The following is a 57,671-nucleotide window of genomic DNA, read 5'->3' as shown; positions in this document are numbered from 1 at the left end:
AATTCGGTCTCGAACTTGTTGAACCGGCCGCGGATCTTGGAGATGCCCAGGTGGCGGATGGTGAATCCGACCTGGGAGTGCGTCGTGTCGAGGCTCCAGGCCCCCGGGGTAAGCGCGGTGGCAGCGGTGGATTCGGTGGAAGATGTCATGCGATAGACCATGACCGGACCGTGGTCCGCTAGCCAGACCGCCGTTATCCTGGACCCGTCAGGGCGCGGATAACCATCCCAGGACGAGGACGATGAAACGTACGGCACCCAACCCCTTCGCGGAATATCTCATCGCCCGCCGCGCACAATTGCGCCCCGGGGATGTGGGACTACCCGAGGGCGGTCGCCGCCGTACCCCGGGACTACGCCGCGAAGAGGTCGCGGTGCGCGCCGGGGTCAGCGCCGACTATCTGGCCCGGCTCGAGCAAGGTCGCGATACCAATCCGTCGTCGGCGGTCATCAATGCCCTGGCGGAGGCGCTGCTGATCGAAGGTAAGGACCGACACCACTTCGGTTGGCTCGCGGTCACCTCGACCAGCAAATCCCGCTGCCCCACCACTGAATCCGTGGAAGAGCACCCGACGCCCGCGATCGAGACCATTCTGCGCGCACTGCATCCCACGCCGGCCTTCGTGATCGGACGGCGACTCAATGTGCTCGGCTGGAATCCAGCATGGGAGGACATCGCGAAACCCGTTGGGCTACTCGATGATCCGGAGGTCGTCAACCTGGCCTGGTTCACCTTCGCGCATCCGCGTGCCAAGCAGGTGCTGCGGAACTGGGACGAGGTGGCCGATATTTTCTCGGCCGTCCTGCGGCGCGCGACGATCCGCTGGCCAGGCGAGGACCGGCTACTCGAGCTGATCGACGCGCTGCTGGCCTATCCGGAGTTCGAAAGCCGATGGCAGCCACAGCATATCGACGACCTGGTCACGGGCACGATGCGGTTCGACCACCCGGAATACAGCCATATCGACGTCCCGTTCGAGGCCCTCAACGCTGATAAGGATCAGTGCGTCGTCGTCTGGCTCACCGACCAGGCGCAGGCACAATCGCCGGGCCTGCGGCTGGTCCGCGCGGTCAACGAGTAATCAGATACCCAGGACGGCCATGCGCCCGGCATGGCTGGCCTGCATGCGCTCGAACAGCGCGGCAATGCCGTTGAGGTCACCGGTCGCGGCCAGCACCAGCTCGGTGAGTTCGTCACGCTGAGCCATGACGTACTGCGCCTGAGTGATCGCCTCGCCGAGCAATCGCCGACCCCACAGCGTCAGCCGGTCGCGCTCGGAGCGGCTCGTCGCGACGGCGCGGCGCACCTCCTCCACGACGAATTCGGAGTGGCTGGTCTCGGCGAGCACATCCCGGACCACGGCGGCCACTGCGGGCGGCAGGGCGCCGGCGATCTCGGTGTAGAAGTCGGCGGCGATACCGTCACCGACGTAGAACTTCACCATCGACTCGAGCCAGGTCGAGGGATCGGTGGAGTCGTGGTAGGCGTCCAGGGCGCGCACGAACGGCGCCATCGCGTCGAAGATGTCCACACCGCGTTCGGCCAGCGCGGACTCCAGGGTTGCGAAGTGCCGCATTTCGGCGGCGGCCATCTTCGCGACGGCCACCTTGCCACGCAGTGTCGGCGACAGCTTGGCCTCCTCGGCCAGCCGGTAGAACGCCGAGATCTCACCGTAGGCGAGCACCGCGAACAGGTCGATCACGCCCGAATCGTCGGCGGAAATGGGCAAGCCGGACAACGAAACCCCTACCGCTGCAGGTGACTGTGCTCCCATGTCGAGACAGCCTAGTCCGAATCCGTTACGTATCACCGTTATCTCGATACATGTCGCCGTCATCCCGGCGAATGCCGGTCAACCCCGCGGCATGGCGATCGGGTTGAGCGGCGGCACCACACTCTGCTGGACGCGCCGCGTCAACGGATCGAGCAAGTAGGTCAGCTCGGCGACGGCGTCCCGCGACAGCGCCGCCAGGGCGCCATTCCAGGCCGCCTCGTCGGTGTCGGCCTCCACTCGTTCGAGCAATTCGGCACCCGTACCGGTCAACTCGGGACTGATCGGCTCACCCACGATCAAACCCCGGGCACGCAATTCGTCCGCGATATCCGACCATTCCCGCTCCGACCAGCCGCGCGCGGGCCGCATCACCGACTCGGGCGCTTTACCGGCCGCGACCTGCAGTACCAGCGCCTGGGCTCCGGTCAGACCGTGCGCGACCAGGGCCGCCACATGGCCGTCGCCGCGATGTTCCCGCAGGGTGGTGGTGAGCTGCCACAACGCGGCCACCGGATCCGCGGACAGCGGCAATTCCGCATTCGCCGCATACAACGGGCGGCCGGTCGCATCTGCCGTACGCGCGACCGGTATGAGCAATTCGACGGCACGGGCACAATCCGCGTCACCGGCTCCGGCCCCGCGCAACAATCCGACCGAAAAGGCGAGCCGGGCTTCCAGACATGCCTGCGGCGTCGTTCTGCTCCAGGCGTCGGGCACTGCCTTGGCCACCGTATCCGGATGGAATCCGGCGAAGGTCGCCAGTACGGCGCCGGCGCCAACCGCTCCCAACGGTGCGGCCCGGAACGCGAAGTAGGTCTGCCAGAATCCACGCAGTCCGAGCGCAACTCCGGCCCGTTTGACGTCCGCGCCGAAATACACAACATCATGGATGGGTTCGAGAGTGTGCCAGATTCCACGCGCCAGATGAATTGCCATGTGGCGCAGCGTACGTCGACGGTCGACGCATGGAAACAGCGCATTTTGTCCGGAATTACCGCGACCGATCGTTTCGCGCGTTCGACCAGCAGTCACTACGGCAAATTCGAGCGCTGCACAATATCACGCTACAATCTCTACGGACAACGGAAATTTTCGTCCGTCGAGTCGCCGGATCGTACGGTCGCCCGAGTGTCGTCGACGTGGTTTTCGAAGTCCGGGAATATGTGCGCGCACCATCCGCATCACGCTTGCGCCGCGCCGATATCTGCTGAGGTCAGCCGCCCAAACGACGAGCTCCCGCAGATATCACAGGCAGTGGCCGAGGTGAGTATCACAGGCGGATATGTGGTTGTCGCGGGCCGGCCGGTCCGCCCCACGCCTCGTGCGCGCGTGACGCGATAACGAGGAAAGGCACGAACCTGAGTAAGATCACTGTCGAACAGGAACCTGGTCTGGCCGATACGCTACTGACCGCCGAACTGGACGAAACTCACACCGCACCGACATTCGCCGAATTGGGGGTTCGCGATGAAATCGTGCGAGCGCTCGGCGAGATCGGAATCGAACGCACTTTCGCAATTCAGGAACTAACTCTGCCGCTGGCGCTGGCCGGTGAAGATCTGATCGGTCAGGCCCGCACGGGTATGGGTAAGACCTTCGGATTCGGTGTGCCGCTGCTGCACCGGATCGCCTCCGCCGACACCGGGACGACCCCGCTGGACGGCACCCCGCGGGCGCTGATCATCGTGCCGACGCGCGAACTCTGCATCCAGGTCACCCAGGATCTGGAGAACGCGAGCAGATACCTGCGCAACCACCAGGGCCGGCTGCGCGTGCTCTCGATCTACGGTGGCCGCCCCTACGAATCGCAGATCGCCGCGCTGCGCTCCGGCGTGGACGTCGTCGTCGGCACCCCCGGCCGGCTCATGGATCTGGCCGATCAGGGCCATCTGATTCTCGGCAAGATCGGTGTACTCGTCCTGGACGAGGCCGACGAAATGCTGGATCTGGGCTTCCTACCCGATATCGAACGCATTCTCGGCATGGTTCCGACGCAGCGTCAGACCATGCTCTTCTCGGCCACCATGCCGGGCCCGATCATCACCCTGGCCCGCACCTTCCTGACCCAGCCCACGCATATCCGCGCCGAGGAACCACACGATTCCGCCGTGCACGATCGCACCGCGCAGTTCGTCTACCGTGCGCACGCACTGGACAAGAGCGAGCTGATCGCCAAGGTTCTGCAAGCCGAGAACCGCGGCGCGACCATGATCTTCACCCGGACCAAGCGCACCGCGCAGAAGGTTGCCGACGAGCTGGCCGACCGCGGTTTCGCCGTCGGCGCTGTACACGGTGACCTCGGTCAGATCGCCCGGGAGAAGGCACTCGCCAAGTTCCGCAAAGGCACCATCAATGTGCTGGTCGCGACTGATGTCGCGGCGCGCGGCATCGATATCGACGACGTCACCCACGTCATCAACTACCAGTGCCCAGAGGACGAGAAGACCTACGTACACCGGATCGGGCGCACCGGCCGGGCCGGACGCACCGGTGTCGCGGTGACGCTGATCGACTGGGATGAACTGAACCGTTGGGCCGCCATCGACACCGCTCTCGGCCTCGGCATTCCGGATCCGGTCGAAACGTATTCGCGCTCTGCGCATCTGTTCTCCGATCTCGGCATTCCGCAGGACGTCACCGGCACGATCCGCAAGCCGAAACCGGTCCGCGACGAGGATGCCGAGGTGGTCGAGCGCCCGGCCCGCACGCCGCGCAAGCGCACTCGACGCCGCACCCGCGCGGGCCAACCGATCGACGGTGACACCAGCGGCATCGAAACCGACGAAGCCGAAACCGATACCGCCGCAGCCCCACTCGACGACGCGACCGACGACGCGACGGCGGATAAGCCCGCCCGTCGCCGCCGCCGTCGGCGCAGGTCCGCCGCTACCGAAAACGGCACGGAACACAGCGCCGAGTCGAATGACGACGGCGACAACGGCACCGAGGCGGGCTCGAACGGCGATGCCGATGACGCCGAGACCGGTGATCAGCCCGCGCGCCGTCGGCGGCGTCGTCGCAAGCCCACGGGTGAAGTGGCCGCAGATATCGCTCCCGCGACGGTCACCGCCTCGGCATAGTCGATACGCGGGCGCGTCGGTCATGGACAGCCGCGCCTGTGGCGTTCCGGTCTCCGCAGCGCGGCCGCGCAGCGTCGTGGTCGAGCGTCGAACGCGGAAGTATCGGCAGGTCGGCACCATTGAGCGCGGCGGCGGCCGGGATGTGTCGGCGGGTGTCCACGGTGAGACCGATCGCAGCGGCCGGACGATACGTTGTAGTCTCGCAAACGTGCTCGCACCCGAGCGGCGAACGCGCGCCGACATCATCTCCGCAGTCGCGATAGCCGTGGTCGTGGTGATCGCTGCGGTGATGGTGTGGGCGCGCAGTGATGCCAGGGGCACCGAGTCGGTGACGGCGGAACATCCGGTTTCCACACCTGCGGCGGCCGATCAGGTTCCGACGAGTCTGCAAGAGCTATGGCATGCGCCCGATCCGTCCGCGAACCGAGCGTTGGTGGCCGCGGGCACGGTCGTCACGGGCGCGGACGGCACCGTCACCGGGCACGACCCGCGCACCGGTGCGCCACTGTGGCACTACCGGCGCGACCTGCCGCTGTGCGGTGTGGAGTCGCAGTTCGGCATGGTGATAGCGGTGTACAAGGATCAGCGCGGCTGCAGCCAGGCCGCGCTGCTGGCCGGCGAGGACGGTTCTCGCCGGACCGCGCGCAGCAGCTACATGGATCCGACCGTGCAGCTATCGGTCGACGGCACCTATGTACTGGCGCAGGGCCCGCGGCGGCTGGAGATGTGGCGCTCGGATCTGGTGCGCACCCTCGAATACGGCTACGTCGACGCACCGGTGAACGTGAAAACCCAACCGCGCAAAGGATGCAAGCTGATCTCATCGAGTTCGAGCTCCACCCGGCTCGCCGTCCTCGAACGCTGCCCCGAAGATCCGAACAACCGGCTGACCGTGCTCAATCCGGCCCCGAAGGACAACACGGTGCCCGAGGAGTACGGCTCGCATGTGCTCAACGGCGCCGGCGCGGACTCCCCCGACGCGCGCGTAATCGCGGTGTCCGACAACCGAATCGTGCTCTACCTACCCGGTTCGCCCGCGACCGCGACCGCCCAAGCGATATCACCGCGACTCGAAGTCTTCGACGGCACCGGGAATGCGCTTATGGTGCACCAACTTTCCGCACCGCTGAGCGATAAGGCGACCACCACCCGGATCAGTTCGCTATTCCTGGTATTCACCGGCAACAGCCTGATCGCCTTGAACGCGGGCACCTTCGATCCGATCTGGGCCGCCCCCGGCGCACTCGGCAGTCCGGTATTCATGGCGGGCCGACTACTCGTGCCGGTCGACGGCGCGATCGCCGTCCTCGACCCCACCTCGGGCACCGAAGTGTCACGTATTCCGGTGGCGCGCCCCGGCTCCGACGGCTCCCCCATCTCACTCGCCGTCCTCGGCACCACCGTGCTGGAAAAACGCGGGGCCGAGATATTCGCACTGGGATCGTGATGACTGATTCAGTAAGAACATGGGTAACTCGTCGGGAACGCCCAAGAATCCGCCCGCACCTGCCATCGGCCCGGGAGATGACTGTCGAGGCACCGACGACCGGCAAAAGATTCGGGGAGGCGGGCTAGCCATGTCCGCACGCGACGACGCCCGACTGGTTCTGCTCCGGCACGGCGAAACCACCTGGTCGAACCAGGGGCGCCATACCGGCCGCACCGATCTGCCGCTCACCGAGCGCGGCGAGGAACAGGCTCGCGCTGCGGCCGCGGTGCTGAGCGAGCTGAAACTGCGCGACCCGCTGGTGTTCACCAGTCCACGGCAACGTGCCGTGCGCACCGCGGCGCTCGCGGGGCTCACCGATACCGTCGTCGACGACGATCTGGCCGAATGGGATTACGGCGATTACGAGGGGCGGACCTCCGCCGAGATCCGCGAGCACGATCCGGGCTGGACCATCTGGACCGGAGCCGTGCCGGATGGCGAGACGGCCGCACAGGTCAGCGACCGCGCCGATCGGGTGCTGGCATCGGTCGAACCCGCACTGCCGGGTCGGGATATCGTGCTGGTCGGCCACGGTCATTTCTCCCGGGCGCTGATCGCCCGCTGGGCCGAACTCGATATCAGGGAGGGGCGCCGCTTCGTGATGTCGACCGCCGCGATCACCGTGCTCGGTTACGAACGCGACGACCGAACCATCCTGGCGCACAACCTAGTTCCGGCAAACCATGGAGCCACACTATGACTCGCACCGGCACGATCCGCCGCGCCACCCCCGCCGACGTACCCGCCATGGTGGGCCTGGTCGAAGAGCTCGCCGAGTACGAGAAGTCCCGCGCGGAGTGCGCGCTCACCGCCGAACAACTGGGCGCCGCGCTGTTCGGGCCGTCGCCCGCGGTTTTCGCTCATGTCGCCGAGGACGAAACCGGTGTGGTCGGCTGTGCTATCTGGTTCCTGAACTACTCCACCTGGACCGGCGTACACGGCATCTACCTGGAGGACCTGTACGTCAAGCCGGAGACCCGCGGTAAGGGTTACGGCAAGGCGCTGCTCGCCGCCCTCGCCGAGGAGGCGGCCGCCAAGGGCTACAGCCGGGTCGACTGGTCCGTGCTGACCTGGAATGCACCCGCCATCGATTTCTACAAATCCCTCGGCGCCAACCCGCAGGACGAGTGGGTCGGCTACCGACTCACCGGCGCGGCCATCGATAAGCTCGCCGCCGAAGCCTCGTGAGCGAGCGTCGGCGAGCGAACCGTCAGCATTGGCGAGCACTTGATCATGGCGGAGCCGAGCGCCAGCGAGGTGGAGGCATGGGCAAGTGAAGGTTGTCGCACCCACGGATTGGCCGACCACCGCGGACGAGGCCATGGCCGTCCAGGATGCCCTGCGGCTATTGGTGATCGCGGCCGACCCGCGGCCACCACGATTCCGCACTATCGCCGGACTCGACTCCGCCTACGACGACGGAACCGGGATCGCCGCTGCGGCCGCCGTCGTATTGAACAGTGCCACACTGGATCTTGTCGACACCGCGGTCGCGCACGGCACGGTCACATTTCCCTATGTGCCGGGCCTACTGTCCTTCCGTGAACTGCCGATAACTCTCGCCGCACTCGAAAAGCTCACTACCACACCGGATCTACTGATCTGCGATGGACAGGGACTAGCCCATCCGCGCCGCTTCGGCTTGGCCTGCCATGTCGGAATCCTCACGGATACACCGACAATCGGCGTAGCCAAGACGCCCTGGGGTGCGTATACGGAGCCCGGTCCAGAGCGCGGCGCGGTCAGCGATATCACCATGGACGGCGAAGTCGTCGGGCGCGCGCTGCGTACCCGACATGGCGTCAAACCGGTCTTCGTCTCCGTCGGCCATCTCGTCGACTTGGACACCGCATGCACCCAGGTGCTCGCACTCACCCCGCGCTACCGCCAACCCGAAACCACCCGGCAGGCCGATCGCCTGTGCCGTCAGGCACTTCGGGCCGCCACCGCATGAACCCGGCTACTTCGATTCGGGCATATCCGGTTCGATCCCGTATGCCTCGGCCATCCAGCGATTCGACGCGGGCGCGAACAGGAGCGCCAGCGCGGACACCACAACAATACCGAGCAATGCGCCGAGCACGGGCTGATGCGAATCCGTCAGCAGCGACCAGGTCACCGGAAGCAGCAGCACTTGGGCGATCACGGCAATGGCGCGCCCCCATCGGTGCCCGAGGAAGAGTCCGATCCCGGCCGCCGACACCGCGCCGCCGAGAATGCCGAACCACGCGGCCGTGCCGTACCCGCTCGCCGCACTCTGATCGTGTCCGAGCAGCCCACGCACGACCAGCACGATCGCCACGACCACGGCCACCGCGCCTTCCAGCGCGACCAATCCGCCCGCACCGCGCACCGTCACGGGCACACCCGCCGAAACCTCGTCTTTGCCGCTGTCCGCCACGTGGCCAAGCCTAGAACCCACTCGGCGGCTTTCCGGACCGGGCCGCCCGCCGATTAGGCTGCCGAAGGTGCGGACGCTGCTGATCGTGAATCCGAACGCCACCTCGACCACGCCGGCGACGCGGGACCTGCTGGCGCACGCGTTGGAGAGCCGGACTCAGCTGACCGTCGCGCATACCCAACACCGCGGCCACGCGGCGGAATTGGCGCAGTGGGCGGCAACCAACGAGATGGACCTGATTGTCGTGCACGGCGGCGATGGGACGGTCAACGAGACCATCAACGGCTACCTGCCGCTGCCCCAGGTCGACGACGGACAGGCCTGGCTGCCGCGCCTGGGCGTGATTCCGGGCGGATCGGCGAATGTGTTCGCGCGCGCCCTCGGCATCTCCCCTGATCCGGTAACCGCCACCAACCAGCTCATCGATCTGCTCACCCTCGACCGGGACCGCAAAATCGGCCTCGGCCTCGCCGATGATCGCTGGTTCGGCTTCAGCGCGGGCGTCGGTCTGGACGCCGATGTCTGCGAGGCGATCGACAACAGCCGCGCCGACGGTCATGCCGCCACCCCCGGTCGCTACGTTCGAACAACTGTGCGGCAATTCTTCAAGGCCAAGCGCAGGGCACCGAGCCTCCGGATCGAGATTCCCGGATTCGAGCCCGTCAGTGAGGTCCATTACGCCTTCGTAACGAACACGAGTCCGTGGACCTACCTGAACGCCACGCCGGTGCACACCAACCCGGGAACGGCCTTCGAAACGGGCCTCGGGGTGTTCGCGGTGCGGTCGATGTCGGTGGCGTCTACCCTGCTGCTTGCCAGGCAGCTTCTCGCAGTCAATGGAAATCCCAAGTCCCGCAACCTATTTCGCGAGGACGATGTACCTTCGGTGCATATCGAGGCCAGTGAACCGATCGGCCTGCAAATCGACGGCGACTTTATCGGAAAACGCAACATGGTGGATTTCACAGCCGTGCCCGATGTGCTGGATGTGGTTGCGCCACGCCCCGAGTGAGCACGAAACGCGCGAAAAATCTGGGTGTTGCGCTGCGAAAACCAGGTAGAGCGAGTACAAAGGACCGGGCAGGTTCCCCTAGGGGCCCTTGACGGCGTGAGCTTCCCCACGGTGCACCGGATACCTATTGACATCTACGGTGTTCGTGAAAGCATTCACAAGCAACCGTGCGGAAACATTCGAGTCGCACAAATGAACGATCCACAAACCGTAGGCGCCCTTTGCCGGCGCCCAGCAAAGGAGCAGAGGAATGGACTGGCGCCACAAGGCCATCTGTCGCGATGAGGACCCCGAGCTGTTCTTCCCGGTGGGTAACAGTGGTCCGGCGCTTGCGCAGATTGCCGATGCCAAGCTGGTCTGCGCTCGCTGCCCCGTTACCGCTGACTGCCTGTCCTGGGCCCTGAAGTCCGGGCAGGATGCCGGCGTGTGGGGTGGTATGAGCGAGGACGAGCGTCGGGCGCTCAAGCGTCGCAACGCGCGCACCCGCACCCGCACCGTCGTCTAGTAGGACGACCAGCGTTACCGGACCCATCAGCACGGCCCGGTAACGCAGTCCAGCCCGGCACTCACGTGCCGGGCTATTTTGTGCTCTCTCTGATTTGCCGCGCCTGCGGCGCAGCGGGTTCGCGGCCCCCTGGTGTCTCGCGTCCGAGCCGTCGAGACTCGCTCCGCGCTGGTCAACTGTGCAGGGAAGCTTAATCTTATTGCTGGCCAGGCAAATTCGACTCAGCGCCCCGAGCGGCGACCCAGCGGCACCCGCAATACCGCATCCGTACCGATGTCGGCACCCGGGTGTAAACCGATGGAGCCGCCGAGCTCCGCGGTGACCAGGGTACGCACGATCTGCAGGCCGAGGCGGTCGGAGGATTCCAGGCTGAAACCCGGCGGTAGGCCGCGGCCGTCATCGCTGATGATCACGTCCAGCCAACGCGCCGAACGCTCGGAACGGATTGTCACCGTGCCGTTTTCGCCGGAATCGAAGGCGTGCTCGATGGCGTTCTGCACCAGTTCGGTCAGCACCATCACCAGCGGGGTGGCGCGTTCGGCGGAGAACACACCGAGCGAACCGGCACGGCGCACTTTGATTCTCGCGGTGTGCACGGTCGCGACATCGGCCATGATCGGCAGCAGCCGGTCCACCACCTCGTCGAGATCGACCTCTTCGTCCACCGACATGGACAGCATTTCGTGCACCGAGGCGATCGAGGTGACCCGGCGCACCGATTCGGTCAGTGCGACCTGAGCCTCCTCGTTCTCGGTGCGCCGCGCCTGCAAGCGCAGCAGCGCGGCCACGGTCTGCAGATTGTTCTTCACGCGATGGTGGATCTCGCGGATGGTCGCGTCCTTGCTGAGCAGCGCGCGGTCACGGCGCTTGACCTCGGTGACATCACGGACCAGCACCGCGGCCCCGGCCAGTTCCCCGTGCGGACGCAACACCAGGGTGCGCAGCAGTACGGTGGCGCCGCGCGCCTCGACCTCCATGCGGCGCCCGGTCCGGCCCGCCAGGGCGGCCTGGATATCGCCGACGACCTCCTGGGCGTCGAACGGATCGGTGATCAACGACCGGGTGGTGACAGCCAGATCCTGGCCTGCGAGATCGGCCTGCAAACCCATCCGGTGATACGCCGACAGCGCGTTCGGGCTGGCGTAGACCACGATGCCCTCGGTATCGAGCCGGATGAAACCGTCGCCCGCGCGCGGACTGGAGTGCGTCGCGGCGCGATCTTCTATGGTCGGGAAGGTGCCGTCAGCGATCATCTGGCACAGGTCGTCAGCGCAGGCGACATAGGCGATCTCCAGCGTGCTGCGCACCCGCGAACGCTGCAGATCGGTGTCGCGGCTGAGCACTGCGATGACATCGTCACCGCAGCGCACCGGAATGGCCTCGCGAACGGCGTGCACCGGATGCGGATGGTAGACGCCCTCGGCCTCGAGATCGCTGTCCGCGCGCACGACCTTGCCGGTCATCAGCGCGTCGAAGACCTGCGGATGATCGGCCTGCGAGGCGATACCGCCGACCCGATCCTCCGGATGGACCGTGGGCGCGGTAGTCGGGCGGCACTGTGCGACGCAGACGATATCCGCGCCGTCGGCGATCGGTCCGGCACCGACCCACAGCAGCAGATCCGCGAAGGACAGATCGGCGAGCAACTGCCAATCGCCGACAACCCGCTGCAGATGGTCCACGGCAACACCGGGTAGGTCGGTGTGTTCGGCCAGCAGCTCACTCAGTGTCGCCATATTCGATCTATCCGCTTCAGAAGTTAAGAGATGACGGCGATCAGATGCCCGGCCTTGATCGCATCGCCTTCTTCGACGCCGATCGAGGTCACCGTGCCACCGCTCTCGGCAAGCACCGGGATCTCCATTTTCATCGACTCGAGGATCACCAGGGTGTCGCCCTCGTGTACCTCGTCGCCCTCGGCGACGACAACCTGCTGCACGACCGACACCAGCTCCGAGAGCACTTCCTCAGCCATGACACCCCATCCACTCGTTCGCGCCGATCCGCTGAAACTACAGCCAACCACACATGAAACAATGACCTTCGATCAGAGTGCTCCCCGCGGACGCGGGGGTGATCCGCAGAAGGGAGACTACCGATGGGTAAGCGTGGTCGTAAGAAGCGCAGCCGCAAGGGAAGCGCGGCCAACCACGGCAAGCGTCCCAACGCCTGAGCCGAGGCCGTAGCGACTGCTTGCAGATCGCTCGAAGACAAGTAGCACGAAAAACACCGAGGGCCAGCATCTTCCGCAAGGAAGACCTGGCGCCTCGGTGTTTTTTCGGTATCCGGAACTACTCGGTGGTCTCGACCCGCGTCACCGTGACGGATCGGCGGATCTCCAGGGTCAGTCGATCGCGCAACGAATCCGGTGCCCGATCACCACCGCACTTGCGGCTCAGCAGGCTCTTGATCTTCTCCTCGATGCCATAGGCCTCGATACACGGCGAGCAGTGGTCCATGTGGTGCTGCAGCCGGGCCCGGGTGGCATCGTCGCATTCACCGTCGAGCATGAGCCAGACGTCAGCGAGCACAGCAGTGCAGTCCAACTCCATATCCGGGTCGCGCTCGCTCACGACTCCACCTCGCCGGCGCTCGGTGCCGTCGCACCCGAAGGTGCTGTGCCTGTGGTTCGCTCGCTCATGGCTGCTTGACCTCCTGGCGTTCCGCACCGTTACGGTTGAATCCACGTTCGCGCGCCACATCGGCGAGCAAACCCTTGAGCTGCTTGCGGCCGCGATGCAGCCGGGACATCACCGTACCGATGGGAGTGCCCATGATGTCGGCGATCTCCTTATATGGGAAGCCCTCGACATCCGCGTAGTACACCGCCATCCGGAATTCCTCCGGCAGCTCCTGCAGCGCGGACTTGATGTCGTCGTCCGGTAGCGCGTCCAACGCCTCGACCTCCGCCGAACGCAGTCCGGTCGAGGTGTGCTCGGCGGTGGCGGCGAGCTGCCAGTCGGTGATCTCGTCAGTCGGATACTGCGCGGGCTGACGCTGCTTCTTGCGATAGGAGTTGATGTAGGTGTTGGTCAGGATCCGGTAGAGCCAGGCACGCAGATTGGTGCCTTCCTTGAAGGATTTGAAGCCCTGGAACGCCTTGACGTAGGTCTCCTGCACCAAGTCCTCGGCATCTGCCGGATTCCGGGTCATGCGCAGCGCGGCACCGTAGAGCTGGTCGAGCAGCGGGAGCGCATCGCGCTCGAACCGCTGTACCAGCTCGGTATCGTCGACCGCGGCGCCGACCGCACCGTCGGTGACCACGTCATCGTCGCTCGTCACACCAATCCCTTCGATCGCCGTACCTGCCAAATCTACAGGCGCGGTCGAAACGATTGGGAACCGATCGTCCCCCGCGGCGCGCCCGGCGGCGGCGAAGCGTAACCACGGAGCGCGCCGAGAGTGCCGCCAATCGGACACTGTCGACGTCACCGGGCGTTGTTCGAGCAGAACAGGCACCGACCCTCTCCTTCAGTTCCTTCAGTCCTACAGCCGTACGGCTTTCCGTATTCGCATGCAACATGTCCGCGCCCGGCTGTGTTCCCATGGCGAACTCCCGGCGCCGAAAACACCTCGTCGACCCGCGCTCCTGGCGACTGCTCGCCGGTCGCTCGAAGCGGCCGGCATCGCCATTAGGGTGAGCGGCATGGCAGCAGCCTCGACCCCGGCGATCCGTACCTTGACCAAGGCCGATGTGGCCCATCGCGTGCACGCGTACAAGCACGATCCGCGCGTCGACTCCTACGGCACCGAGGCGGTCGACGCACTCGCCGCCGAGGTCGGCGTAACGGCGGCCCAGATCTTCAAAACGCTGGTTGTCGAATTATCGACCGGCGCGCTCGCGGTCGCGGTGCTGCCGGTGCCGAATACTTTGTCGCTCAAGGCGGCGGCCGCAGTGCTCGGTGCGCCCAAGGCGGCCATGGCGGATAAGGCGAAGGTCGAGCGAATCACCGGTTACGTACTCGGCGGCATCTCCCCGCTGGGCCAGCGCAAGCTGCTGCCCACCGTGGTCGACGCTTCCGCATTGGCCTGGGACCGCGTGCTTTGCAGTGCGGGCCGCCGCGGTCTCGAGATCGAACTGGCACCGGCAGATCTGGTTCGGCTCACCGATGCGGTAACCGCGCCAGTCACATCCGTGTAATTCCGCACTAAGTCGGCAACATTATGCGTTACTGAACGAGCCATGATCGTCCGACTCGAGGATGTGATGCGAAATGTCCGCCTGTCAGCGTTTACGCACCATGATCATCGTTGTGTTCGGAGCTCTGCTGCTGCTCGCACCGACGGCCACCGCCACACCCGGCGGTCCCCTGGCGACGGAAGTCGGCGACTTCCAGTTCGATGGGCAGGTCAGCGACGACGCACCGAAACGGACCGGCGCCCCGAAGAAGGATGAACGAGCCGACAAGGCCGAGAAGTTGGGCGGCGGTGTCGCGGGCAAGGTCATCGACCTGACCGGCAGCATTATCAAGTGCCTGTTGAATGTCGTGACGCCCAGCGTGAAGTGCCAACTCTGAGTTATCCCACGGTGGGCCGGGCGATCACAGCAAGCTGATCTGCCCGGCCTTTTCCGTACCGGCCTGAATACCCAACGGCGCCAACAGCTCCGGACCATTATTGCGGACGCTGTTGACCAGCGACGAGACCGGACGCGCCACAATGCCCGCCACCGATTCGGCGCTCGGCGTCTCGAGCAGGGTGGCCGGTGCCGGATGATCCGGATCCAGCCAGGCCGCCCAATTCTCCTGCGGCATGGGCAGCGGCATCCGGTCATGGATGCGGGTGAGTTCGCCGACGGCGTCGGTGGTCAGGATGGCGCACGACAGCAGCGGTTCGCTTTCCCGCTGTGCACGGTCCCGCCATACCGACCACAATCCGGCCATGTACAGCCGCGAGCCATCGGTATTCGACATGAAGTACGGCTGCTTCACGGCCTTGCCCTTGGTCCCGGCATCCGGTTCGACCAACCACTCGTACCAGCCGTCCATCGGGACCAGACAGCGGCGATACTTCACCGCATCGCGAAACGATGCGGTGGTCGCCGCCTTATCGGCGCGGGCATTGAACAGCGGTTTGCCCTTGACCGGTACGCCCGGTTCGGCGGCCTTGGTCCAGACCGGGATCAGCCCCCAGCGCATCCGCCGGATGCGTAGCTTGGGGTCGTCGTCCGGCCGGCCGTGCGCATGCCGCTCCACCACGGTCAGCACCTGGGTGGTCGGCGCGACGTTGTAGTTGGTGAAACCGCCGTTGTTATCGGTCGGCGTCTCGTCGATGGCGTCCAGTTCGGCGGCCAGCCGACCGGGATCGGTAGTTGTCGCGTATCTGCCGCACATATCTCGATACTTCCACGCGGCGCCGACAGACTCGCGAAGAATTGACGTCAGGGGTGACCTGGTGAGAGGTGTGGCCTTGCATCATCTCAGATGATGGCATCGCCGGGCTGCCCTTCGGCGGTGTCGGCGATTCCGGAATCGGGCGCATCCACGGCGCACCCGGTCTGCGTGAATTCGCCCGGCCGCATTCGATCGCGGTGCAGCGCTTCGCAATTCCCGGTATGGCGCTGCTCAGCTACTCGCGGACCCAGTTCACCATGAAACTGCTGCGTCGCCTGATGCCCATCCTGCACGGACGGCACAAGTAGGTTTGCTGGGCGCTCGCATATCGGGCCAGCCCACGCACCTGCCGACCACAGCGGAACTGTCTTACGAGCGGGGAGTTCGCGGCCCACCACCCCTCATCGAATCGCTCCGCGATGCGGATACTCGGTGCCGCGAACACGCCGCGCCGCAGGCACGGCAAATCAAACACAGCCCACCGCGCGTGTCCGGGTGCGCGATGGGCGAAGATGGACGGGTGAGTTTCTGGCCAGCGCCCCATGTCGATGTCCCCGTGCACGCGACCGTGACCCTGCCCGGATCGAAATCGATCACGAATCGGGCCTTGATCCTGGCCGCACTCGCCGAGGGCCCGTCGACCATTTCCGGCGCGCTGCGCAGCCGCGACACCGAACTCATGATCGGCGCCCTGCGCGCATTGGGCGCGCGGATCGAGGGCGACGCCGAAACGCTTGCCGTGACACCGGCGCCGCTGCACAGCGGCACCGTCGACTGCGGCCTGGCGGGCACCGTCATGCGCTTCCTGCCGCCCGTCGCGGCCCTGGCCACCGGCGATGTCGCCTTCGACGGTGACGAGCAGGCGCGGGTTCGCCCGCTCGGCACCATTCTGGAGGCACTGCGCCGGCTCGGCGCCGATATCGAGGGCGACGCACTGCCGTTCACGGTGCACGGTAAGGGCGCGCTGCGCGGCGGCGCTGTCACCATCGATGCCTCCGGATCCTCCCAGTTCGTCTCCGGACTGCTGCTGTCGGCGGCCCGGTTCGACGAGGGGGTCGTGGTGCACCACGACGGCAAGGCGCTGCCATCGATGCCGCATATCGAGATGACGGTGGAGATGCTGCGGCGCGCCGAGGTCGTCGTGGATGCCCCCGCCGACAGCCGCAAGGCCCAGACCTGGACCGTCGCACCGGGGCCGATCCGCGCGGTGAACTGGGATGTGGAACCGGATCTGTCCAATGCCACGCCCTTCCTGGCCGCGGCCGCCATTACCGGCGGCGAGGTCCGCATCCCGCACTGGCCGCGCCTGACCACCCAGCCCGGTGACGTGATCCGGGAGATCCTGGTGCGGATGGGCGCCGAGGTCACCCGATTCGACGGTGTGCTGACCGTGCGTGGCCCCGAGCGCTTGGCCGGTATCGATATCGATCTGCACGATGTCGGCGAATTGACCCCGACCGTGGCCGCCCTTGCGGCACTTGCGGATTCGCCGTCCTGGCTGCGCGGTATCGCACATCTGCGCGGTCACGAGACCGATCGGCTCGCGGCCCTGTCCACTGAGATCAACCGGCTCGGCGGCAATGTCACCGAAACCGAGGACGGACTCGAGATCACCCCGGCCCCGCTGCACGGCGGCAACTGGCATTCCTATGCCGACCACCGAATGGCAACGGCCGGTGCGATCCTCGGACTCCGGGTGCCCGGCGTGGCTATCGAGGATATCGGCACCACGGCCAAGACGTTGCCCGGCTTCGTCGGCCTGTGGGAACAAATGCTCGATCCCACGCTGACGGATCAGGGAGCGGCCCGCTGAGAAGACGCGAGTACGACGAGTCGGATGTCCGGGTGCGCCCGGGCAAATCCTCTCGTCCACGCACGAAAACCCGTCCGCAACACAATGATGCGGAATCGGCCATGGTCGTATCGGTGGACCGCGGTCGCTGGGGTTGCGTGCTCGGCGGCGATCCCGACAAACTGATCGTCGCCATGCGGGCCAGGGAACTGGGCCGCACCCCGATCGTCGTCGGCGATCAGGTCGACGTGGTCGGCGACCTGTCCGGCAAACCCGATACCCTCGCCCGGATCGTCCGCGTCGCCGAACGCCGTACGGTCCTGCGACGCACCGCCGATGACACCGATCCCTTCGAACGGATCGTCGTCGGCAATGCCGAACAGCTGTTCATCGTGGTCGCCCTCGCCGATCCGCCGCCGCGCACCGGTTTCGTCGAACGTGCCATGGTCGCCGCATATGCCGGTGGGCTGCAACCGATTCTGTGTCTGACCAAACGCGATCTGGCCGCCGAATCCGAATTCGCCTCCGCCTTCGACGATCTCGACCTCACCATCATCTACGGCGGCATCGACGACCCCATCGAACCGGTCCTGGATTTACTCACCGACCGGCTCACCGCCTTCATCGGCCACTCCGGCGTCGGCAAATCCACGCTGGTGAATCGCCTTGTGCCCGATGCGGATCGGGCCGTCGGCGAGGTCTCCGGTGTGGGCAAGGGCAAACACACCTCCACCCAATCCGTCGCCCTGCCGCTACCCCGGGGCGGCTGGGTCATCGACACACCCGGTGTCCGTTCCTTCGGATTGGCCCATATCACCCCCGACGATGTCATCGCCGCCTTCACCGATCTGGCCGCCGCCATCGAGGACTGTCCCCGCGGCTGTACCCATCTCGGGCCGCCCGCGGATCCCGAATGCGCGCTGGATGCGCTGCCCGGTAAGGAGCGCCGCGTCGCCGCCATCCGCCTGCTGCTGGGCGCCCTGAACTCCAACGATCTCTGGTGACCGATTTCAATCGCGTCCGTAGCGGGGCAGGCAGCCGGTATCCAGGGGGAACCCAAAGGGTTCAGGCAATGGGATGGCGTCGCCATACGTCCCGTCGAGCTGGCCGTGGTATGTGCCGTCCTTGGGATGGGTGTACAGCACCCATCGACCGTAGCGCGGATCGACCGATAGCAGCATGCGGACGCCCGCCGCGCTGTACCAACCGTTCTTGTCTGTGATCTGTTGAGCCTTCTCTGTCTTGGATATGACCTCGACAGCGAGCTCGACATCTTGCGGATCGGCCAGCCAATCGTCGTCCTCATCCCATGCCTCGGGCAGAACCACCAGGTCAGGTGTGCAGTAGTCGTCGTCATCGCCCGGCATCTGGATCGACGAAACTTCGTATGCCGCTAGCCCGGCTGGTATCCGCACCTCGATCTGTTGTCGCAATCGCCGAATCGTCCCCGCGTGCTTGCCATGAGGTGTCGGTGACATCACGAGACTGCCTCCCAGGATCTCGACGCCCAGGCCAGTGGCGCGCTCTATCTGCTCAGCGACGGCACGCAGGTGGCCTGGGCGCGGGTGCATGGCAGGGACGGTCATGGATGATCACTCCAACCCTCGCAGACAGCTGCACACGACTTCACGATAATGCAGGACCGCGTGGACACGCGTGCGGCAACGCAATGGCTCAGTGCCGACGACGCGATTTCGGTGCGCGCTTGCCCTTCGACTCGGCACGTGCGGCCTCGCGGCGCTCACGGCGGGTGCTGCCGTCGCCGTACTCCTCGGCGTCACTGTGCACCGCGGTGTAACCACCCTCGTCCGGACCCGAATAGTGGAAGCCGTTATTGGCCCGCGAATCGCCGATCCCCTTGGCGCGCAACGCCGCCGGTGCGCCGTTGGCGACCGGCGCCTCCTGGGTGGGCAGTGGACGCGGTGCGGTGGCGCCGACCGGCGAGCGCAGACCGGGATCGACCATGACACCCTCGGGCTGCGGCTGCTGCACCTCGACCTGCAGATTGAACAGGAAGCCGACCGACTCCTCCTTCAGACCATCGAGCATCGCGGCGAACATATCGAAGCCCTCGCGCTGGTATTCGACCAGCGGATCGCGCTGCGCCATGGCACGCAGGCCGATGCCCTCCTTGAGGTAGTCCATTTCGTAGAGATGCTCGCGCCACTTGCGATCCAGCACCGAAAGCAGCACCTGGCGTTCGAGGTTGCGCATCGAACCATCGCCCGCCAGACCGTCGATCTGCTGTTCGCGCTTCTCGTACGCGTCGTGCGCATCGTCGAGCAGGGCCTCGATCAGTTCGTCCTTGGTCAGCTCGCCCGCCTCGCCGACGCCGGTCTCGCCGGTCAGATCCTGATAATCCAGGCTCACCGGATACAGCGTCTTCAGCGCCGTCCACAACTTGTCCAGATCCCAGTCCTCGACATAGCCCTCGGCAGTGGCGCCATCGGTGTAGGCGGTGATCACATCGGTGATCATCTCCTGGACCTGGCCGTCCATATCCTCGCCGCGCAGGATCCGGTTGCGCTCGCCGTAGATGACGGTGCGCTGCTGGTTCATCACCTCGTCGTACTTGAGCACATTCTTGCGGATCTCGAAGTTCTGCTGCTCGACCTGGGTCTGGGCGCTCTTGATCGCCTTGGAGACCATCTTGGCCTCGATCGGCACATCGTCGGGCAGGTTGAGCCTGGTCATGATGGCCTCGAGCGCGGCACCGTTGAAGCGTCGCATCAACTCGTCACCCAGCGACAGGTAGAACCGGGACTCACCCGGGTCACCCTGACGACCGGAGCGACCGCGCAACTGGTTATCGATACGCCGCGATTCGTGGCGCTCGGTGCCGAGTACATAGAGACCGCCGGCATCGCGCACCGCGTCGGCGTCCTCGGCGGTCTGCTCCTTGACCCGCTCCAGCGTCGGCAACCACGCGGCCTGGTACTCCTCCGGCGTCTCCACCGGATCCAACCCCTCCTTGCGCAGGATGATGTCGGTGATGATGTCCGGGTTACCGCCGAGCACGACGTCGGTACCACGACCGGCCATATTCGTCGCGACCGTGACCGCGCCCGGCCGACCGGCCTCGGCGATGATCTCGGCTTCCTTCTCGTGGAACTTCGCATTCAGCACGTTGTGCGCGATGCCGCGCTTGGTGAACTGCTTGGACAGGTACTCCGAGCGCTCGACGCTGGTGGTACCGATCAGCACCGGCTGGCCCTTCTCGTGCCGTTCGGTGACATCGTCGACCACGGCGGCGAATTTGGCCTCTTCGGTCTTGTAGATCAGATCGGACTGGTCGGCGCGGATCATCGGCTTGTTCGTCGGGATCGGGACCACACCGAGGCTGTAGATCTGATGCAGCTCGGCGGCCTCGGTCTCGGCGGTACCGGTCATCCCGGACAGCTTGTCGTAGAGGCGGAAGTAGTTCTGCAGCGTGATCGTGGCCAGGGTCTGGTTCTCCGGCTGGATCTCGACGTTTTCCTTGGCCTCGATCGCCTGGTGCATGCCCTCGTTGTAGCGGCGTCCGACCAGGATGCGGCCGGTGAACTCGTCGACGATGATGACCTCGCCGTCGCGGACGATGTAGTCCTTGTCCCGGTGGTAGAGCTCCTTGGCCTTGACGGCGTTGTTCAGGTAGCTCACCAGCGGCGAGTTGGCGGCCTCGTAGAGGTTGTCGATGCCGAGCTGATCCTCGACGAATTCCACACCGGCCTCGTGCACACCGATGGTGCGCTTCTTGATGTCGACCTCGTAGTGCAGGTCCTTCTTCAACAGCGGTGCGATGCGGGCGAATTCGGCGTACCACTTCGACGAGGCGTCGGCCGGACCCGAGATGATCAGCGGGGTACGGGCCTCGTCGATGAGGATGGAGTCGACCTCGTCGACCACGGCGAAGTTGTGCCCGCGCTGGACCAGATCGTCCAGCGAGTGGGTCATATTGTCGCGCAGATAGTCGAAGCCGAATTCGTTGTTGGTGCCGTAGGTGATGTCGGAGTTGTAGGACTCGCGGCGCTCGGCCGGGGTCATCCCGGACAGGATCACGCCGACACTCAGCCCGAGGAAGCGGTGCACGCGGCCCATCCACTCGGCGTCGCGCTTGGCCAGGTAGTCGTTGACTGTGACGACGTGCACGCCGTCACCGGAGATCGCGTTCAGATAGGCGGGCAGCACACAGGTCAGGGTCTTGCCCTCACCGGTCTTCATCTCGGCGATATTGCCGAGGTGCAGCGCCGCGCCACCCATGATCTGCACCTTGTAATGCTTCTGGTTCAGCACGCGCCAAGACGCCTCGCGGGCCACCGCGAACGCCTCCAGGAGCAGATCATCCAGCGATTCGCCGTCCGCGTAGCGCTGCTTGAACTCGTCGGTCTTGGCCCGCAGCTCGTGATCGGTGAGCTCCTCGAACTCGGGCCCGAGCGCGAGAACCTCATCCGCGAGGTGGGCGAGCCGCTTGACCGTGCGTCCCTCACCAATCCGTAGCAACCTCGTCAGTGTCAGCGCAGGCACGGGTCTCGTCAGTCCTCTGGTCGGTGTGTCAAATGTTCGGCCGTCACCCGGAGCGGGCAGTGTGCACATGGCCCCCGCCGAGCATGGCGGAATCCGCAGCACGCTTCATGGTAATGCGGCACCCATGGTAGCCGTAGCGACTGCTTGCCGGTCGCTCGAAAGGGCCAGTGCCGATGACCAACGACTAGCGCCGCAGCCGCCGCTACCGCCGAAGCGGCAGCCGTTTCTTCTCACCGTACCCGGGTATCGGCCGTCGGCGCGGGTGGCAATCCGATAGACCGGAACCTGTTTCAGCGCGGGTGTCATACCATGTGAATCGGTCGTCGTTCGCGACGCCGAGAACCCTGTTTACCAGGGCCGACCCGTTATCCGACGGCATGCGACAACACCAAGGGGCAGCGCGGCTCAAAAGGCATCCATTATCCGGCACCCCGATTAGTGTGAGCGGATCGAGTTCCTCCGGTCTCGAATCAACGCAGCCTTGCATGGAACCGGCCGTAGGTAAAGGGATGCGGGAATTTCGCTGGAATTACCACAGCGGGCAGGAAGAACCGTTGTGGGCGACCACAATGGGCGGTGAGACGGCTCGGGTGGGAGCCACATCGGAAGGAGCACCGGGCAGCGTGATCACGAGATTGACGCCGCAGGACGCGTCGTTCTATCGGCTCGAGTCGAGCAGCAATCCGATCCATATCGGCTCTCTCGCGATCGTCCGAGGTAGCGACTCCGCACCGGGGGAAACGGCACTCGACTACGACGGACTGGTCGATCTGGTGGAGAGCAGGCTTTCCCTGGTCCCCCGCTACCGCAGGAAGGTGCGCGAGATTCCGTTCGCACTCGGCCGCCCGGTCTGGGTCGAGGACAGCCATTTCGATATCACTTATCACATCCGCCGCTCCGCGCTGCCCGCTCCGGGCACCGATAGCCAGCTGCACGATCTGGTGGCCCGGCTGGCGTCGCGACCACTCGATCAGACTCGCCCGCTGTGGGAGATGTATTTGATCGAGGGCCTGGCGCGGGGCCGGTCCGCGATCTTCACCAAAACCCATTCGGCGCTGGTCGACGGAGATTCCGCACTCGAGATCGGGCACGTCATCCTCGATACCAGCCCGTCCCCACGCGGTATCGCCGACGACGCATGGGTGGCGCCGCGCGAACCCAACGAGATGGAACTGCTGATCGGTGCGCTGAGCCACCTGGCCGCACAGCCGCGCGAGGCACTCGAGGTGGCCCGCGACACGAGCGCGCACGCGTTCTCGGTGGTGGCGGCCACGGGCAAGGCGGTGGATTCGATGGTTTCGGCCGTGCGCGCGGCTGCCATCGGCGCACCGGACAGCCCGCTCAACGCCAAGACCTCACGCAACCGGCGCTTCGATGTGGTGCGCACCAATCTGGAGGACTACCGCAAGATCCGCAAGCGCTTCGAATGCTCGATCAACGACGCGATCCTGGCCGTGGTCACCGGGGCGCTGCGCAATTGGCTGCTCTCGCGCGGTGAGGCGCTCACCGAATCGACCGTACTGCGGGCGGTGGTACCCATGTCGGTCTATGTCGAAGGGATCGACGACCAGCCGAAACCGACCAGCGAGGTCTCCTCGTTCCTCATCGATCTGCCGGTGGGCGAACCGAATCCGGTGATCCGCCTTTCCCACATCTCCCATGCCACCGAGGCCAATAGCAAGCACCGGCGCGGGGTGCAGGCGCGCACCCTTGTGCACCTGGCCGGCTTCGCTCCGGCCAGCCTGCATGCGATGAGTGTGCGGGCGGCGAGTACGTTCGCAGAGCACACGTTCAATCTGGTGATCACCAACGCACCGGGTCCGCAGACCCCGATGTATATCGGCGGCGCGCGGATGCTGGAGATGTATCCGGTGTCGCCGCTGCTGCGCAACCAGGCCTCGAGCATCGGGATCACGTCCTATGACGGACGCGTCTTCTACGGACTCAACGCCGACCGCGACGCGATGGCCGATATCGGCGTGCTGGCCGCGTCGGTGCACGAGTCCATGGAGGAGATGCTCGGTGCCTGCGTCTGAGAACATCATGCGGGTCTATATCCCCGCCACCGTGCCGATGCTGCGTGAGCTCGTCGCGAACCGGGAACTGCGCCCGGTCGGCGGCACCGCCTTCGCGGTCACGCCGACCCTGCGCGAGGCCTACGCCTCCGGTGACGACGAGGAATTGGCCGAGGTGGCGATGGCCGAGGCCGCGCGAGCCTCGCTGCGTCTGCTGGCCGCTGCGCGCGAGGAGGCCACCGAGGCGTCCGACGGCGAAGACACCGACGCCGATGACCCCGCCACTACCTATCACAGCCCGGTCTATCGCCGCGCGGTCATCGCCGCCGATGTGGCCGGTGTGAAGCTGCGCCCCGACCTCGACGACGCGGTTGTCCGACTGGCCGGCGCGATCGGCTACGACCGAATCGCCTCGGTGCATGTCGACCTGGCCGAGGCCGAACCCGAGGTGGCCAAGGCGGTCGATGTGGTCGATGCCGCGGACCTCGGCGATGCCGACGCCGAATTCGTGCTCGGGGATGCCGAGGACCATCAGCTGGCCTGGTACGCGGCTCAGGAACTGCCGTTCCTGCTCGAATTACTGTGACGGTGAACCTGCGCACCCCGGACCAACTTACGATGCCGTAACCTGGCTGCGAGGCGGCCCCACCGGCTGCTACGACAGGGAGACGAACGGCGGCCATGGTCTTGAAAAAAGCGGCATCCTCGGTGCGTACGGTCCGGGAGTGGCTGGAGGCTCCGGCGGCCGAGGTCGCCGAACGCGGCGGCCGGCTGAACGTACTGCGCGGCGCCGTCGCCCGCGTCACCACGCCACTGCTGCCCGACGACTATCTGCACCTGGCCAATCCGCTGTGGTCGGCACGTGAGCTGCGCGGCCGGATTGTCGAGGTGCGCATGGAAACCGCCGATTCGGCCACCTTGGTCATCAAGCCGGGCTGGGGCTTCGAATGGAAATACGAGCCCGGTCAGTACATCGGGATCGGCATCCTGGTCGACGGCCGCTGGCACTGGCGCTCGTACTCGCTGACCTGCCCGCCCAATTGGACCGATCCGGAACATCGCGGCAAGCGCCTGATCTCCATCGCGGTCAAGGCGATGCCCGAGGGTTTCCTGTCCAGCCACCTTGTCAGCGGTGTCGCCGCGGGCACCATCGTCCGGTTGGCCGCGCCGCAGGGCGGTTTCGTACTGCCGTCGCCGCCGCCGGAAAAGGTGCTGTTCCTAACCGCCGGCAGCGGTATCACGCCGGTCATGGCCATGCTGCGCGCATTGGACCGCCGCGATGTGGTCACCGATGTGGTGCATGTGCACTCCGCGCGCTCGCGCGACGACGTGATGTTCGCCACCGAACTGCGCGATCTGCACGATCGACACCCAGACTTCTCCTCGCATCTGCACCTCACCGATGAGCAGGGCCGGTTCTCCCTGACGACGCTGGACGAACACTTCCCGGATTGGCGCGAGCGCCAGACCTGGGCCTGCGGTCCGGCCGCCATGCTCGACGAGATCGAGCAGCACTGGCGCGATGCCGGAATCAGCGACCGCCTGCATGTGGAGCGCTTCGAGATCGAACGCTCCGCCGTCGGCGAAGGCGGCACCGTGACATTCGCCAAGACCGGCCGCACCGTCGTAGTCGATGGCGCGACCAGCCTGCTGGAGGCGGGCGAATCCGCCGGTGTGCAGATGCCGTTCGGCTGCCGGATGGGTATCTGCCAAACCTGTGTCGTCACACTGGCTTCCGGGCATACCCGAGATCTGCGCAACGGTGATGAGCGCCGTGAGGGCGACAAGGTGCAGACGTGCATCTCGGCCGCGGCGGGCGACTGCACGCTCGACGTCTGAGACAGCGAGATTCACGGACGCACCGTCGGGGGATCGACAGGTACCCTCGAGGTACATCCAGTCAGGGGAAAGGACCCCGGTGGCCATCACCGATATCAAGGCGTTCGCCCATCTCACGGCGGCCGACATCGAGACACTGGGGCAGGAACTCGACTCCATTCGGCGCTCCGTCGAACTGTCGCGCGGTGATCGTGACGCCAAATACATCCGGCGCACCATCGCGGCGCAGCGCGGCCTGGAAGTGCTCGCGCGCGCGGTGCTGTTCGGCAGCCGCAATCGCTGGGCCTGGCTGACCGGGACGGCACTGCTCTCGGTCGCCAAGATCATCGAGAATATGGAGCTCGGGCACAACATCAGCCACGGGCAATGGGACTGGATGAACGATCCGGAAATCCACTCCAGCACCTGGGAGTGGGATATGACCGGGCCGTCGGAGCATTGGCGGCGGGCGCACAACTATTCGCACCACACCTACACCAATGTGCTCGGCAAGGATGAGGACCTCGGCTTCGGCATCCTGCGGATGACCCGCGACGAGCAGTGGCGGCCGATCCATCTGATCCAGCCGCTGGCCAATATCCTGCTCGCGACCACCTTCGAATGGGGTATCGCGCTGCACGACTGGAGCATCGAGAAGCAGCTCTCCGATGCGCCGCGCTACGCGCTGATGTCCGAGCCGAACAAGGCCCTCGGTCGCAAAATCGGCCGTCAGGTGGCCAAGGACTTCCTGATCTACCCGGCGCTCACCGGACCGGCGTTCACATCGACGCTGAAGGCGAATGCGACCGCTAATCTGGTGCGCAACCTGTGGGCGTACGCGGTGATTTTCTGCGGCCACTTCCCAGACGGCGCCGAGAAATTCACCATCGAACAGCTCGAGGGCGAGACCAGCGGCGAGTGGTATCTGCGCCAAATGCTCGGTAGCGCCAACTTCAAGGCCGGACCCGCGATGGCTTTCCTGAGCGGCAACCTCTGCTACCAGATCGAACACCATCTGTTCCCTGACCTGCCCAGCAACCGCTATCCGGAAATCGCCGAGCGGGTCCGCGAACTGTGCGACAAGTACGACCTGCCCTACACCACCGGCTCCCTCGGCAAACAATATCTGCTGGCCTTCCGGACCATCCACAAGCTCGCGCTGCCGGACCGCTTCCTCAAGCGCACCGCCGACGACGCACCGGAGACCTCCTCGGAGCGCAAGTTCGCCGGTATCTCACTGCCCGCCCTGCCGTCGATGCCGAATGCCGAGCGCTGGGCCGACATGTGGAACGAGACGCACTGGCTGCCGGTCGACCCCGACACCGGTAAGCGCCGCGGCCTACGCTCCGCGCTGACAGAGGCCAAGGTGGTGTTGCGGGAGAAGGCTCGACACGAGAAGGAAGTGCTGCGCGAGGCCAAGCGGGCGCTGCAGGAGAAGGCGCGTCAGGAGAAGACGACATTGCAGCGGAAGGCCATGCGCGAGCGGGCGATCCGCCGCAGCCGACGATGAGGTAGCATCCAGCAGTCGCATTCGCAATGGGGGATTTGCCACAGGCCAGAAGGGCTGCCCATAACCTACGGTCTCGTAACTTACGGTACTGTAACCGCCATGGCGATATCGGATGTCAAGGAATACGCGCACCTCACCGAAGCCGATGTGGAGGCGCTCGGTGTGGAGTTCGACGCAATCCGGCGCGATATCGAGGCCACGCGTGGTGCTCGGGACGCGCGGTACATCCGCAATGTCATCCGCCTACAGCGTGCGCTCGAGATCAGCGGCCGCACGGTGCTGTTCGCCAGTTTCCTGCCGCCCGCTTGGCTCGCCGGTGTGGCCCTGCTAGGCACGGCCAAGATCATCGAGAACATGGAGATCGGGCACAACGTCATGCACGGGCAGTGGGACTGGATGAACGATCCGGAGGTCCACTCCAGCACCTGGGAATGGGATAACGCCGGCCCGTCCAAGCATTGGAAGCAGACGCACAACTATTTGCACCACAAGTACACCAATGTGCTCGGCATGGACGACGACATCGGCTACGGCCTGCTGCGCGTCACCCGTGATCAGCGCTGGAAGCCGTTCAATATCGGCAATCCGGTCTACAACCTGGTGCTGCAGCTGCTCTTCCAATACGGCGTCGCCATCCAGCATCTGGAGCTGGGTAAGGTGCACCGGCTGAAAGAGGGCTCGCCGGAACGGGCCGAGTTCGAGGTCAAGCGCCGTGAGGTGCTGATCAAGATCGGCAAGCAGGCCGGCAAGGATTATCTGCTGTTCCCGCTGCTGACTGGGCCCGCCTTCGTCTCGACGCTCACCGCGAATCTGGCGGCCAACGTCATCCGCAATGTCTGGACCAATGCGGTAATCTTCTGCGGCCATTTCCCGGACGGCGCGGAGAAATTCACCAAGGCCGATATCGACGGCGAATCCATGGGCCAGTGGTATCTGCGCCAGATGTTGGGCAGCGCCAATATCTCCGGCGGTCCGGTCATGCACTTCATGACCGGCAATCTGAGCCACCAGATCGAACACCACCTGTTCCCGGATCTGCCGAGCAACCGCTACGCCGATATCGCCGTGCGGGTGCGCGCCCTGGCCGAGAAGTACGACCTGCCCTACACCACCGGCTCGCTGCCGGTGCAGTACTTCAAGTCCTGGCGCACCATCCTGAAGCTGGCACTGCCGAACAAGTACCTGCGCGCGACCGCCGACGATGCCCCCGAAACCGCCTCGGAGCGCAAATTCGACGGCGATACGACGCCGAGCTTCGACCCGGTCACCGGAAAGCGGCGCGGGCTGCGCACGGCACTGCAGCAGGGCCGTCGCCGGATCGCGCGCCGGGCGGCGATCGGCTGACACCTGGTCGCGACGAAGGCGTCCACGGAAGTCCGTGGGCGCCTTCACCTTTCGAGGGGCATATCGGATCGCGGCCAGTGCGCTCGTAGTATCCCTGGGCCTCGGCGGGAGCGCGGGGTTGCGGCTGGTTGACTGAGGGCGTGTGTGCGGAAGATCTGAGCGTTTACGAGGCCATCCAGATGCGGCGGGATGTGCGGGCCGAATTCACCGGTGACCTTGTCGATGATGCGACGCTGTGGCGAATACTCGATGCCGCGCATCGCGCGCCCAGCGTCGGCAATTCGCAGCCGTGGGACTTCGTGGTGGTGCGCGAGGAAGCGACGCTGCGGAAGTTCGCTGGGCATGTCGCACAGAAGCGGATCGAATTCCGGGATGCGCTGCCGCCGGAGCGGGTGGCGACCTTCGAACCGATCAAGATCGAGGGCATTACCGAGAGCGGCACCGGCATCGTGGTCACCTACGACCACGACCGCGGCGGCCCGCAAGTCCTCGGCCGCGCCACCGTCCCCGAAACCGGCATCTACTCGGCGGTTCTCGCCATCCAGAACCTGTGGTTGGCCGCGACGGCCGAGCAGATCGGCGTCGGCTGGGTGTCGTTCTACGACGCCGAATTCCTGGCCGCCCTGGTCGGCCTACCCGACGGCATCCGCCCCGTCGCCTGGCTGTGCGTAGGCCCGGTCCGCGAATTCCAACACATCCCCGACCTCGAACGCTTCGGCTGGCGCACCGGTCGCCCGCTCGCCGAGGCCATCCACCACGAAACCTACTCCCCCGCTTCTTCAGGCCATGCAGGTTGGATGCCACGCACGTCGCGTTCAGGTCCCGCGTCGAGTGCCGAGTGAGTTTTGGACGTTCCCGACGAATTACCCATGTACTCACGACATCAGTTGTCACTGATCGCACCAGCGGTGATCAGCGGCGCTCCAGTACCGCCGATGCGCTGATGCCGCCAGCGGCGCAATGCCGAGGAGGGCGCCGTTCTTGCCCGTTGCGGGCGAGTTCGTCGACCATGCCCGCCGGTCGCGCCGTACGGATGTCCGAGGGAAACCGGGCCGCCGTGCACACCGAGCTCATCGATATCGACCTCACCGACCGCGATCGAGGCGGATTTTGGCTCACTCGGCGCTATTCAGTGCGGCGAGCCCAGACCCGGGAAGCACCCGACTCAGCGATCCCCTCCATTGCCGCTGAGCGGGGCCATTCCGCCGACCCGACGCGCCTGCACATCAATCGATTCGCAAGCACCTGGGTAATTCGTCGCGCCCGCCCGAAAGCGAACCGGCACCCATCGGCCAGCCGCGACGACGCTGTCGGAAGCCCCCTGGCCGAGAACGGCACGGGGCGGCGGATGAGCGGTGCCCGCCCCGGCGAACGCCCTGCTCGTCCCGGAACTTGCGAGGGCGACACCGCTGGGCGCGAACAAACCTTAGCAATCTTTTCATTAGTTTTGCAAATATTTTCTATAAAGTTGGCTTCTTCTCATATGAGCTCTACCATGAGGCTCACTATGCAAAGCCCTTCGGAGCTGTCGCGACATAAGCGCTTCGGCCGAATCATCAAGGAACGCCGCGACGAACTCGGCCTCACCCAGATGCAGATCGGCGATCTGGGCGGGCCTTCGGCGCCGACGATCCGCAAGATCGAAGACGGCGATGCGACCATCAGCACGCACACCCTGAACAAACTCGACGCACCACTGCGCTGGCTACCCGGCAGTGCAGCACGCACCTATGCGGGCGGCGATCCGACCGCGCACGAGGTCGCGACGCTCACTCGGCAAACCGACGAATCGATCGTCTCCGGACCCGATTCGATCCGCTTCGAACTTTCCGACCTGACCGGATTGCTCGCCGCCGCCGGTCGGCTCAACGATGCGGTCGAGCGCGGCCGGACCACCGAACCGCATGTCGTGGCGGCTATTTCGGACCTCAACGGGGTCATTTCCCGGCTCTGCGCGCGGTACGCCACCGCGATGTTGGAACGCAACGGCGGACCCCGCAAACCCCTGCACCCACTGGTCGCGATGGCGTTCGCCCATCTGCTCGATGTGCCCGCCGAGTCCAGTGATCCCGCCGACCTGGAGGAACGCCGCTATCGCCGCTGGCTGGCCGGCCGCGTCGAGGATCTCGACGCCGGTACGGAGGCCCGCTTCCGAGCCCGCTGGGTGGCGGCCAATCCCGGTGCGGCGCCGATTCGAAACGGTAAGCAGTAGCGGACAGTACAGATGACCGACGATGCGACGAGCCGAGCATGACCGGCGCTCAGCCGCAAGGTCCCCGCGGAATCCGACCGCATACCTCGATGCCGTCGCCGACCATCACGGTCACAGCATCACCCCGCAGCCGATCGATACCGCATTACTCGCGCGCACCGGTTGCGCGTGGATTGCCAAGCGCGACAGCGACATCGTCGTCTACGGCGCTGACACCACCGAAGGGCATGCCGAGCACATCTTCACGAACTGGGACATAGGCTGCTCAGCCGCGGACCGGAATCGGCGACCGAAACCCCAGCGCCACAGCCGATGTCGGCCCTCGCCGAATTGCTGCCGTCGAGCTCTCCGGCATCGCATATGTGCTCCGGTGCAGCGATCACGCATCCGACCGCGAACGCGATGCCGAAACCTTCGCCGACCTTGTCATGCTTCAAGCCATGCGTCCACAGCCGAGATTCCGTGCGGCACAGAACTTTTCCCGCGAGTGGCGGCACGGACAGCGAATCTATCGGCACATAAACAGCCCGCGACGTTACGCCGCGGGCTGGCACGACCGGCCTCAGGCGCGGGGAAAGCGGACAAGTCTAGGCGAGCCTGATCAGGCCGTAGTCGAATGCGTGGCGACGATAGACGACCGACGGTCGGTCGGTCTCTTTGTCTTGGAAGAGAAAGAAGTCGTGGCCGACGAGCTCCATCTGATAGAGGGCATCGTCGACGGACATCGGGGTAGCGGTGTGCACCTTGGTCCGGACGATGTGGCCGGGCCCGGCCGCGTATTCCGGAGATTCCGATTCGGACCGACCACGATCGGCCTCGGCATGCTCGGTTGCGGTGGTCTCGTTCACCGGCGCGAACAGTGATTCATCGATCAGATCGGCGGTCGCCTCGGCCACCGAGACCGGGGTCTTGTCCCCGTAGTGGACGCGGCGGCGATCCTTCGTCCGGCGCAATCGGCTCTCCAGCTTCGAGGTCACCGATTCGAGGGCAGCGTAGAAGCTGTCCGCACGTGCCTCCGCCCGGACGACCGGGCCCTTGCCGCGCGCGGTGATCTCGACGCGCTGGCAGCTCTTGCGTTGACGACGATTGCGTTCGTGGAACAACTCCACATCGAAGATGAATATCGACGGATCGAAGCGTTCGAGACGGGAGAGTTTCTCCGCGACGTAAATTCGGAAATGGTCAGGAACCTCCACGTTGCGGCCCTTCACCACGACATCGCCGCGCGGCGCGCGAGGTCGGTCCGCTGTGGATTGCTCTGTCGCACCCGGGGCGCTGTCGTCCAGCACCGAGGCCTGTGTTTCGTTCACAGCGAGGGCGTCTTTCACTGAAGGTCGTGAAGAAGTCGTCACGCGTACCTCCCGGATATGGCCGCACAGAGCACTGTCGCGTGCGGCGGGATGAGCCGTGCCGATAGCGAATCTCTCGGCACATGATGTCCGAGGCGCCACCTCCAAACTCCCGGTTCGGGTGTGTGATCGCGACGCTAGTACGCCAACGGGCGGTCCGCCAGTGTTCACGCAAATTTCCCGGAGTCAAGCCGAACACGTCACCAACACGGCACGTACCGGCACTCCGATCCGGTCGAGCGCACGGACCGATTCGCGGGCAGTCGCACCGGTCGTGAGCACATCGTCGACCAGGACGACCTCGGCATTCGCCGAAATTGCCGACCCGGTTCCGGTACCAGGTCGAGCCACAATCCGGCCGCGCAGATTGTGCTGCCGCTCACCGACTGTCAAGCCCACCGAATCGCGCACACCCCACCACACCCGCAATATCGGTATCACCCCGCTACCCGGCAGCCACCTCGCCGCCGCCAGCGTCGCGCGCACCACCGGATCCCCGCCGCGTCGGCGGGCGGCCGCCCGTCGGCTCGGCGCCGGAATCAATACCAGCGGCCGCCCGGCATCGCGCAACCGCGTCAGACCGTCGGCGAGTGCCAGCCCCAATGGCTCGGCCAGATCGCGCCGGCCGTGCTCCTTCGCCGCGAGCACCGCTCGCCGCGCCGGACCCGCATATGACGCGAGCGCCCAGCACGGCACACCCGGATCGGTGCGCGGCCGCACCCGCATCGGCGGCCGGGCCAGGGTGCTGGCACAGTCCGCACACCAGCCCACCCCGGGCGCACCGCATCCGGCACAGGTCGTGGCCAGGATCAGATCCAAGAGGTTTCGCATCGCCCGATTCTGCGCCCACCCACCGACAAATTCCTCGACCGAATCGGCCGCAAATCCGCGACCTCCCCAGCCGGAGATCGGTCGGACGATGCGCCGATTCCCTTGCAGCAGAACCATTTACGCCGCGCTGGACAACGAAATACGCTGCTGATTGCGCCGTCGATTGTCGACGCGAGCTCTGTGGTCGTCGACTGAACTCTCAGCCCGGCAGTACTGGGGCCGAGTTGTCGCCGTTGAGACCTGGCACCTCGCGCCAGAAGCGGTCGGTGGTCTGATCGCTGTACTGGAGCTGGAGCACTGCGCGCGAATCCCCCACGTACTCCGCTTCCGCCGAGGCACTGACCACCCGAACGGGCGCGGTTAGGTTCTTGCTGATCTGCGGGGTCGGCTGCGATCCGTCGATCGAAACAGTCGTCAGCGGATCGACATTGCCTTCCCTCGCGATGACGATGGTTTCCGCGGTGAGCCAGCTCAACGACACCGCACGTGTGCTGAGTGTGAGTGCTAGCTGCACCGGCGAGGTGAGCGCGTACTTGCCATCCGGATGGCGTTCGACAACCGCCACATAGACCTTGCCGTCGGCGATGAGCGCCGCACGCACGCCGGTGCGTGAAATCCGCAACTCGGTTATCGGCAGCCGCAGCGGCGACCCCTGCGCCGAGGCCATCAGCGCCGAGATATCGACGTCCTGTCTCGAGACGGTTCCGGTGGCGCGATCGTTGACCGCGCGGATAACCCGCTCACCATCGATCACCGCCCAGGCGGCGGTGCCGTCGGCATTCCAGGACGGTCGGCTGATGGTCGATCCCTCGGCGACCGGGAAGGCGTTGCCGCCGTAGCTGCCGACCATCAGCGTGCGCGGCGGCTCCGGTGGCGGACGTCCGGCATCGGCGACCGCGGCGACCAGCTGACCGTCCGGGGAGAGCCCGACCGACTGCAGATTGTTCACCGTGCCGAAGTAGCCCGGCGGGGTGATCATCCCGCCGTCGGTGACCTGCACCAGCGATCCGTTGCGCAGCGCGTGCAGCCCGATCTGGTTGCGCGCGTAGACAGCTGGGCTCAGCTGTTCGACATCGGCGACCGACCAGCCATTGGCGGCGAAGCGATCGTCGAACGGTTTACCGTCGGCGAGCAGCATGTAGGGGCCGAGGATTTCCGCGCCCGCGAGGGTGAGCACCACCTGTCCGGCGAGTAATTCTTTATCGCGTGGAGACAGCGCGGCAGCACCCGCGAAATCGATACGGACACCGCCGAGCCCGACCCCGACGTCATTGTTGTCGTTGTTCGGCCTGGTGATCGGGCCTCGGACGGTCACCGGTGGGGCGAGCTCATTTCGCACGGCCGAGGCGAGCGCGGGCTGGGTACCCTCGGACAGCAGGCTGAGCAGGCGCTGGGTCAGCTGGTTCTTGGCCACCGAGATCCAGCGCAGATCCGGGACGAGGGTGGTGCCGGTCGGGTCGACGAAGTACAGGACATAGCGGCGGTAGGACTTGGCGAAGGCGGTCTGCTCCATCACCACGCCGTCGGGCAGCTCATCGATGCGCCATTCGCCGTCTACCTTGGTCATTTCGATCTTGTTTTCCAAAGGTGCGTCGATGGCTCGATAGGCACCGTCGGCGGCCAGTTCGCCAACCTTGTGCGCCCGGATCACGTAGGTCGCCTTATCGCCAGATCGCGATTCGCGCAGCGTATCGGCGTTGTCCACGATCAGCGTGCCCGCCGAGTCATCCCACTGCGTCGCCGCCGACTGCGTCATGTACTGCCGAGCGGCGACGTGGCGATTGGACGGATCGGCGGTGGCCTGCAGGAAATCGCGGAGCAACAGGTCCGGGTCACGACCGGCGATGGGCGGTGGCGGACCGTCGGAGGTGGGCTGGCGATTGATGGTACCGAGCGCCTGCGGCGCGGAGGATTCCGGCAGGCTCGCGCATCCGGTGAGTACCAACAGCGCGGCCGCAGCGGCCGCGCCGAGCGCGGGCAGCCGTTGCGCTGTGCGCCCCGGATACCAGTTACGCATCCTCATGACTGTACGTCCCCGCCGTCACCCGGCACGCTGCGCCCGGCCCGCTTCGATTCTGTGGATTCGGCTTCCTCGGCCTCCGGTCCCGTGTCATCGGCCGAACCGGCACCATTCGACTCGTTCGCATCCGCCACATCGCTGTCCGTCGAGTCCTCGGCGACCGCCTCCGTTCCGTCCGGAGCGGCCGCACCGCCGTTGGTCTCGACGCGGATCACCGACAGGTCCGTGACGGTCGCTTCGGCATCCGGCTCCGCAGCGGCCCGGTCGTCGGCGGGTCCCGGATCCACCGGCAGCGCGGGCAACGCCTTGCGCAGCACCGGTTCCAGCGGCAGCGGGCTCACACCCATTTTCTTGCCGCGCACCAGCGGCAGGGTGAGCCGGAAACTCGCACCGATACCGATCTCGCCCCACGCCTCGAGCTTGCCCTCGTGCAGATTCGCATCCTCGACGCTGATCGACAGACCGAGTCCGGTGCCGCCGGAGCGCCGCATCCGGGATGGGTCCGAGCGCCAGAACCGGTTGAAGACCAGCTTCTCCTCACCGGGCCGCAGCCCGACACCCTGATCGCGCACGATGACCGCGACCGCGTTGGCCGCCACATCGCCACGCATCCGGATCAGCACCGGCTTGCCCTCGCTGTGGTCGATCGCATTGGCGAGCAGATTGCGCAGCACCCGCTCGATCCGTCGCGGATCGACCTCGGCGACCAGCGGTTCATCCGGCATATCGATGATCACCTCGACACCGGATTCCTTGGCCAGATGCCGCACCGTCGATATCGCCGCCCGCGCGCACATCCGCACGTCGAGCGATTCGACCTGCAGTTCGGCGACCCCGGCGTCGTGGCGACTGATCTCGAGCAGATCGTTGAGCAGACCCTCGAAGCGGTCGAGTTCGGTCACCAGCAATTCGGAACTGCGGGCCAGCGCCGGATCGAGATCGTCACTGCTGCCGTGGATCAGGTCGGCGGCCATGCGGACGGTGGTCAGCGGGGTGCGCAATTCGTGGCTGACATCGGAGGTGAATCGGCGCTGCAGATTTCCGAACTCCGCCAACTCGTTGATCTGGTTGGACAGACTTTCGGCCATCTCATTGAAGGCCTGGGCCAGCCGCGCCATATCGTCCTCGCCGCGCACCAGCATGCGTTCCTTGAGCCTGCCGTCGGCGAAGCGGCCCGCGATCCGCGCGGCCGAGCGGATCGGCAGCACCACCTGCCGGGTGACCAGCGCGGTAATGGCGGCCAACAGCACCAGCAGCACGATGCCGCCGATCAGCATGGTGCCGCGCATCAGCGACAGGCTGCGCTCCTCATTGGTCAAGGGGAAGATCAGATAGATCTGCAGCGTCGAGATCTCCGCGCTCGGGCTGCCGACGATCAACGCCCGGCCGTGGTAGCCATCCGGGTCCGCGACCGTGGCGAATTGGTAGCTGACCTGGTTGCGAGCGACGAAGCGGCGCAGTTCCTCGGGCACCTCCTGGATCGGCCCGGTCGAGATCTGCTGCTGCGGCGTACCGCCGACAATGCTCAGCGCCGAATCGAAACTGCCTGCCACACCGGTGGATTGGCCGGTCCCGCCGCGATTGGACAGCGCATTGCGGGCATCGATCAATCGCTGCTGCTGGGTGCCGATATCGTGCACACCGGCGAGCTGGCTCTCCACCGTATTGCGAGCGCGATCCACCTCCTCGACCGCGCCGTTGATCTTCGCATCGATCACTCGATCGGTGATCTGACTGGTCAGCACCACGCCGAGGATCGTGATGACGATCAGCGACAGGGTGAGTGTGGACACGATGACGCGCAACTGCAGCGAACGCCGCCAAACATGGCCGAGTGCGCTGCCGACTTCCTTGAGCCAGGCGACCACCGGCGCGAGGGACCGTTCGAGACGCTTTACCACACCGGGCGAGGCGGTCGAACGATCCGCGTCGCCTCCGATCACGGGGGTCCGGCCTTGTAGCCCACACCGCGGACGGTCAGCACGATCTCCGGATTCTCGGGATCCTTCTCGACCTTCGCGCGCAGCCGCTGCACGTGCACGTTCACCAGGCGGGTGTCGGCCGCGTGCCGGTAGCCCCAGACCTGCTCGAGCAGTACTTCACGGGTGAAGACCTGGCGCGGTTTGCGAGCCAGCGCGACGAGCAGATCGAACTCCAGCGGCGTAAGCGAGATCTGCGCACCACCGCGGGTCACCTTGTGCGCGGGCACATCGATGACGATATCGGCGATGGAGAGCAGTTCGGCGGGCTCTTCCTCGGTGCGCCGCAGGCGGGCACGCACGCGGGCGACGAGTTCCTTCGGCTTGAAGGGTTTGACGATGTAATCGTCGGCACCGGACTCCAGACCGAGCACGACGTCGACCGTATCGGTCTTCGCCGTGAGCATAACGATCGGAACCCCGGAGTCGGCCCGCAGCACCCGGCACACGTCTATGCCGTTCATGCCCGGCAGCATCAGGTCGAGCAGCACGAGATCGGGACGGATCTCCCGAACCGCCGCGAGCGCCTGCGTGCCGTCGCCGACCACATGCGGGTCGAACCCTTCCCCGCGCAAGACGATCGTCAGCATCTCAGCGAGTGCCATATCGTCGTCGACGACCAGAATCTTCGGCTTCATAAGTACTATGTTGTCATCTCTCGCGCTCGGAACGGGCCGCCACGCCAACACTGGTGCAATCCCGCCGCACATCCAACCTTATCCGGCAACAATTTCGACCAAACGAGTAGCCAGCGTCGCCGGATCGTCACCGGATCGGTATCTCGACCACGGCCCGTACCAGTCCCGTTCGGCCAGCTCACGGTACACCCCACCGGTACGCCGCTGTAGTCCGCCGTCGCGCTCGTAGGCATCGAGGGCGCGGGTGTCGTCGAGTTCGCCACGCAGCCGGGCACGCTCGGCCGCGAGCTCGGTCGGCACGTCAAGCAGCAGCTGCAGCGTCGGCACCGGCAACTCGAACCGGCCGAACTCCAATTCGCCCACCCAGCGAACGATTTCGCCGTCTGCCGACTCATGTAGGCGCGCAGCCGAATACGCGGCATTGGAGGCCACGTAGCGGTCCAGGATCACGATGTCGTTGTCGGCCAACAACTTCGACAGGTCATCGCGTGCCGCGGCCCGATCGAGTGCGAACATCAGCGCCATACCGTGAACCGAATCGGCGAGGTCGCCGTGGGCGCCCCGCAGTGCCTCGGCCGCGAGATCCGCGTGGATGGACCGGTGATAGCGCGGAAACGCAAGCGTCTGCGCGCGCAGGCCCCGCGCGCGCAGGTTCGCGATGACGCTGTCGATCAGCGTCCGCTTCCCGGCGCCGTCGAGGCCCTCGACCGCAATCAACACGACTCCTCCGCCTCCCCGAGCCTTTGCCGGTCGTCGGCGCCTCGACAGTCACGTCGCGGGCCGGCGGGCCGGATCCGAATAAGTTCTGGGCGCACCCGACGAGTTACCCGTGTACTAACGAAATCAGTTGTCACCTGGGCCCGTCGGCCCACTTCGGGCCGACGGGTAACCCTACTAGTAGCGGTAGTGGTCGGGCTTGTACGGACCTTCGACGTCGACGCCGATGTAGTCGGCCTGATCCTTGGTGAGCTTGGTCAGCGTGCCGCCGAGCGCCTCGACGTGAATGCGCGCGACCTTCTCGTCCAGATGCTTGGGCAGCCGGTAGACCTCGTTGTCGTACTCGTCCGGCTTGGTCCACAGTTCGATCTGCGCGATCACCTGATTCGAGAAGCTGTTCGACATCACGAACGACGGATGTCCGGTCGCGTTGCCGAGATTCAGCAGCCGCCCCTCGGACAGCACGATGATGGACTTGCCGGACTCCTGGAAGGTCCACAGGTCGACCTGCGGCTTGATAGTCAATTTCGTTGCGCCGGAACGCTCCAGCGCCGCCATATCGATCTCGTTGTCGAAGTGACCGATATTGCCGAGGATGGCTTGGTCCTTCATCGCCTTCATCTGGTCGAGGGCGATGATGTCCTTGTTGCCGGTCGCGGTGATGACGATATCGGCCTCGCCGATCGCCTGCTCGACGGTGACGACGTCGTAGCCGTCCATCAGCGCCTGCAGTGCGTTGATCGGGTCGATCTCGGTGACCTGCACCCGGGCGCCCTGTCCCGCAAGCGATTCCGCGCAGCCCTTGCCGACGTCGCCGTAGCCGCAGATCAGTACCTTCTTGCCACCGATCAAAACGTCGGTGCCCCGGTTGATTCCGTCGATCAGCGAGTGGCGGGTGCCGTACTTGTTATCGAACTTGGATTTGGTGACCGAGTCGTTGACATTGATCGCCGGGAACACCAGCTCACCCGCCGATGCGAACTGGTAGAGCCGCAGCACACCGGTCGTGGTCTCTTCGGTGACGCCCTGCACCGATGCGGCGATCGCGCCCCACTTGGTCTTGTCGGTTTCGAAGCGCTCGCGCAGCAGATTCAGGAAGACCTTGTACTCGGCCGAGTGGTCCTCGTCCTCCGGCGGCACCAAGCCCGCCTTCTCGAACTGCGCGCCGCGCAGCACGAGCATGGTGGCGTCACCGCCGTCGTCGAGGATCATATTGGCCGGTTCGCCCGGCCAGGTCAGCATCTGTTCGGCGGCCCACCAGTACTCCTGCAGCGTCTCGCCCTTCCAGGCGAAGACCGGGGTGCCCTTGGGCTCATCCACGGTGCCGTGCGGTCCGACGACGACCGCCGCGGCGGCGTGGTCCTGGGTAGAGAAGATATTGCACGAGGCCCAGCGGACCTCGGCACCCAGCGCGATCAGCGTCTCGATCAGCACGGCGGTCTGGATGGTCATATGCAGCGAACCGGAGATGCGCGCACCCTTCAGCGGCAGCACCTCCGCGTACTCACGGCGCAGCGCCATCAGACCGGGCATCTCGTGCTCGGCGAGGCGGATCTCCTTGCGACCGAATTCGGCCAGCGCCAGGTCCGCCACCTTGTATTCGATGCCGTTGCGGATATCGGCGGTCAGGGACGTGCGTGCGGGAAGTTCTGAGGTCGTCATCTGCCTCTATCAGCCTCTCCTGGTTCGTCGGTTCCGGCTCAAGGCTAACCGCTGAGCGCTCCGGCGGATTACGCGGTCACGCCATAGGACGTCAGGATCCGATGCCGCTTCCGCGGCTGGATATTCGCGAGGGTGATGTCGCCGCCGTAATGGGCCAGTAGGCGGTGATCCATGATGTGTCGCCACAGGGGCGGAATGGCCGCGAACACGATCATGGAGAGATAGCCGGCGGGCAGCTGCGGCGCCTGCGTCGAACTGCGCAGGGTCTGGTACCGGCGCCCGGGATTCGCGTGATGATCGCTGTGCCGCTGCAGATGGAACAGGAAGATATTGGTGACCAGATGGTCACTGTTCCAGCTGTCGCGCGGCGAACAGCGCACATACATGCCATTGGGCCGACGGGCCCGCAGCAGACCGTAGTGCTCGATGTAGTTCACCGTCTCCAGCAACATGACACCGATCACCGCCTGCAGCGCCAGATACGGCAGCATGCCCAAGCCGAAGACGGCGAGCAACGTGCCGAACAGTACCGCGCTCATCGCCCACGCCTGCAGGATGTGGTTTTCCACGCTGAACCAGCGCTTGCCCTTGCGGGCGAGCCGCTCGCGCTCGAGCCGGATGGCCGAGCGGTAGCCGCCGGATATGCTGCGCGGCAAGAACTCCCAGAGTGATTCGCCCATCCTGGCGCTGGCGGGGTCCTCCGGTGTCGCAACGCGCACGTGATGGCCCCGGTTGTGCTCGACGAAGAAATGGCCGTATCCGGACTGTGCGAGCGAAATCTTGGCCAACCAGCGCTCCAGCTGTTCGACCCGGTGTCCGAGTTCATGCGCCGCGTTGATGCCGATACCGCTGACGAACCCGAGCGTCGCCGCCAGCCCGAGTTTGTCGAGCACTGTCAGCTCGTCGCCCGCCCACATGGCGGCCGCGACGACCAGGCCGATCAACTGGACCGGCAGGAACAGATAGGTACACCACCGGTAGTACCGATCCTCGGACAGCAGCTCGTAATCCTCGTCGCGCGGATTGGTGCCATCCACACCGACCCCCCAATCCAGCAGGGGGATGACGATCAACACGATGATCGGCCCGATCCACCAGAAGACCGCGGAGCCGGTGCGCAAAACCAACTGCGACGGCAACAATGCGATCGCAGGAGCGATCAGGCCCAGGACCCACAGATGGCGTTTCGGGTCGGGCGACCCCGCCGGTTTGCCAACCGCTTGCACGTTTGCCCCCGCTAGTTGAGTAGCCTGACTCCGACGCATGACAATACATACCGGCCCCATGCTTGTTACACAGCAGCTCGGTGGCAAAAGGTGTCCACCTTTACCTGCGCGCCAGTTGGTTTCCCAGCACGTTCACATGTAGCCAGAATCAAGGCATACACGTCGCGAACGGTCAACTTCCCTGTACTGGAATCACTGCCGCTCGCGCGAGGCTAGCACCGCCTCGACATACGGACTGAACACGGCACTCAATTCGACGGGCGCATTGCGCCCGGGCGCGGGCGGCGTCGGAACGTAGCTCAGCGCGATACGCACCAGAGCCTGTGCCAGCACATCGGATTCGGCGGCCGTCGCCTGTACCCAGCTGTGCTGAAATGCGATGGCCAGCCGTGCGGTCGCATGTTCGACCAGCGGCTCGGCATCAAGGGTGATGAGCCGCAACAGATCCAGCTTCACCGCACCGGCGACCAGCGACTGGACCAGCGGGTCGGCGGCGGCCACCTGGAAGAAGTCGCGTAACCCCGCTTCGAACGCGGCGCGCGCGTCACCGATATTGCCGTCGATCGCGGAGCCGACATGGTCGACCAGAACGTCGGCCAGCCGTAGCGCATAGGACTGCGCCAGCCCGGCGCGCGAACCGAATTCGTTGTACAGGGTCTGTCTGCTGACACCGGCGCGGGCCGCCACATCACCGAGGGTGATCTTGGACCAGTCCCGCTCGGTGAGCAGCTCGCGCATCGAATCCAGGACAGAGGTGCGCAGGAGTTCCCGCGCCGCCTCCTGATAGGGAACCCTCGGCCCGTTGCGCGGCATACCCGCGAGGTTGTCACGGGTGGTTGCCGCAGTCAAAATTCACGACCGTTCGATTTCGACCATGTAGAAGTCGGCCTTGGCGGCGCCGCAGTCCGGGCAGGTCCAGTCGTCCGGGATGTCATCCCAGCGAGTACCCGGCTCGATACCGTCCTCCGGCCAACCCTTCGCCTCGTCGTACTCGAAACCACACTGGATGCATTGAAACAGCTTGTATTCGGGCCCACTCGTCACTTGTCCACCTCTCTCATCGAATCGCTTCGCGATGTTTCACTCATTGGGGAACCCCCATCGGCTCGAAGTCGATCTTCTCGCGGACGCCACAGTCGGGACAGCACCAGTCGTCGGGTATCCTTTCCCACGCCGTGCCCGCCGGAAACCCTTCGTGCGGGGCGCCTTTCAGCTCGTCGTAGACGTAATCGCAGACGGGACATCGAAATCGGCTCATGATCACGCCTCCGACCCGGCCGCACCGTAGCGCGCGATCACCTTGTCCCGCTTGGCCGGATGGATATTCGCGCGGGTGATATCACCGCCGTAGTGCGCGAGCACCCGCTTATCCATCACCCGTCGCCACAGCGGCGGGAAGTAGGCGAGCAGAACCATACTGGCGTAGCCGCTCGGCAGATTCGGCGCACCGTCCCAACTGCGCAGCGTCTGATAGCGGCGGGTCGGGTACGCGTGGTGATCGCTGTGCCGCTGCAGGTGGTACAGGAAGATATTGGTGACGATGTGGTCGCTATTCCAGCTGTGCACCGGGGCGGGCCGCTCGTACCGGCCGGATGCGGTGCGCTGGCGGACCAGACCGTAATGCTCGAGGTAGTTGACCGCCTCCAGCAGGCTGAAGCCGACGATCGCCTGCAGCACCAGATACGGCAGCAGACCGATTCCGAAGACCGCGAGCAGGACCGCGTACAGCGCCACCGACATCAGCCAGGCGCTGAGCACCTCGTTGTGCAGACTCCACGACTTCTTGTCCAGCCGATCCAGCCGGATCTTCTCCAGCCGCCAGGATGAGAGGAAGCTGCCCCACACCGTGCGCGGCCAGAAGGCCCAGAACGACTCACCAACGCGGGAACTCGCGGGATCCTCGGGCGTCGCGACACGCACATGATGGCCACGGTTGTGTTCGATATAGAAATGGCCGTAGAACGACTGGGCCAGGGCGATGCGCGAGAGCCAGCGCTCCAGATCGACCTTCTTGTGGCCGAGTTCGTGTGCGGTATTGATGCCGATGCCACCGATCATGCCGATGGTGATGGCCAGGCCGATCTTGTCGACGATGTGCAGTCCGCCGTCGATGCCGAGCCAGCTCGGATTGTCCGCCGTGATCAAGTAGCACCCCATGATCAGCGTCGCGTACTGGAACGGCAGGTACAGGTAGGTGAGATAGCGGTAGTACTTGTCGTTCTCCAGGTACTCCATCACTTCGTCGGGCGGATTATCGCCGTCCGGGCCGAAGAAGATATCGGCCAGCGGGATCACCACGTAGATCAGCACCGGGCCCAGCCAGAACGGGACTTGGGCCAGCCGGTGCCAGCCGAATTCATTGAATGCCCAGATCAGCGGAAGGCCAATGGTGAAAAGACCGGTCGGCGCGAACAGCCCCCACAGCCACAGGTATCGCTTACGGTCGCGCCAATCGGTCGCGGCGGCCGGTCGACCAGGCGTATGGGCTTGCGTGGACATCGTTGTCTCCTCATCCAAGCGAGATATCACATGTGATGTGCAGTACCACCTACTGTGGACATTAGAGATCAACCTGTCTTCTGTCTAGACAAATCTATCAATTTGTAAAGTATGGCGGAAACGGCAAATCGGACGCTTGTGATGGCGTGGCGTGCCCCGATACGACGATCGCCACGTCATCCCTCGAATGCGGGGTGACGCGGCGATCGTGTGCTTATTCGGTCGGCCGGCGAAGCAGGACGTCGGCGTTGTCGGGCAGCGCGTCGATGGGCCACCAGCGCAGGTCGGTGGACTCGTGACTGCGGATGGGGACCGCACCGGGCGGCGCGACAATCCGGAACAGCAGATCGAGGTGGCGAGTCGGGACACCGAGCGAACAGGTGATCGGATGGGCCTGCGCGCCATAGAGCTCCGGATCCATGCGCAGATCCGTTATGCCGGACTCCTCGGTCGCCTCGCGTAGCGCGGCGTCGGCCACCGTGTCGTCAGCCTCCTCGCAGTGCCCGCCGAGTTGGATCCAACGGCCGACTCGCGGATGCAGCGTCAGCAGCACCTCGCGCTCGTCGTGCGAGAAGACCACGGCCGAGGCCGTGATGTGTCCGGGGGCGTGCTCGCGCAGACACCCGCGCGGCGCGGATCCGAGGAAGGCCAGCATCGCCTCGCGCAGCGAGGCATCGCCCCGCGTCGGCTTCCAGCCCTCGAGCAACCGCGTGGCCGAGGCGTGCAGCGAACTCGCGGTCACAGTTCGACCAGGCCGGGGCCGGGGCCGAAGACCGGACGCGGGGTGAGTTCTTCGAGCGGATGACCGATGGCTATGGCGCCCAAGGGATTCCAGTCATCGGCGAGGCCGAGAACGTCACGGGTGATCTCCGGGGCGAAGATGGTCGAGCCGATCCAACAGCTGCCGATGCCCTCGGTGGCCAGCGCGACGAGCAGGCCCTGGACCGCCGCGCCCACCGCGACGGTGAACATGGTGCGCTCGTTACCGCGCCGCCGCTCGTCCGGATAGTCGTGTGCGCCGTCGGGCACGCAGAACGGAATGATCACCTCGGGTGCGTCGTGCAGGATGCGGCCGCGGGCGACGCGGCGTTGCACCCGCTCCGAATCCAGACCGTCCGCGGTGAGATCGGCCCGCCACTTCTCGGCCATGGCCTCCAGCAGTTGGGCGCGCAGACCGCGCTTGCGGACCCAGACGAATCGCACCGGACGGGTGTGATGTGGCGCGGGCGCGGTGAGCGCCTTCGCCACCGCGGCACGGATGCGGTCGGGATCGACCGGGGTGTCGGCGAATTGACGAATCGAGCGACGCAGCAGCAGCGCCTCGGCCCGCCCCTGCGCGATCGCCTCGGCCGTACCGAGCCAGAACAGGTCGTCGATGCCGCCGCGCAGCAGGTCCGCGGCACACGAGCCGTCGTCGGTGACGGGCACTCCACGCACCACCGCCACCGGGACGCCGCCGAGCTTGCCCTTCACCAGATCCGCGGCCGCGGCCAATTCATCGGCCACCGCCACCTGGGTGACATGCAGTTCATTGCCCTGCCCGTCGACCGCGCCCGCATAGTCGTGCAGCACCCGCAAGCCGGAGGCGCCGATGGCGGTATCGGTCTGCCCGTTGCGCCAGGCCCGGCCCATGGTGTCGGTGATGACCACCGCGATATCCACCCCGAGCCGCTCGGACAGCGCGGTGCGCAATGCTTTCGCGCTGCCATCCGGATCCGACGGCAGCAGGACGAGCTCACCCTGCTCCACATTGGAACCATCCACTCCGGAGGCGGCCTGCACAATGCCGAGCTTGTTCTCGGTGATCAGCGTGCGGCCCTTGCGCGCGAGCACGCGGACCGCCTCCTGTTCCACCAGCACGCGGCGCGCGGTATCGCGCTCCTCGGGATCCAGCGGCACCTCGACAATGCGGCCTTCGACCTTGGCGATGATCTTGCTCGTGACGACCAAGATGTCGCCGTCGACCAACCAGGGCGCGGCGACGGCGAGGTGTTCGGCGAGGTCGTCACCCGGCCGGAATTCCGGCAGACCGGCGATCGGCAGGATCCGCAACTCCCCCGCCGCGTGATCGGCCGGCCCCGTCAACGGCTCTTGCGTGGTCATAGCTGCACCTCGCTGACGCTCGGTTCCGCCATGAATGACGGCGCCGTGCCTTTGGTTCGCTCGCTGCGCTCGCTCACGCCCGCGAGGTCGAGCGCCTCCCGCACCATGTCGGCGGTAGTCGGCGGATCGGTCATCAATAGCGGAACACTGCGCACTTCGACACCGGGCACAGCCGCGGTATCGGTGCTGTGGATCAGCCACCCGTCCAGGATGCCGGTGGCCGAGCGCGCGCCGTAGTGGCGCCCGATCGCCTCGGCGGTGGTTTCCACGCCGATCACCGAAAGGCATTCATCGGCCATACCGCGCAACGGTTTTCCGTCGATCACGCCGGAGATGCCGATCACCTTGGCCTCGGTAGTGCGCAGTGCGCCGCGAATGCCGGGTACTGCGAGGATGGCGCCGATGCTCACCACGGGGTTCGAGGGGGCCAGCAGCACGGCGTCGGCCTCTGCTATGATCTGCGTCACATTTGGCGCCGGTTTGGCGGTATCTGCCCCAATTGTGGCGAATCCGTATGTCTCGATGTCCGCACGATAACGAACCCACCACTCTTGGAAATGGATCGCGCGGCGTTCGCCAGGGTTGTCGGGGTCACTGACAACGACATGTGTTTCGCAACGATCATCGGTAGCCGGGATGAGTTTTACGCCCGGCTGCCACCGGTTGCACAACGCCTCGGTGACCGCGGAGAGCGGGTACCCGGCGCGCAACATTTCGGTCCGAACCAAGTGCGTCGCGATATCGCGATCCCCCAAACCGAACCAATCGGGTTGGGCATGATATTTGGCCAGTTCTTCCTTGGCATGCCAGGTTTCGGCGACCCGGCCCCAACCGCGTTCGGTATCGATTCCACCGCCGAGGGTGTACATGCAGGTATCGAGGTCGGGGCAGATCCGGAGGCCGTGCATCCAGACGTCGTCACCGACATTGACGATGGCGGAAACGTCCGCATCGGGCAGTAGTTCCCGGACGCCTTGAAGGAAGCGCGCGCCACCGACCCCGCCCACCAGGACGGCGATCTTCGGCCCACTTGCGGGTGCGGTGTCCGCTTGTTGTGGAGTCACATCGACACAGCCTATGCGCTGTCGGAGCGGCCACGATTCCGCCCGCATTTGCTGTCTATTTGCTATTCCGCGTTCAAGATCAGCTATGGAAAGCGGTGGCGGATAGTAACGGAATTGCGACGGCGGCTTGACCATCGACACGTTCGGCGTGTCTAATCACAGTCATGTCATTTCGGGTTCGCGCGAGAGTTCAACGCGCGGATAGCTTTTCGAACAAGTGTTCGCACCGGAGTGGCAAGCTCGGGGATGTCCGCGGGACAACATCGCGGGGTAGGGCCGTCGGTGTGCGTGTTGGTCCGACGGAAAGAATCAATCTGCGCTAACACACAGTGAGGAGGCGGAGCGATGGCCAATGAGCTGGCCCCTTCGGGCATGCCGGGCGGCGTATCGCAAACCGATTCCACAGCAGGCGCAGCACGTGGCGTCTGCGCAGAGATCGGCCGGATCGAACCGGATCGAATCGGGCCCGAGATGACCGACGGAGTGACAGCACCCGGGCTGAGCTTGGTCACGGGATTCGACGAGATGTTCGAATCGATCGAGGAGCAGTGGCAGGAACGTGCCCTGTGCGCACAGACCGATCCGGAGGCGTTCTTCCCCGAGAAGGGCGGCTCGACCCGTGAGGCCAAACGGATCTGCATGGGCTGCGAGGTACGCGACGAGTGCCTGGAATACGCACTCGCACACGATGAACGCTTCGGTATCTGGGGTGGCCTCTCCGAACGAGAGCGGCGCCGCCTGAAGCGCGGCATCGGCTAGAGACTTGGGGCCTGCCCCGGAGTTGCCCTTCGAACGCGGCGAGTCGCGATGATTGCGCCGGCATATGGGTAACTCCGGGGGCACGTCCAGAAGTCGATCCGCACCCGACCGTCGGCCGCCGATGCGGCGGATGCGACACCCGGACGGGGCACCGCGGGTCCGGGTAGGCGGATTAGCCTAAGTTTTAGCCATGGCCCGTTCACGTAATCGTCGTCCACCGACCGCACGGTCGGTGATCCGTCGTGGGCGCGGGGTGCGCGGGCCGATGCTCCCGCCGACGGTGCCGGCCTGGCGCACCAGGGGGCAGCAGTTCGACCGGCTGGTCCTCGAAGCCTTCGCACCCCTGGACACCCGGTGGCACGATCGACTCACCAAGCTCGATATCGCGGTCGACGATGTGCCGAAAATCCGTCCGCTGCACCCGGATTCGGTCACCTGGCCGGATGAGGTGGTGGCCGACGGACCGGTGCCGCTCTCGCGTCTCATTCCCGCCGGCGTGGACCGGCACGGGGTGGCTACCCGCGCCCGAGTTGTGTTGTTCCGCAAGCCACTCGAACTGCGTGCCGGCGACCCCGACGATCTCGTCGACCTACTGCGCGAGGTCCTCGTCCAGCAGATCGCCACCTATCTCGGCGTCGATCCGGACATCATCGACCCCGAAGGCGCGTAACGAACACACCGCCGAGCGGCGATGGACTCGCCCGAAATCGCCCGATCCTTAGCGTGTCTGAGCACATCGGACCGTCGAGCGCGTTACTCTCATCGGCGTGATCCCCATGCGTCGTTGCTGCCGACCAGGTTGCAAGAATCCCGCTGTTGCGACGCTCACCTACGTGTACTCCGATTCGACCGCGGTGGTCGGGCCACTGGCGACGGTGGCCGAACCGCATTCCTGGGATCTGTGTGAAACACATGCTTCCCGCATCACCGCACCAAAGGGTTGGGAAATGGTTCGCCACGAAGGCGGATTCTCTTCCAGCACACCGGATGACGATGATCTGACGGCATTGGCCGAGGCGGTCCGCGAGGCCGGCCTGCGCCGCCGTCCCCCGGAGCACGACCAGCGTGGCTATTCCGATTACGTCCCACCCGCACCGCGCGCCACGCGCACCGGTCGGCGCGGACACCTTCGAGTACTTCCGGACCCGCCCAGCTAGCGGTGGGGACGGGACCGTGTCAGGGGCGTCGGCGCGAGCCACTAGGGTGGTCACCATGACAGTGGCCCGCTCTGCCGAATTCGTAAACGCGGTGATCAAGGCTTATGACGTTCGCGGCGTCGTCGGTGAACAGATCGACGCAGAATTCGTCAAGGATGTGGGGGCCGCGTTCGCGCGGTTGATGCGCGCCCAGGGCGCGACCCGCGTGGTCATCGGACACGATATGCGCGAATCCTCCCCAGAACTGGCCACCGCCTTCGCCGACGGTGTACTCGGCCAGGGTCTGGATGTGGTGCACATCGGACTCGCCTCCACCGATCAGCTCTACTTCGCCTCCGGTCACCTCGACTGCCCCGGCGCGATGTTCACCGCAAGCCACAATCCGGCCCGCTACAACGGCATCAAGCTGTGCCGTTCGAAGGCCCTTCCGGTGGGTCAGGACACCGGCCTGGCGACCATCAAGGACGAGGTGATCAACGGGGTACCCGGCTACGACGGCGCGCCGGGCAGCGCCACGAAGATCGATCTGCTCGCCGACTACGCGAAGTTCCTGCGCGGGCTGGTCGATCTCGACAATGTCCGCCCGCTCACCATCGCGGTGGATGCGGGCAACGGCATGGGCGGGCACACCGTACCCGAGGTGCTCGGTACCGTGCCGCAGCTGACTTTGGTACCGCTCTACTTCGAACTGGACGGCTCGTTCCCCAATCACGAAGCCAATCCGCTCGATCCGAAGAATCTGGTCGATCTGCAGGATCTGGTCCGCAAGTCCGGCGCCGATATCGGCTTGGCCTTCGACGGTGACGCCGACCGCTGTTTCGTGGTGGACCAGAACGGCAATCCGATTTCGCCATCGGCGATCACCGCGCTGGTCGCCGAGCGCGAGCTGGCCAAGGAGCCGGGAGCGGTGATCATTCACAACCTGATCACCTCGCGCGCGGTGCCCGAACTCGTGCACGAACTCGGCGGTACCCCGGTGCGCACCCGGGTCGGGCACTCGTTCATCAAGCAGGAGATGGCGGCCACCGGTGCGGTATTCGGCGGTGAGCATTCCGCGCACTACTACTTCCGCGACTTCTGGGGTGCCGATTCCGGCATGCTCGCGGCCCTGCATGTGCTCGCGGCGCTCGGCGAGAAGGACCGGCCGATTTCGGAGCTCATGTCATCGTACGAAACGTATGCGGCGTCCGGAGAGATCAACTCGACAGTGGCGGACGCAAAGGAGCGGACGATGGCTGTAGTGGAAGCATTCGAAGATCGCGCCAAATCGGTGGACCGGTTGGACGGAGTCACCGTCCAGCTCGCCGACGACGCCTGGTTCAATCTGCGCGCGTCGAATACCGAACCGTTGCTGCGGCTGAACGTCGAGGCCAGGTCGACGGAAGAAGTAGACGCACTCGTGACCGAGATTCTGGGCATCGTCCGCTCCTGACTGGGATAGTGGAACCAGGGCGGATGAAATCGCACATCCACGATTCGGCGACGGAGGAAGTAGACGGCCCAGCCCGATACCGAGATTCCGGGCACCGCCGGCTCCTGACTGGGATAGTGGAACCAGGGCGGATGAAATCGCACATCCACGATTCGGCGACGGAGGAAGTAGACGGCCCAGCCCGATACCGAGATTCCGGGCATCGCCGGCTCCTGACTGGGATAGTGGAATCACAGACGTTGGATTCGCCCGACCTGGGCGCCCATGTCGATCCCTCCGAATCGACAGCCCGGGTGGGTGCCGGGCGGGACCGCATACAGCGCGATGAGGGGAGGTGGGACGCCCGATGATCGCTGGAACACCGGTGCTCGACCTCGACGATGCCGCTTCACTCGAGGCGGCCGATGTCGGCGGTGCCCTGCGCTCCGCGGCATCCGGCGGCGCGCAGGTACGCGCGATCGCCGCGGCGGTCGGTGAGGACGCGCTCGCCCGCCTCACGGATCTGCGGCCGCGCAGTGTGGTGTTGGTCTCCGGCGCGGGCCGGGCCGCGCGCGCCGCGAGTCTGATCGTCGCCGCGCTCGGCGACCACGCGGGCCTACCTGTGGTCCCGGTCGCTGCCCTCCCACCCTGGGTCGGTCCGCTGGACGTCGTGCTCGTCGCGGGTGATGACGCGGGCGATCCCCGACTGATCGATGCGGTCGACCGGGCACAGCGCCGGGGCGCCGAAGTTGTGGTCGCGGCTCCGCACGAAGGTCCACTGCGGGCCGCCGCGGCCGGACGTACCTCATTGCTGGAGCCGCGGATTCCGGTCCTGGACCACAATCGGCTGCTGCGCTTTCTCGCGGCCTGTATCGCGGTGCTGCGCATCGTCGATCCGACCCGCTCCGGTGCGCTCGTCCCCGATCTGACCGAGCTGGCCGATGTACTCGATGCCGAGGCCTTGCGCGATGGCCCGCGCAACGAGGTCTTCCACAATCCGGCCAAGATGTTGGCCGCGCGCATGCAGCAACGCGCCATCGTGCTGGCCGGGGACTCCCCCGCCGCCAGCGAACTCGCCGAGCACGGCGCAGAAGTGCTGCTGCAGTCGGCGGGCAAGGTGGCCACCGCCGTGAATCTGGCCGAGGCCGTTGCCGCCAATCCCCGAATGGTCGAGGCCGCAGGCGAATCCGCGCCGAACTTCGATCCGATGTTCCACGACGAGGAACTCGACGGACCCGCGCCAGTGGAGCGCATCCGGGTGTTCGTGCTGAGCGCGGATCTGGATCAGGCCGCGGCGCGTCGTCGGGTTGCCGTCTTCGGCGGCAGCGGATCCGGTCTGGTCGACGCCGATCTGGTGAGTGCCGATGTCGAACTCCTGCACACCTCGCTCACCGATCCCGCCACGCCCATGCCTGCCCGAGTGGATGATTCGGGCGTGCCGATGCCCGGCACCATCGCCCATGCCAGCGAACTCGAACAACTCGCGGTGCTCGCGTTGCGCCTGGAGATGGCCGCCGCCTACCTGCGATTGATCAGCACGCGCGGCAGTGCGACACAGCCCACCGAACAGCTCGACGGGGGACACTACTAGTGCACGAACTCGTTGGTGCGCTGCGTTCCTACGCCTGGGGTTCACGCACCGCACTCGCTCAGTTGTGCGGCCGACCGGTCCCTTCCGCGCATCCGGAAGCGGAACTGTGGTTCGGCGCGCATCCCGCCGATCCGGCGCTGGTCCGCTTGGAGAACAGCACCCGCTCACTGCTGGAATTGGTCGCGGATGATCCGGAGCGCGAACTCGGCCCCGCCGCATCGGAATTCGGTGGGCGGCTGCCGTTCCTGTTGAAGATCCTCGCCGCCGAGGAACCGCTATCGCTACAGGCACATCCGAGTTCCGCGCAGGCGCGGGCCGGATTCGAGCGAGAGAACAACGCGCGGGTGCCGCTGGATTCGCCGATGCGCAACTACCGCGACGAGAACCACAAGCCGGAACTAATTGTGGCGCTGGACCGGTTCGAGGCGCTCGCCGGATTCCGGGATCCACTGCGCACCGTCGAACTGCTGCGCGCACTGGATGTGCCCGGACTACGGTCGTATGCGGAACTGCTTGCTGCCCAACCTGATTCGGCCGGACTGCGGACGCTGTTCACGACCTGGATCACGCTGCCGCAGAATGTCCTCGGCACACTGCTGCCTCAGGTACTCGACGGGTGCGTGCGATATCTCTCGCAGAAGGGCACCCGAGAGTTCACCGCGGAGGCGCGCACCGCACTCGAACTCGCCGAGGCCTATCCGGGTGATGCCGGGGTGCTCGCCGCGCTGCTGCTCAATCGGTTGACGCTGGAACCCGGACAGGGACTGTTCCTCGCGGCGGGCAATCTGCACGCGTATCTACGCGGACTCGGTGTCGAGATCATGGCCAATTCCGACAATGTGCTGCGCGGTGGTCTGACGCCCAAACATGTCGATGTGCCAGAATTGCTGCGGGTCCTGGATTTCGAGCCGATCGATCTGCCGGTCGTGCTACCGGAACCGGCGGGCGGCAGGTCGGTGCGCTATCGGACACCGGCGCCGGAGTTCGCGCTGCGACGGTTGGATCTGATCGCCGGGTCCGGGCTGGTGCCGCTGGCCTCCGCTGGGCCCGGAATCGTGTTGTGCACGGCGGGGACGGTGCGGCTGCTGCAAGGGCTGAGCGAGTTGGTGCTGGAACGCGGTGCGGCGGCGTGGATATCGGCGGCCGACACCGAGATTCGCGCCCAAGCTGTCGACGGCGACGCCCAGTTGTTCTGCGCGTGCGTCGGCGGCGGGCACTGACCTGTCCGACACCAGTCGGCCGCGAACGAACACACAGCGCGGCAGACGCTGCAAATCAGATACAGGAGGACGTACTTTATGTCGGCTGGTGGTGGCAAGAAGGCGATTCTCGCCGCATTGTCGGCGAATGCGGGGATCGCGGCGGCGAAGTTCGTCGGCGCGTTCATCACCGGTTCGGGATCAATGCTGGCCGAGGCGGTGCACTCGGTTGCGGACACCGCCAACCAGGGGCTGCTGCTGCTCGGTCAGCGCCGGGCCGCGCAGGACGCCGATGAACTGCACCCGTTCGGATACGGGCGCAATCGCTACTTCTATTCGTTCATCGTGGCACTGGTGCTGTTCACGCTCGGCTCCGTCTATGCCATCTACGAGGGCATCCATAAGATCCAGGATCCGGAGGAGCTGAGCAATCCGATCGTCGCCATCGTCATCCTGTTCATCGCGATCTGCCTCGAGGGCTACAGCTTCACCACGGCCATGCGGGAATCCATTCCGCTCAAAGGCACTTCGAGCTGGTGGCAGTTCATCCGCAATTCGCGCAGTCCGGAACTGCCGGTGGTGCTGCTCGAGGACACCGGCGCGCTGGTCGGGCTGGTCTTCGCATTCGCCGCGGTTGGGCTGACCATGCTCACCGGTGATCCGGTCTGGGATGGCATCGGCACCCTGGCCATCGGCACACTGCTCGGCGTTATCGCGCTGATCCTGATCGTGGAGATGCAGAGCCTGCTCATCGGTGAGGGCGCGACGCCGCAGGAGGATAGGGCGATCCGCGCCAACCTGGTCGACGGCAAGCGCATCGACCGGGTGATCCACCTCAAGACGCAGTATCTCGGGCCGGAGGAGATCCTGGTCGCGGCCAAGATCTCGATCGTGCCCGATCTGGATATCGCCGATATCGCCGCGGCCATCGATGCTGCGGAGGCCAGGGTACGCGCAGCTGTGCCCGCCGCGCGGGTGATGTATCTGGAACCCGACCTGTACCGGACGCCGCGGGCCGATCCCGCGATTTCCTGATTCAGCGATTCGAGGCGCGCAGCAGATCTTTCGGGTCGGTGCGGATTCCGAAGTCCGTGCGCAGCACATGCCGCGCGGCGTGCATCCCGGCCATACCGTGCACACCCGGACCCGGCGGGGTCGAGGCGGAGCAGAGGTAGACGCCGGGAAGTGGTGTGGCGTAGGGATTCCAGCGCGGGACGGGGCGGAAGGCGAACTGGCGCAGGGTCATCGCGCCCGCGGAGATATCGCCGCCGACATAATTGGCATTGTGCGTCGGCATTTCGGCGCCCGTGACGACATTCTTGGCCAGGATCAGGTCGGTGAAGCCCGGAGCGAAGCGTTCCACCTGGGCGATGACGGCGGCGCTGACATCGCGGGTGGAACCATTCGGGACATGAGCGTAGGTGTAGAGCGTATGGCCGCCCGCCGGTGCCCGCGTCGAATCGACCACGCCCGGCTGGATGGCCAGGACATACGGACGATCCGCGTGTTGTCCTGCGGCGATGGCCTTTTCGACGGCCATTGCCTCGGCGCGAGTGCCGACCAGATGTAGCGTGCCGGCGAGTTCACAGCCGGGCGTCTGCCACGGCACCGGCCCGGACAGCGCAAAGTCGACCTTGCAGGCCGCGCCACCATAGCGGAAGCGGCGCAACCCCTTCGCGTAATGATCCGGTAGCCGGCGCCCCGCCAGGCGCAGCAGTTCGGCGGGCGCGGTATCCAGCACGATCGCACGGGCGCCACCCAATTCGTCGAGCGAGTCGACGCGGTGTCCGGTGACGAGCTTGCCGCCGAGGCGTTCGAATTCGGTGATCAACGCATCCGGAATGGCCTGACTCCCGCCGCGCGGCAGCACCCAGCCTCCGGCGTGCGCGAGTGTCGCCAGCAGCATGCCCGCTCCGGCCGCCGGGATCGCGCGGGGCGGTGTGATCGCATGCGTGGCAACGCCGGTCAGCAGTGCCGGTGCCTTCTGCTCGCGAAATCGCAGGTTCCACAGGGGCGAACCCTGTTCGAGTACCCGTAGGCCGAAGCGCAGTCCGGTCAATAGGTCGGCGGGCGGGCGGCGCAGGTCCGACATCGCGAAATCCACGACCCGCTGGCAATGCCGGACCATCGGCGCGAAGAGCGCACGCCATGCGGCGCCGTCACGGCCGAGACCCGCGGCGGTGCGATCCAGATCGCGCCAAGCCACACCGGCCGCGCCACCGTCGAGCGGATGCGCGTAGGAGACTTCGGGCGCGAGTAGTTCGACACCGTGCGCGGCCAGATCGAACGCGCGAAAGAAGGGCGACGCCAAGGCCATCGGATGCGCACCGGCGCAGACATCGTGTCGATATCCGGGCAGCGTCAGCTCGGCGGTGCGGCTCCCGCCCCCCGCGGCGGCCTGTGCTTCGTACACCTCGACGGAGAGCCCGGCACGAGCCAGGATTACGGCCGCGGCAAGACCGTTGGGACCGGAACCGACCACGGCGACATCGGACATACCTCGATTCTGCCCGGCTGCCCCGGGCTGTGCCGTCACCCGGGCGAGGTATCGGTCACCTGCTCGCTCCCTGATGCGTCCATTGGCCGAGCAGCACTCGGATGCGCTCCTCGCGCAGGTCGTCGACCAGGCGACCGCTGCGATCCAGGGTGGCGATGCCGTGCAGGGTGCTCCAAACCACCTCGGTGCCTGCCTGTACATCGAAATCGCCCGCGAACGGCGCGTATGCGCTCTGGATCTCGCCGAATGCGTCGCGCAGCGCCTGCGGTGCGTCGTTGCCGAAGGTGAGTTCGGTATTGAGGACGAACATCGCGTCGTAGCGGGCCGGGTTCTCGGTTGCGAAGTCCAGGTAGCCGCGCACAATGGCCTCGAGCGCCTCGAGCGGAGTCTTGGCACGAGCCCGCCGCGCGCGCAGCCGTACGGTGAGATCGGCGATGCCTTCTTCGGCGACGGCCGTGACGATCGCCGCCTTGCCCGCGAAGTGGCTGTAGAGCACCGGCTGGCTGTATTCGATCTTCTCAGCGAGGCGGCGCACGGTCACCGCCTCCCAGCCCGACGTTTCAGCGAGCTCGCGGGCGGTGTCGATGATGCGCTTGTGACGTTCGGCGCGTTCGCGTTCTTTGCGGTTCTGAGTCGCCATATCGGAAATTCTAGTATCGCTAGACAAACTAACGGAGCTCTGTTATCGCCGCTCGAAGTCCTAGCAAAGCTAGACGATAGCGCAGAATTTCGAGCACCGCACCGACCCCATGACCATCTCGCAAATCGCCACCGCATGCCGTCGTCGGCGCAACGCCCGATCCCACCGACAGCACGAAGGACCCGCAGATCTGCGGGCCCTTCGTTTTACGGCTACAGCTAGGCCGGAACCAGATCCTTGGCGTCGTCGTGCTGCGGCCGGGGGCCGTGGTCATCGTCGACCATGGTCCGCTCGTCGAAGGGCAGTTTGCGATCGAGAACCGTCTGGACCCGGTCCACATCGACGGTCTTGGTCCAGGTGCCGACCAACATGGTGGCGATGGCATTGCCCGAGAAGTTCGTCACCGCACGGGCTTCCGACATGAAGCGGTCGATGCCGACGATGAGGCCGACGCCGTCGAGCAACTCGGGACGATGGCTCTGCAATCCGCCCGCGAGTGTGGCCAGACCGGCACCGGTGACACCGGCCGCGCCCTTGGAGGCGACGATCATGAACAGCAGCAGGCCGACCTGTTCCCCGATGTTGAGCGGTTTGCCCATCGCATCGGCGATGAATAGCGACGCCATGGTCAGGTAGATGGCGGTGCCGTCCAGGTTGAACGAATATCCGGTCGGCACAACGACACCGACGGTGGTTCGCTCGACGCCGAGGTGCTCCATCTTGGCAATCAGCCGCGGCAGTGCGGACTCCGAGGAGGAGGTGCCGAGGATCAGCAGATACTCCCGCGCCAGGTAGCGGACCAGCTTGAACACCGACACCCGGGATACCGCCCACAGCAGCACACCGAGCACACCGAAGATGAAGACCAGACAGGTCAGGTAGAACGCGACCATCAGCAGCGCCAGCTGCTTGACCGCATCGAGTCCGGTCTTGCCGACCACATTCGCGATCGCGCCGAACGCACCGATCGGCGCCAACCACAGGATCATCGACAGAATCCGGAACACCAGCTTCTGCAGCGATGCGACACCACGCAGGATCGGCTCGCCGGCCCTACCCATGGCCTGCAGCGCGAAGCCGACGAGGAGCGCGATGAACAGTGCCTGCAACACACTCCCGGTGGTCAGCGAGGACACCACTGTGGTGGGGATGATGCTCTGGATGAAGTCCCAAGTGCCACCCGCGGCATGGGCCTGATCGGCCAGTTTCGCGCCTTGCTTGGCAGTCTTGGCGATATTCATGCCCGAGCCCGGCTCGAGCAGGTTGCCGACGACCAAGCCGATGCCGAGCGCGACCGTCGACATGACCATGAAGTACCCGATCGCGAGTCCGCCCACCTTGCCGACATTGGCGGCCGAGCGCACCGAGCCGATACCGAGCACGATCGTGCAGAAGATGACCGGCGCGATCATCATCTTGATCAAATTCACGAACATGGTGCCCAACGGGGCGAGGTCCTGACCGAAGTCGGGCGCCCGCCAGCCGACCAGAATTCCGGCGATAACGGCGACGATAACGGCCAGATAAAGCCAGTGGGTTCG

General features: G+C 65.6%; 57 protein-coding genes and 1 pseudogene (2 of these 58 cut by a window edge). 28 read left to right on the top strand and 30 right to left on the bottom strand.

The annotated features are described in order from the left end of the window. Positions 1–149, bottom strand: the beginning of a protein-coding gene (locus tag ACW2Q0_RS23090; RefSeq protein WP_457192966.1) for a YceI family protein. 400 nt of this gene lie to the left of the window's left edge; the window shows 149 of its 549 coding nt (coding positions 1–149); the start codon lies at positions 147–149; its stop codon lies off the left edge, out of view. A 92-nt stretch (positions 150–241) separates the two neighbouring features. Here ACW2Q0_RS23090 and ACW2Q0_RS23085 point away from each other — a divergent pair, with 92 nt between their 5' ends. Beyond that, complete coding sequence (locus ACW2Q0_RS23085) at positions 242–1,081, top strand: helix-turn-helix domain-containing protein (protein WP_457192965.1); 840 nt, start codon at positions 242–244, stop codon at positions 1,079–1,081. On the opposite strand, the gene ACW2Q0_RS23080 is transcribed toward ACW2Q0_RS23085, so the two are convergent. Then, positions 1,082–1,774, bottom strand: a complete 693-nt coding sequence (locus tag ACW2Q0_RS23080; protein ID WP_457192964.1) for a ferritin-like fold-containing protein — start codon at positions 1,772–1,774, stop codon at positions 1,082–1,084. It abuts the gene before it with no gap. A gap of 78 nt (positions 1,775–1,852) precedes the next feature. After that, entirely contained in the window at positions 1,853–2,710 is an 858-nt protein-coding gene (locus tag ACW2Q0_RS23075) for an SCO6745 family protein (protein WP_457192963.1), read from the bottom strand. Between the two features lie 455 nt (positions 2,711–3,165). Here ACW2Q0_RS23075 and ACW2Q0_RS23070 point away from each other — a divergent pair, with 455 nt between their 5' ends. From ACW2Q0_RS23070 to nfi, 5 genes are all read left to right on the top strand, one after another. Continuing rightward, on the top strand, positions 3,166–4,854 hold the full coding sequence (locus ACW2Q0_RS23070; protein WP_457192979.1) for a DEAD/DEAH box helicase: 1,689 nt from the start codon (positions 3,166–3,168) through the stop codon (positions 4,852–4,854). Between the two features lie 208 nt (positions 4,855–5,062). Beyond that, positions 5,063–6,301 carry an Rv3212 family protein gene (locus ACW2Q0_RS23065; protein ID WP_457192962.1) on the top strand — a complete coding sequence of 413 codons (1,239 nt, stop codon included), beginning with the start codon at positions 5,063–5,065 and terminating at the stop codon, positions 6,299–6,301. Positions 6,302–6,431: 130 nt separating this feature from the next. Beyond that, complete coding sequence (locus tag ACW2Q0_RS23060) at positions 6,432–7,043, top strand: acid phosphatase (RefSeq protein WP_457192961.1); 612 nt, start codon at positions 6,432–6,434, stop codon at positions 7,041–7,043. Beyond that, positions 7,040–7,531, top strand: coding sequence for an N-acetyltransferase family protein (locus tag ACW2Q0_RS23055; RefSeq protein WP_457192960.1), 492 nt, complete (start codon positions 7,040–7,042; stop codon positions 7,529–7,531). Before ACW2Q0_RS23060 ends, ACW2Q0_RS23055 begins: the two co-directional genes overlap by 4 nt. 85 nt (positions 7,532–7,616) lie before the next feature. Continuing rightward, positions 7,617–8,297, top strand: a complete 681-nt coding sequence (gene nfi / locus ACW2Q0_RS23050) for a deoxyribonuclease V (RefSeq protein WP_457192959.1) — start codon at positions 7,617–7,619, stop codon at positions 8,295–8,297. A gap of 6 nt (positions 8,298–8,303) precedes the next feature. Here nfi and ACW2Q0_RS23045 read toward each other — a convergent pair whose 3' ends face one another. Further along, positions 8,304–8,744, bottom strand: coding sequence for a hypothetical protein (locus ACW2Q0_RS23045; RefSeq protein ID WP_457192958.1), 441 nt, complete (start codon positions 8,742–8,744; stop codon positions 8,304–8,306). Between the two features lie 67 nt (positions 8,745–8,811). On the opposite strand from ACW2Q0_RS23045, the gene ACW2Q0_RS23040 reads away from it, so the two are divergent. Then, positions 8,812–9,756 (top strand): diacylglycerol/lipid kinase family protein, encoded by a 945-nt coding sequence (locus tag ACW2Q0_RS23040; protein WP_457192957.1) that lies wholly within the window; start codon positions 8,812–8,814, stop codon positions 9,754–9,756. 250 nt (positions 9,757–10,006) lie between these two features. Continuing rightward, positions 10,007–10,261: a WhiB family transcriptional regulator gene (locus tag ACW2Q0_RS23035; RefSeq protein WP_011211115.1), complete on the top strand. Its 255-nt coding sequence runs from the start codon at positions 10,007–10,009 to the stop codon at positions 10,259–10,261. 221 nt (positions 10,262–10,482) lie between these two features. Here ACW2Q0_RS23035 and ACW2Q0_RS23030 read toward each other — a convergent pair whose 3' ends face one another. Together ACW2Q0_RS23030 and ACW2Q0_RS23025 are read right to left on the bottom strand one after the other, a co-directional pair. Further along, on the bottom strand, positions 10,483–11,997 hold the full coding sequence (locus ACW2Q0_RS23030; protein ID WP_457192956.1) for a sensor histidine kinase: 1,515 nt from the start codon (positions 11,995–11,997) through the stop codon (positions 10,483–10,485). 23 nt (positions 11,998–12,020) lie between these two features. Continuing rightward, positions 12,021–12,236 carry a biotin/lipoyl-binding carrier protein gene (locus tag ACW2Q0_RS23025; RefSeq protein WP_433601666.1) on the bottom strand — a complete coding sequence of 72 codons (216 nt, stop codon included), beginning with the start codon at positions 12,234–12,236 and terminating at the stop codon, positions 12,021–12,023. A gap of 123 nt (positions 12,237–12,359) precedes the next feature. Here ACW2Q0_RS23025 and ACW2Q0_RS23020 point away from each other — a divergent pair, with 123 nt between their 5' ends. Then, positions 12,360–12,434 (top strand): 50S ribosomal protein bL37, encoded by a 75-nt coding sequence (locus ACW2Q0_RS23020; protein WP_095887907.1) that lies wholly within the window; start codon positions 12,360–12,362, stop codon positions 12,432–12,434. A gap of 118 nt (positions 12,435–12,552) precedes the next feature. Here ACW2Q0_RS23020 and rsrA read toward each other — a convergent pair whose 3' ends face one another. Both rsrA and ACW2Q0_RS23010 read right to left on the bottom strand, forming a co-directional pair. Beyond that, positions 12,553–12,834 (bottom strand): mycothiol system anti-sigma-R factor, encoded by a 282-nt coding sequence (gene rsrA / locus ACW2Q0_RS23015; RefSeq protein ID WP_457192955.1) that lies wholly within the window; start codon positions 12,832–12,834, stop codon positions 12,553–12,555. A 64-nt stretch (positions 12,835–12,898) separates the two neighbouring features. Beyond that, on the bottom strand, positions 12,899–13,597 hold the full coding sequence (locus ACW2Q0_RS23010) for a sigma-70 family RNA polymerase sigma factor (protein ID WP_457192978.1): 699 nt from the start codon (positions 13,595–13,597) through the stop codon (positions 12,899–12,901). A 310-nt stretch (positions 13,598–13,907) separates the two neighbouring features. Between ACW2Q0_RS23010 and ybaK the strand changes: the two genes are divergently transcribed. After that, positions 13,908–14,402 (top strand): Cys-tRNA(Pro) deacylase, encoded by a 495-nt coding sequence (gene ybaK / locus ACW2Q0_RS23005; protein ID WP_457192954.1) that lies wholly within the window; start codon positions 13,908–13,910, stop codon positions 14,400–14,402. A 73-nt stretch (positions 14,403–14,475) separates the two neighbouring features. Next, the gene (locus ACW2Q0_RS23000; RefSeq protein ID WP_457192953.1) at positions 14,476–14,778 is read left to right on the top strand and encodes a hypothetical protein; all 303 of its coding nucleotides are present in this window, start codon (positions 14,476–14,478) and stop codon (positions 14,776–14,778) included. Between the two features lie 24 nt (positions 14,779–14,802). Here ACW2Q0_RS23000 and ACW2Q0_RS22995 read toward each other — a convergent pair whose 3' ends face one another. After that, positions 14,803–15,594: an SOS response-associated peptidase gene (locus ACW2Q0_RS22995; RefSeq protein ID WP_457192952.1), complete on the bottom strand. Its 792-nt coding sequence runs from the start codon at positions 15,592–15,594 to the stop codon at positions 14,803–14,805. A gap of 68 nt (positions 15,595–15,662) precedes the next feature. Here ACW2Q0_RS22995 and ACW2Q0_RS22990 point away from each other — a divergent pair, with 68 nt between their 5' ends. The 3 genes from ACW2Q0_RS22990 (at position 15,663) to rsgA (ending at position 18,390) form a co-directional block, all read left to right on the top strand. Next, the gene (locus ACW2Q0_RS22990) at positions 15,663–15,902 is read left to right on the top strand and encodes a hypothetical protein (RefSeq protein ID WP_457192951.1); all 240 of its coding nucleotides are present in this window, start codon (positions 15,663–15,665) and stop codon (positions 15,900–15,902) included. Between the two features lie 194 nt (positions 15,903–16,096). Continuing rightward, positions 16,097–17,407, top strand: coding sequence for a 3-phosphoshikimate 1-carboxyvinyltransferase (gene aroA / locus ACW2Q0_RS22985; protein WP_457192950.1), 1,311 nt, complete (start codon positions 16,097–16,099; stop codon positions 17,405–17,407). Further along, entirely contained in the window at positions 17,356–18,390 is a 1,035-nt protein-coding gene (gene rsgA / locus ACW2Q0_RS22980; protein ID WP_457192949.1) for a ribosome small subunit-dependent GTPase A, read from the top strand. Before aroA ends, rsgA begins: the two co-directional genes overlap by 52 nt. Positions 18,391–18,396: 6 nt before the next feature. Here the strand turns inward: rsgA and ACW2Q0_RS22975 are convergent, their stop codons facing one another. Beyond that, positions 18,397–18,957, bottom strand: coding sequence for a Uma2 family endonuclease (locus ACW2Q0_RS22975; RefSeq protein ID WP_457192977.1), 561 nt, complete (start codon positions 18,955–18,957; stop codon positions 18,397–18,399). A gap of 103 nt (positions 18,958–19,060) precedes the next feature. Next, positions 19,061–21,889, bottom strand: a complete 2,829-nt coding sequence (gene secA / locus ACW2Q0_RS22970; protein ID WP_457192948.1) for a preprotein translocase subunit SecA — start codon at positions 21,887–21,889, stop codon at positions 19,061–19,063. A gap of 623 nt (positions 21,890–22,512) precedes the next feature. Here secA and ACW2Q0_RS22965 point away from each other — a divergent pair. The 6 genes from ACW2Q0_RS22965 (at position 22,513) to bluB (ending at position 29,418) form a co-directional block, all read left to right on the top strand. Then, positions 22,513–23,925 (top strand): WS/DGAT/MGAT family O-acyltransferase, encoded by a 1,413-nt coding sequence (locus ACW2Q0_RS22965; RefSeq protein ID WP_457192947.1) that lies wholly within the window; start codon positions 22,513–22,515, stop codon positions 23,923–23,925. Between the two features lie 4 nt (positions 23,926–23,929). Further along, positions 23,930–24,490, top strand: coding sequence for a DUF6912 family protein (locus tag ACW2Q0_RS22960; RefSeq protein ID WP_457192976.1), 561 nt, complete (start codon positions 23,930–23,932; stop codon positions 24,488–24,490). Between the two features lie 95 nt (positions 24,491–24,585). Then, positions 24,586–25,743 carry a ferredoxin reductase gene (locus ACW2Q0_RS22955; protein WP_457192946.1) on the top strand — a complete coding sequence of 386 codons (1,158 nt, stop codon included), beginning with the start codon at positions 24,586–24,588 and terminating at the stop codon, positions 25,741–25,743. Positions 25,744–25,822: 79 nt separating this feature from the next. After that, on the top strand, positions 25,823–27,232 hold the full coding sequence (locus ACW2Q0_RS22950; protein WP_457192945.1) for a fatty acid desaturase family protein: 1,410 nt from the start codon (positions 25,823–25,825) through the stop codon (positions 27,230–27,232). Between the two features lie 99 nt (positions 27,233–27,331). After that, positions 27,332–28,576 carry a fatty acid desaturase family protein gene (locus ACW2Q0_RS22945; RefSeq protein WP_457192944.1) on the top strand — a complete coding sequence of 415 codons (1,245 nt, stop codon included), beginning with the start codon at positions 27,332–27,334 and terminating at the stop codon, positions 28,574–28,576. Between the two features lie 155 nt (positions 28,577–28,731). Then, positions 28,732–29,418 (top strand): 5,6-dimethylbenzimidazole synthase, encoded by a 687-nt coding sequence (gene bluB / locus ACW2Q0_RS22940; RefSeq protein WP_457192975.1) that lies wholly within the window; start codon positions 28,732–28,734, stop codon positions 29,416–29,418. Positions 29,419–29,488: 70 nt separating this feature from the next. On the opposite strand, the pseudogene ACW2Q0_RS22935 reads toward bluB, so the two are convergent. Further along, positions 29,489–29,678: pseudogene (locus ACW2Q0_RS22935) on the bottom strand (acetyl-CoA C-acyltransferase); the annotation flags it as partial. Positions 29,679–30,083: 405 nt separating this feature from the next. Between ACW2Q0_RS22935 and ACW2Q0_RS22930 the strand changes: the two are divergent. Beyond that, positions 30,084–30,788, top strand: a complete 705-nt coding sequence (locus tag ACW2Q0_RS22930; RefSeq protein WP_457192943.1) for a helix-turn-helix domain-containing protein — start codon at positions 30,084–30,086, stop codon at positions 30,786–30,788. A gap of 587 nt (positions 30,789–31,375) precedes the next feature. On the opposite strand, the gene hpf is transcribed toward ACW2Q0_RS22930, so the two are convergent. The 15 genes from hpf to cofD all read right to left on the bottom strand — a co-directional run bounded on the left by hpf (position 31,376) and on the right by cofD (position 46,876). Further along, the gene (hpf, locus tag ACW2Q0_RS22925) at positions 31,376–32,098 is read right to left on the bottom strand and encodes a ribosome hibernation-promoting factor, HPF/YfiA family (RefSeq protein WP_457192942.1); all 723 of its coding nucleotides are present in this window, start codon (positions 32,096–32,098) and stop codon (positions 31,376–31,378) included. A gap of 225 nt (positions 32,099–32,323) precedes the next feature. After that, positions 32,324–32,968, bottom strand: coding sequence for a ComF family protein (locus tag ACW2Q0_RS22920; RefSeq protein WP_457192941.1), 645 nt, complete (start codon positions 32,966–32,968; stop codon positions 32,324–32,326). A 199-nt stretch (positions 32,969–33,167) separates the two neighbouring features. Continuing rightward, the gene (gene lpqB / locus ACW2Q0_RS22915; RefSeq protein ID WP_457192940.1) at positions 33,168–34,991 is read right to left on the bottom strand and encodes an MtrAB system accessory lipoprotein LpqB; all 1,824 of its coding nucleotides are present in this window, start codon (positions 34,989–34,991) and stop codon (positions 33,168–33,170) included. Then, the gene (gene mtrB, locus ACW2Q0_RS22910) at positions 34,988–36,889 is read right to left on the bottom strand and encodes an MtrAB system histidine kinase MtrB (protein ID WP_457192974.1); all 1,902 of its coding nucleotides are present in this window, start codon (positions 36,887–36,889) and stop codon (positions 34,988–34,990) included. The genes lpqB and mtrB overlap by 4 nt, the downstream gene beginning before the upstream one ends. 38 nt (positions 36,890–36,927) lie before the next feature. Beyond that, complete coding sequence (gene mtrA, locus ACW2Q0_RS22905; RefSeq protein ID WP_062984230.1) at positions 36,928–37,605, bottom strand: MtrAB system response regulator MtrA; 678 nt, start codon at positions 37,603–37,605, stop codon at positions 36,928–36,930. 78 nt (positions 37,606–37,683) lie between these two features. After that, positions 37,684–38,325 carry a dTMP kinase gene (locus tag ACW2Q0_RS22900; RefSeq protein ID WP_457192939.1) on the bottom strand — a complete coding sequence of 214 codons (642 nt, stop codon included), beginning with the start codon at positions 38,323–38,325 and terminating at the stop codon, positions 37,684–37,686. Between the two features lie 174 nt (positions 38,326–38,499). Then, positions 38,500–39,984: an adenosylhomocysteinase gene (gene ahcY / locus ACW2Q0_RS22895; RefSeq protein WP_457192938.1), complete on the bottom strand. Its 1,485-nt coding sequence runs from the start codon at positions 39,982–39,984 to the stop codon at positions 38,500–38,502. 68 nt (positions 39,985–40,052) lie between these two features. After that, positions 40,053–41,210, bottom strand: coding sequence for an alkane 1-monooxygenase (locus ACW2Q0_RS22890; protein WP_457192937.1), 1,158 nt, complete (start codon positions 41,208–41,210; stop codon positions 40,053–40,055). A 192-nt stretch (positions 41,211–41,402) separates the two neighbouring features. Further along, a complete protein-coding gene (locus ACW2Q0_RS22885) occupies positions 41,403–42,023 on the bottom strand; it encodes a TetR family transcriptional regulator (RefSeq protein WP_457192973.1) in 621 nt (206 codons plus the stop codon). Between the two features lie 39 nt (positions 42,024–42,062). Beyond that, a complete protein-coding gene (locus ACW2Q0_RS22880) occupies positions 42,063–42,254 on the bottom strand; it encodes a rubredoxin (RefSeq protein ID WP_457192936.1) in 192 nt (63 codons plus the stop codon). 40 nt (positions 42,255–42,294) lie between these two features. Continuing rightward, on the bottom strand, positions 42,295–42,468 hold the full coding sequence (locus tag ACW2Q0_RS22875) for a rubredoxin (RefSeq protein WP_457192935.1): 174 nt from the start codon (positions 42,466–42,468) through the stop codon (positions 42,295–42,297). A gap of 2 nt (positions 42,469–42,470) precedes the next feature. Continuing rightward, positions 42,471–43,709, bottom strand: a complete 1,239-nt coding sequence (locus ACW2Q0_RS22870; RefSeq protein ID WP_457192934.1) for an alkane 1-monooxygenase — start codon at positions 43,707–43,709, stop codon at positions 42,471–42,473. A gap of 214 nt (positions 43,710–43,923) precedes the next feature. After that, complete coding sequence (locus tag ACW2Q0_RS22865; RefSeq protein ID WP_457192933.1) at positions 43,924–44,451, bottom strand: NUDIX hydrolase; 528 nt, start codon at positions 44,449–44,451, stop codon at positions 43,924–43,926. Beyond that, the gene (locus tag ACW2Q0_RS22860) at positions 44,448–45,812 is read right to left on the bottom strand and encodes a coenzyme F420-0:L-glutamate ligase (RefSeq protein ID WP_457192932.1); all 1,365 of its coding nucleotides are present in this window, start codon (positions 45,810–45,812) and stop codon (positions 44,448–44,450) included. The genes ACW2Q0_RS22865 and ACW2Q0_RS22860 overlap by 4 nt, the downstream gene beginning before the upstream one ends. Then, positions 45,809–46,876 carry a 2-phospho-L-lactate transferase gene (gene cofD / locus ACW2Q0_RS22855; protein WP_457192931.1) on the bottom strand — a complete coding sequence of 356 codons (1,068 nt, stop codon included), beginning with the start codon at positions 46,874–46,876 and terminating at the stop codon, positions 45,809–45,811. The genes ACW2Q0_RS22860 and cofD overlap by 4 nt, the downstream gene beginning before the upstream one ends. Before the next feature lie 525 nt (positions 46,877–47,401). On the opposite strand from cofD, the gene ACW2Q0_RS22850 reads away from it, so the two are divergent. The 7 genes from ACW2Q0_RS22850 (at position 47,402) to ACW2Q0_RS22820 (ending at position 54,028) form a co-directional block, all read left to right on the top strand. After that, positions 47,402–47,635 (top strand): WhiB family transcriptional regulator, encoded by a 234-nt coding sequence (locus ACW2Q0_RS22850; protein ID WP_029901515.1) that lies wholly within the window; start codon positions 47,402–47,404, stop codon positions 47,633–47,635. A gap of 190 nt (positions 47,636–47,825) precedes the next feature. Next, positions 47,826–48,305 (top strand): metallopeptidase family protein, encoded by a 480-nt coding sequence (locus tag ACW2Q0_RS22845; RefSeq protein WP_169338101.1) that lies wholly within the window; start codon positions 47,826–47,828, stop codon positions 48,303–48,305. Positions 48,306–48,411: 106 nt separating this feature from the next. Next, positions 48,412–48,792 (top strand): DUF3499 domain-containing protein, encoded by a 381-nt coding sequence (locus tag ACW2Q0_RS22840; RefSeq protein WP_457192972.1) that lies wholly within the window; start codon positions 48,412–48,414, stop codon positions 48,790–48,792. A 61-nt stretch (positions 48,793–48,853) separates the two neighbouring features. Then, on the top strand, positions 48,854–50,224 hold the full coding sequence (locus ACW2Q0_RS22835; RefSeq protein ID WP_457192971.1) for a phosphomannomutase/phosphoglucomutase: 1,371 nt from the start codon (positions 48,854–48,856) through the stop codon (positions 50,222–50,224). A gap of 346 nt (positions 50,225–50,570) precedes the next feature. Continuing rightward, positions 50,571–51,794 carry a tobH protein gene (locus ACW2Q0_RS22830; RefSeq protein ID WP_457192930.1) on the top strand — a complete coding sequence of 408 codons (1,224 nt, stop codon included), beginning with the start codon at positions 50,571–50,573 and terminating at the stop codon, positions 51,792–51,794. Beyond that, positions 51,794–53,014: a mannose-6-phosphate isomerase, class I gene (gene manA / locus ACW2Q0_RS22825; RefSeq protein WP_457192929.1), complete on the top strand. Its 1,221-nt coding sequence runs from the start codon at positions 51,794–51,796 to the stop codon at positions 53,012–53,014. Before ACW2Q0_RS22830 ends, manA begins: the two co-directional genes overlap by 1 nt. Positions 53,015–53,092: 78 nt before the next feature. After that, positions 53,093–54,028 carry a cation diffusion facilitator family transporter gene (locus ACW2Q0_RS22820; protein WP_457192928.1) on the top strand — a complete coding sequence of 312 codons (936 nt, stop codon included), beginning with the start codon at positions 53,093–53,095 and terminating at the stop codon, positions 54,026–54,028. 1 nt (position 54,029) lies between these two features. Here ACW2Q0_RS22820 and ACW2Q0_RS22815 read toward each other — a convergent pair whose 3' ends face one another. The 3 genes from ACW2Q0_RS22815 to ACW2Q0_RS22805 all read right to left on the bottom strand — a co-directional run. Beyond that, positions 54,030–55,490, bottom strand: a complete 1,461-nt coding sequence (locus tag ACW2Q0_RS22815; protein ID WP_457192927.1) for a phytoene desaturase family protein — start codon at positions 55,488–55,490, stop codon at positions 54,030–54,032. Positions 55,491–55,545: 55 nt separating this feature from the next. Then, the gene (locus ACW2Q0_RS22810; protein ID WP_457192926.1) at positions 55,546–56,130 is read right to left on the bottom strand and encodes a TetR/AcrR family transcriptional regulator; all 585 of its coding nucleotides are present in this window, start codon (positions 56,128–56,130) and stop codon (positions 55,546–55,548) included. Between the two features lie 218 nt (positions 56,131–56,348). Beyond that, a protein-coding gene (locus ACW2Q0_RS22805) for a cation:dicarboxylate symporter family transporter (RefSeq protein WP_457192925.1) crosses the window boundary here: on the bottom strand, positions 56,349–57,671 show its 3' portion. 66 nt of this gene lie beyond the right edge of the window; 1,323 of the gene's 1,389 nt are visible here — the last part of the coding sequence; its start codon lies beyond the right edge, outside the window — the gene reads right to left on this strand; its stop codon occupies positions 56,349–56,351.

The organism is Nocardia citri, assembly GCF_054065835.1.
This window is presented reverse-complemented; position numbering and strand designations above follow the sequence as displayed.

Excerpts from the sequence above, each read along its gene's own strand:
- ACW2Q0_RS23085 (WP_457192965.1), top strand. The coding sequence starts at position 242 with ATGAAACGTACGGCACCCAACCCCTTCGCGGAATATCTCATCGCCCGC.
- ACW2Q0_RS23080 (WP_457192964.1), bottom strand. The coding sequence starts at position 1,774 with ATGGGAGCACAGTCACCTGCAGCGGTAGGGGTTTCGTTGTCCGGCTTG.
- ACW2Q0_RS23075 (WP_457192963.1), bottom strand. The coding sequence starts at position 2,710 with ATGGCAATTCATCTGGCGCGTGGAATCTGGCACACTCTCGAACCCATC.
- ACW2Q0_RS23060 (WP_457192961.1), top strand. The coding sequence starts at position 6,432 with ATGTCCGCACGCGACGACGCCCGACTGGTTCTGCTCCGGCACGGCGAA.
- ACW2Q0_RS23055 (WP_457192960.1), top strand. The coding sequence starts at position 7,040 with ATGACTCGCACCGGCACGATCCGCCGCGCCACCCCCGCCGACGTACCC.
- ACW2Q0_RS23035 (WP_011211115.1), top strand. The coding sequence starts at position 10,007 with ATGGACTGGCGCCACAAGGCCATCTGTCGCGATGAGGACCCCGAGCTG.
- ACW2Q0_RS23030 (WP_457192956.1), bottom strand. The coding sequence starts at position 11,997 with ATGGCGACACTGAGTGAGCTGCTGGCCGAACACACCGACCTACCCGGT.
- ACW2Q0_RS23025 (WP_433601666.1), bottom strand. The coding sequence starts at position 12,236 with ATGGCTGAGGAAGTGCTCTCGGAGCTGGTGTCGGTCGTGCAGCAGGTT.
- ybaK (WP_457192954.1), top strand. The coding sequence starts at position 13,908 with ATGGCAGCAGCCTCGACCCCGGCGATCCGTACCTTGACCAAGGCCGAT.
- ACW2Q0_RS23000 (WP_457192953.1), top strand. The coding sequence starts at position 14,476 with ATGTCCGCCTGTCAGCGTTTACGCACCATGATCATCGTTGTGTTCGGA.
- ACW2Q0_RS22995 (WP_457192952.1), bottom strand. The coding sequence starts at position 15,594 with ATGTGCGGCAGATACGCGACAACTACCGATCCCGGTCGGCTGGCCGCC.
- aroA (WP_457192950.1), top strand. The coding sequence starts at position 16,097 with ATGGGCGAAGATGGACGGGTGAGTTTCTGGCCAGCGCCCCATGTCGAT.
- ACW2Q0_RS22975 (WP_457192977.1), bottom strand. The coding sequence starts at position 18,957 with ATGCACCCGCGCCCAGGCCACCTGCGTGCCGTCGCTGAGCAGATAGAG.
- ACW2Q0_RS22955 (WP_457192946.1), top strand. The coding sequence starts at position 24,586 with ATGGTCTTGAAAAAAGCGGCATCCTCGGTGCGTACGGTCCGGGAGTGG.
- ACW2Q0_RS22945 (WP_457192944.1), top strand. The coding sequence starts at position 27,332 with ATGGCGATATCGGATGTCAAGGAATACGCGCACCTCACCGAAGCCGAT.
- ACW2Q0_RS22930 (WP_457192943.1), top strand. The coding sequence starts at position 30,084 with ATGCAAAGCCCTTCGGAGCTGTCGCGACATAAGCGCTTCGGCCGAATC.
- ACW2Q0_RS22920 (WP_457192941.1), bottom strand. The coding sequence starts at position 32,968 with ATGCGAAACCTCTTGGATCTGATCCTGGCCACGACCTGTGCCGGATGC.
- lpqB (WP_457192940.1), bottom strand. The coding sequence starts at position 34,991 with ATGAGGATGCGTAACTGGTATCCGGGGCGCACAGCGCAACGGCTGCCC.
- mtrA (WP_062984230.1), bottom strand. The coding sequence starts at position 37,605 with ATGAAGCCGAAGATTCTGGTCGTCGACGACGATATGGCACTCGCTGAG.
- ahcY (WP_457192938.1), bottom strand. The coding sequence starts at position 39,984 with ATGACGACCTCAGAACTTCCCGCACGCACGTCCCTGACCGCCGATATC.
- ACW2Q0_RS22885 (WP_457192973.1), bottom strand. The coding sequence starts at position 42,023 with ATGCCGCGCAACGGGCCGAGGGTTCCCTATCAGGAGGCGGCGCGGGAA.
- ACW2Q0_RS22875 (WP_457192935.1), bottom strand. The coding sequence starts at position 42,468 with ATGAGCCGATTTCGATGTCCCGTCTGCGATTACGTCTACGACGAGCTG.
- ACW2Q0_RS22870 (WP_457192934.1), bottom strand. The coding sequence starts at position 43,709 with ATGTCCACGCAAGCCCATACGCCTGGTCGACCGGCCGCCGCGACCGAT.
- ACW2Q0_RS22860 (WP_457192932.1), bottom strand. The coding sequence starts at position 45,812 with ATGACCACGCAAGAGCCGTTGACGGGGCCGGCCGATCACGCGGCGGGG.
- ACW2Q0_RS22850 (WP_029901515.1), top strand. The coding sequence starts at position 47,402 with ATGTTCGAATCGATCGAGGAGCAGTGGCAGGAACGTGCCCTGTGCGCA.
- ACW2Q0_RS22845 (WP_169338101.1), top strand. The coding sequence starts at position 47,826 with ATGGCCCGTTCACGTAATCGTCGTCCACCGACCGCACGGTCGGTGATC.
- ACW2Q0_RS22840 (WP_457192972.1), top strand. The coding sequence starts at position 48,412 with ATGCGTCGTTGCTGCCGACCAGGTTGCAAGAATCCCGCTGTTGCGACG.
- ACW2Q0_RS22830 (WP_457192930.1), top strand. The coding sequence starts at position 50,571 with ATGATCGCTGGAACACCGGTGCTCGACCTCGACGATGCCGCTTCACTC.
- ACW2Q0_RS22820 (WP_457192928.1), top strand. The coding sequence starts at position 53,093 with ATGTCGGCTGGTGGTGGCAAGAAGGCGATTCTCGCCGCATTGTCGGCG.
- ACW2Q0_RS22815 (WP_457192927.1), bottom strand. The coding sequence starts at position 55,490 with ATGTCCGATGTCGCCGTGGTCGGTTCCGGTCCCAACGGTCTTGCCGCG.
- ACW2Q0_RS22810 (WP_457192926.1), bottom strand. The coding sequence starts at position 56,130 with ATGGCGACTCAGAACCGCAAAGAACGCGAACGCGCCGAACGTCACAAG.